The sequence below is a fragment of the Micromonospora zingiberis genome, assembly GCF_004331455.1.
GTDB lineage: Bacteria > Actinomycetota > Actinomycetes > Mycobacteriales > Micromonosporaceae > Micromonospora > Micromonospora zingiberis.
Window position 1 is genome coordinate 113,035 of record NZ_SJJR01000013.1, and the last position, 48,055, is coordinate 161,089.

The 48,055-nt window shown below is 69.8% G+C and carries 45 protein-coding genes, 2 tRNA genes and 1 pseudogene (1 of these 48 cut by a window edge); 28 read left to right on the top strand and 20 right to left on the bottom strand.

Features of this window, described 5'->3' with window-relative positions; translation table 11 throughout:
- From E0H26_RS19440 to E0H26_RS19455, 4 genes are all read left to right on the top strand, one after another.
- Positions 1-247, top strand: partial view of a glycoside hydrolase family 16 protein gene (locus E0H26_RS19440; RefSeq protein ID WP_131305559.1) — the 3' portion only. The gene continues 1,001 nt to the left of window position 1, outside the view; 247 of the gene's 1,248 nt are visible here — the last part of the coding sequence; its start codon lies beyond the left edge, outside the window; the stop codon is at positions 245-247.
- A gap of 132 nt (positions 248-379) precedes the next feature.
- Positions 380-1,186: a hypothetical protein gene (locus E0H26_RS19445; RefSeq protein ID WP_131305561.1), complete on the top strand. Its 807-nt coding sequence runs from the start codon at positions 380-382 to the stop codon at positions 1,184-1,186.
- Positions 1,187-1,322: 136 nt separating this feature from the next.
- A complete protein-coding gene (locus E0H26_RS19450) occupies positions 1,323-2,150 on the top strand; it encodes a DUF72 domain-containing protein (RefSeq protein WP_206025242.1) in 828 nt (275 codons plus the stop codon).
- A gap of 207 nt (positions 2,151-2,357) precedes the next feature.
- Positions 2,358-3,527 carry a pectate lyase gene (locus E0H26_RS19455; RefSeq protein ID WP_131305564.1) on the top strand — a complete coding sequence of 390 codons (1,170 nt, stop codon included), beginning with the start codon at positions 2,358-2,360 and terminating at the stop codon, positions 3,525-3,527.
- A gap of 37 nt (positions 3,528-3,564) precedes the next feature.
- Here E0H26_RS19455 and E0H26_RS30005 read toward each other — a convergent pair whose 3' ends face one another.
- Complete coding sequence (locus tag E0H26_RS30005) at positions 3,565-3,789, bottom strand: hypothetical protein (protein WP_240742266.1); 225 nt, start codon at positions 3,787-3,789, stop codon at positions 3,565-3,567.
- A gap of 28 nt (positions 3,790-3,817) precedes the next feature.
- Between E0H26_RS30005 and E0H26_RS30010 the strand changes: the two genes are divergently transcribed.
- The 5 genes from E0H26_RS30010 to E0H26_RS19480 all read left to right on the top strand — a co-directional run bounded on the left by E0H26_RS30010 (position 3,818) and on the right by E0H26_RS19480 (position 7,693).
- Positions 3,818-4,033: a hypothetical protein gene (locus E0H26_RS30010; protein WP_240742267.1), complete on the top strand. Its 216-nt coding sequence runs from the start codon at positions 3,818-3,820 to the stop codon at positions 4,031-4,033.
- A gap of 161 nt (positions 4,034-4,194) precedes the next feature.
- Entirely contained in the window at positions 4,195-4,881 is a 687-nt protein-coding gene (locus E0H26_RS19465) for a response regulator transcription factor (RefSeq protein WP_131305568.1), read from the top strand.
- A complete protein-coding gene (locus tag E0H26_RS19470; RefSeq protein ID WP_131305570.1) occupies positions 4,878-6,191 on the top strand; it encodes a sensor histidine kinase in 1,314 nt (437 codons plus the stop codon). The genes E0H26_RS19465 and E0H26_RS19470 overlap by 4 nt, the downstream gene beginning before the upstream one ends.
- Positions 6,192-6,278: 87 nt before the next feature.
- Entirely contained in the window at positions 6,279-7,106 is an 828-nt protein-coding gene (locus E0H26_RS19475; protein ID WP_131305572.1) for a lytic polysaccharide monooxygenase, read from the top strand.
- Complete coding sequence (locus E0H26_RS19480) at positions 7,091-7,693, top strand: DUF305 domain-containing protein (protein WP_240742268.1); 603 nt, start codon at positions 7,091-7,093, stop codon at positions 7,691-7,693. Before E0H26_RS19475 ends, E0H26_RS19480 begins: the two co-directional genes overlap by 16 nt.
- A 305-nt stretch (positions 7,694-7,998) precedes the next feature.
- On the opposite strand, the pseudogene E0H26_RS19485 reads toward E0H26_RS19480, so the two are convergent.
- The 3 genes and pseudogenes from E0H26_RS19485 to E0H26_RS19495 all read right to left on the bottom strand — a co-directional run.
- Positions 7,999-8,241, bottom strand: a pseudogene (locus E0H26_RS19485) (hypothetical protein); the annotation flags it as partial.
- A 267-nt stretch (positions 8,242-8,508) separates the two neighbouring features.
- On the bottom strand, positions 8,509-10,278 hold the full coding sequence (locus E0H26_RS19490; RefSeq protein ID WP_206025238.1) for a choice-of-anchor Q domain-containing protein: 1,770 nt from the start codon (positions 10,276-10,278) through the stop codon (positions 8,509-8,511).
- Positions 10,279-10,437: 159 nt separating this feature from the next.
- Positions 10,438-12,018, bottom strand: a complete 1,581-nt coding sequence (locus E0H26_RS19495; protein WP_131305574.1) for a sigma-70 family RNA polymerase sigma factor — start codon at positions 12,016-12,018, stop codon at positions 10,438-10,440.
- A gap of 178 nt (positions 12,019-12,196) precedes the next feature.
- Between E0H26_RS19495 and E0H26_RS19500 the strand changes: the two genes are divergently transcribed.
- From E0H26_RS19500 to E0H26_RS19530, 7 genes are all read left to right on the top strand, one after another.
- A complete protein-coding gene (locus E0H26_RS19500) occupies positions 12,197-13,240 on the top strand; it encodes an aromatic ring-hydroxylating dioxygenase subunit alpha (protein ID WP_131305576.1) in 1,044 nt (347 codons plus the stop codon).
- Complete coding sequence (locus E0H26_RS19505; protein WP_206025240.1) at positions 13,237-13,461, top strand: hypothetical protein; 225 nt, start codon at positions 13,237-13,239, stop codon at positions 13,459-13,461. The genes E0H26_RS19500 and E0H26_RS19505 overlap by 4 nt, the downstream gene beginning before the upstream one ends.
- On the top strand, positions 13,458-14,411 hold the full coding sequence (locus E0H26_RS19510) for a PDR/VanB family oxidoreductase (RefSeq protein ID WP_338106221.1): 954 nt from the start codon (positions 13,458-13,460) through the stop codon (positions 14,409-14,411). The genes E0H26_RS19505 and E0H26_RS19510 overlap by 4 nt, the downstream gene beginning before the upstream one ends.
- 30 nt (positions 14,412-14,441) lie before the next feature.
- Complete coding sequence (locus E0H26_RS19515; protein WP_131305578.1) at positions 14,442-15,239, top strand: IclR family transcriptional regulator; 798 nt, start codon at positions 14,442-14,444, stop codon at positions 15,237-15,239.
- Between the two features lie 104 nt (positions 15,240-15,343).
- Entirely contained in the window at positions 15,344-16,198 is an 855-nt protein-coding gene (locus E0H26_RS19520) for a PaaX family transcriptional regulator (RefSeq protein WP_165521910.1), read from the top strand.
- A 188-nt stretch (positions 16,199-16,386) separates the two neighbouring features.
- Positions 16,387-18,825, top strand: coding sequence for a DUF6351 family protein (locus tag E0H26_RS29600; protein ID WP_131305582.1), 2,439 nt, complete (start codon positions 16,387-16,389; stop codon positions 18,823-18,825).
- A 23-nt stretch (positions 18,826-18,848) separates the two neighbouring features.
- Positions 18,849-19,481, top strand: a complete 633-nt coding sequence (locus E0H26_RS19530) for a hypothetical protein (RefSeq protein WP_131305584.1) — start codon at positions 18,849-18,851, stop codon at positions 19,479-19,481.
- 220 nt (positions 19,482-19,701) lie between these two features.
- On the opposite strand, the gene E0H26_RS19535 is transcribed toward E0H26_RS19530, so the two are convergent.
- On the bottom strand, positions 19,702-20,169 hold the full coding sequence (locus E0H26_RS19535; RefSeq protein WP_131305586.1) for a MarR family winged helix-turn-helix transcriptional regulator: 468 nt from the start codon (positions 20,167-20,169) through the stop codon (positions 19,702-19,704).
- Positions 20,170-20,252: 83 nt separating this feature from the next.
- On the opposite strand from E0H26_RS19535, the gene E0H26_RS19540 reads away from it, so the two are divergent.
- From E0H26_RS19540 to E0H26_RS19555, 4 genes are all read left to right on the top strand, one after another.
- The gene (locus tag E0H26_RS19540; RefSeq protein ID WP_131305588.1) at positions 20,253-21,179 is read left to right on the top strand and encodes an SDR family oxidoreductase; all 927 of its coding nucleotides are present in this window, start codon (positions 20,253-20,255) and stop codon (positions 21,177-21,179) included.
- Between the two features lie 37 nt (positions 21,180-21,216).
- Positions 21,217-22,098 (top strand): amidohydrolase family protein, encoded by an 882-nt coding sequence (locus E0H26_RS19545; RefSeq protein ID WP_131305590.1) that lies wholly within the window; start codon positions 21,217-21,219, stop codon positions 22,096-22,098.
- A gap of 17 nt (positions 22,099-22,115) precedes the next feature.
- The gene (locus tag E0H26_RS19550; RefSeq protein ID WP_131305592.1) at positions 22,116-22,568 is read left to right on the top strand and encodes a MaoC family dehydratase; all 453 of its coding nucleotides are present in this window, start codon (positions 22,116-22,118) and stop codon (positions 22,566-22,568) included.
- A 74-nt stretch (positions 22,569-22,642) separates the two neighbouring features.
- Entirely contained in the window at positions 22,643-24,169 is a 1,527-nt protein-coding gene (locus E0H26_RS19555; protein ID WP_165521911.1) for an acyl-CoA synthetase, read from the top strand.
- Here E0H26_RS19555 and E0H26_RS19560 read toward each other — a convergent pair.
- The 9 genes from E0H26_RS19560 to amcA form a co-directional block, all read right to left on the bottom strand.
- On the bottom strand, positions 24,093-24,980 hold the full coding sequence (locus E0H26_RS19560; RefSeq protein WP_131305598.1) for a PaaX family transcriptional regulator: 888 nt from the start codon (positions 24,978-24,980) through the stop codon (positions 24,093-24,095). The genes E0H26_RS19555 and E0H26_RS19560 overlap by 77 nt on opposite strands.
- Positions 24,981-25,021: 41 nt before the next feature.
- Entirely contained in the window at positions 25,022-25,834 is an 813-nt protein-coding gene (locus E0H26_RS19565; protein WP_131305602.1) for an ABC transporter ATP-binding protein, read from the bottom strand.
- Positions 25,827-26,651 (bottom strand): ABC transporter permease, encoded by an 825-nt coding sequence (locus E0H26_RS19570; RefSeq protein WP_131305607.1) that lies wholly within the window; start codon positions 26,649-26,651, stop codon positions 25,827-25,829. Before E0H26_RS19570 ends, E0H26_RS19565 begins: the two co-directional genes overlap by 8 nt.
- Entirely contained in the window at positions 26,648-27,448 is an 801-nt protein-coding gene (locus tag E0H26_RS19575) for an ABC transporter permease (RefSeq protein ID WP_131305610.1), read from the bottom strand. The genes E0H26_RS19570 and E0H26_RS19575 overlap by 4 nt, the downstream gene beginning before the upstream one ends.
- 72 nt (positions 27,449-27,520) lie before the next feature.
- The gene (locus E0H26_RS19580) at positions 27,521-28,495 is read right to left on the bottom strand and encodes an ABC transporter substrate-binding protein (RefSeq protein ID WP_131305613.1); all 975 of its coding nucleotides are present in this window, start codon (positions 28,493-28,495) and stop codon (positions 27,521-27,523) included.
- A gap of 259 nt (positions 28,496-28,754) precedes the next feature.
- A complete protein-coding gene (rph, locus tag E0H26_RS19585) occupies positions 28,755-31,394 on the bottom strand; it encodes a rifamycin-inactivating phosphotransferase (RefSeq protein ID WP_131305616.1) in 2,640 nt (879 codons plus the stop codon).
- A gap of 345 nt (positions 31,395-31,739) precedes the next feature.
- A complete protein-coding gene (locus tag E0H26_RS19590; RefSeq protein ID WP_131305619.1) occupies positions 31,740-32,666 on the bottom strand; it encodes a hypothetical protein in 927 nt (308 codons plus the stop codon).
- 346 nt (positions 32,667-33,012) lie between these two features.
- Complete coding sequence (locus tag E0H26_RS19595; protein ID WP_131305622.1) at positions 33,013-33,372, bottom strand: hypothetical protein; 360 nt, start codon at positions 33,370-33,372, stop codon at positions 33,013-33,015.
- On the bottom strand, positions 33,369-33,533 hold the full coding sequence (gene amcA / locus E0H26_RS30450) for a multiple cyclophane-containing RiPP AmcA (RefSeq protein WP_338106222.1): 165 nt from the start codon (positions 33,531-33,533) through the stop codon (positions 33,369-33,371). The genes E0H26_RS19595 and amcA overlap by 4 nt, the downstream gene beginning before the upstream one ends.
- 350 nt (positions 33,534-33,883) lie before the next feature.
- Here amcA and E0H26_RS19600 point away from each other — a divergent pair, with 350 nt between their 5' ends.
- The 3 genes from E0H26_RS19600 to E0H26_RS19610 all read left to right on the top strand — a co-directional run bounded on the left by E0H26_RS19600 (position 33,884) and on the right by E0H26_RS19610 (position 36,656).
- A complete protein-coding gene (locus tag E0H26_RS19600; protein ID WP_240742269.1) occupies positions 33,884-35,110 on the top strand; it encodes a helix-turn-helix transcriptional regulator in 1,227 nt (408 codons plus the stop codon).
- A 10-nt stretch (positions 35,111-35,120) separates the two neighbouring features.
- Positions 35,121-35,828 carry a 5-formyltetrahydrofolate cyclo-ligase gene (locus E0H26_RS19605; RefSeq protein ID WP_131305625.1) on the top strand — a complete coding sequence of 236 codons (708 nt, stop codon included), beginning with the start codon at positions 35,121-35,123 and terminating at the stop codon, positions 35,826-35,828.
- 66 nt (positions 35,829-35,894) lie between these two features.
- Entirely contained in the window at positions 35,895-36,656 is a 762-nt protein-coding gene (locus tag E0H26_RS19610) for an HAD family hydrolase (protein WP_131305627.1), read from the top strand.
- Here the strand turns inward: E0H26_RS19610 and E0H26_RS19615 are convergent.
- The 3 genes from E0H26_RS19615 to E0H26_RS19625 all read right to left on the bottom strand — a co-directional run bounded on the left by E0H26_RS19615 (position 36,579) and on the right by E0H26_RS19625 (position 39,635).
- Positions 36,579-37,163 carry a 3'-5' exonuclease gene (locus E0H26_RS19615; protein WP_240742270.1) on the bottom strand — a complete coding sequence of 195 codons (585 nt, stop codon included), beginning with the start codon at positions 37,161-37,163 and terminating at the stop codon, positions 36,579-36,581. The two genes, E0H26_RS19610 and E0H26_RS19615, sit on opposite strands and share 78 nt — an antisense overlap.
- Before the next feature lie 154 nt (positions 37,164-37,317).
- A complete protein-coding gene (locus E0H26_RS19620) occupies positions 37,318-38,826 on the bottom strand; it encodes an SNIPE associated domain-containing protein (RefSeq protein ID WP_240742271.1) in 1,509 nt (502 codons plus the stop codon).
- Positions 38,827-39,107: 281 nt separating this feature from the next.
- Positions 39,108-39,635 carry a hypothetical protein gene (locus E0H26_RS19625; protein WP_131305630.1) on the bottom strand — a complete coding sequence of 176 codons (528 nt, stop codon included), beginning with the start codon at positions 39,633-39,635 and terminating at the stop codon, positions 39,108-39,110.
- Positions 39,636-40,377: 742 nt separating this feature from the next.
- On the opposite strand from E0H26_RS19625, the gene E0H26_RS19630 reads away from it, so the two are divergent.
- Together E0H26_RS19630 and E0H26_RS19635 are read left to right on the top strand one after the other, a co-directional pair.
- Positions 40,378-41,715: a hypothetical protein gene (locus E0H26_RS19630; RefSeq protein ID WP_131305633.1), complete on the top strand. Its 1,338-nt coding sequence runs from the start codon at positions 40,378-40,380 to the stop codon at positions 41,713-41,715.
- The gene (locus E0H26_RS19635; protein WP_131305636.1) at positions 41,712-42,278 is read left to right on the top strand and encodes a flavoprotein; all 567 of its coding nucleotides are present in this window, start codon (positions 41,712-41,714) and stop codon (positions 42,276-42,278) included. The genes E0H26_RS19630 and E0H26_RS19635 overlap by 4 nt, the downstream gene beginning before the upstream one ends.
- 153 nt (positions 42,279-42,431) lie before the next feature.
- On the opposite strand, the gene E0H26_RS19640 is transcribed toward E0H26_RS19635, so the two are convergent.
- Positions 42,432-42,507 (bottom strand) — tRNA-Lys (locus tag E0H26_RS19640).
- A gap of 185 nt (positions 42,508-42,692) precedes the next feature.
- Between E0H26_RS19640 and E0H26_RS19645 the strand changes: the two genes are divergently transcribed.
- Together E0H26_RS19645 and E0H26_RS19650 are read left to right on the top strand one after the other, a co-directional pair.
- The gene (locus tag E0H26_RS19645) at positions 42,693-43,946 is read left to right on the top strand and encodes a L,D-transpeptidase (RefSeq protein ID WP_131305674.1); all 1,254 of its coding nucleotides are present in this window, start codon (positions 42,693-42,695) and stop codon (positions 43,944-43,946) included.
- A gap of 125 nt (positions 43,947-44,071) precedes the next feature.
- Complete coding sequence (locus E0H26_RS19650; protein WP_131305639.1) at positions 44,072-45,415, top strand: L,D-transpeptidase; 1,344 nt, start codon at positions 44,072-44,074, stop codon at positions 45,413-45,415.
- A 134-nt stretch (positions 45,416-45,549) separates the two neighbouring features.
- Here E0H26_RS19650 and E0H26_RS19655 read toward each other — a convergent pair.
- Both E0H26_RS19655 and orn read right to left on the bottom strand, forming a co-directional pair.
- A tRNA-His gene (locus E0H26_RS19655) sits at positions 45,550-45,622 on the bottom strand.
- A 91-nt stretch (positions 45,623-45,713) separates the two neighbouring features.
- Positions 45,714-46,304: an oligoribonuclease gene (gene orn / locus E0H26_RS19660; protein ID WP_131305642.1), complete on the bottom strand. Its 591-nt coding sequence runs from the start codon at positions 46,302-46,304 to the stop codon at positions 45,714-45,716.
- Between the two features lie 72 nt (positions 46,305-46,376).
- Here orn and E0H26_RS19665 point away from each other — a divergent pair, with 72 nt between their 5' ends.
- Positions 46,377-47,672 carry a glycosyltransferase family 87 protein gene (locus tag E0H26_RS19665; RefSeq protein WP_131305645.1) on the top strand — a complete coding sequence of 432 codons (1,296 nt, stop codon included), beginning with the start codon at positions 46,377-46,379 and terminating at the stop codon, positions 47,670-47,672.
- The last annotated feature ends 383 nt before the right edge of the window (positions 47,673-48,055 follow it).

Sequence of the window (48,055 nt, forward strand, 5' to 3'; positions counted from 1 at the left end):
CACGATCCGCGCCATGGGCAAGTGCATGGACCCGGCCTGGGCCGGCACCGCCAACGGCACCGAGGTCAACCTGGTCACCTGCAACGGCAACCCGGCGCAACGCTTCACCCTCAACGCCGCCGGCGACCTGGTCAACCTCAACGCCAGCCGCTGTGTCGACGTACGGGAGAACAACCCCAACAACGGCGGCCGGCTGCAACTGTGGGACTGCGCCGGCACCCCCAACCAGAAGTGGTCGCGGGCCTGATTCCACCCTCGGCTGACGATCGGGGGCTCACCGTCGCGATGACGGTGAGCCCCCGAGGCTTTCCGCCCGTAAGAGTCGGTGACGGGCCCGGTGGGTATCAGCCCACTACGGTCACCACGTGCGGGAGGCGACATGGACAAGGCTCCGCCCACGATCGACCTGGACTTCGTACCGGTGCAGCAGTACGTGTACGACGTACCACCGCCACAGCCGACCGGCCGGCGCCGGTGGCGGTGGTGGCTCGGTGGGGCGGCGCTGCTCCTGGTGGTGGTGCTGGTCGCCAGCTGGACCTGGATGAGTGTCCGGGGCGACACCCGCGACGGCCATGTCGTCACCGCCGCCACCGACCTGCGTACGGCCACCTTCGTCCTGCTCGACGGCGCCGACGTGATCCGGGTGCGCACGGCCGACCTGGGCGAAGCGACCTATCGGGTGTCCACGCCCGCCGACTCCCACCTCCGTCCGGCGGTCTCGCTCTCCGACGGAACCCTGTTGACCAGCCTGCACGGCACCGACCAGGGCGGCCCGGCGCTGGTCGAGGTGGTGCTGCACGAATCGGTGCGCTGGCAGGTCCGGCTCAACGGTGGCGCCAAGGAACAACACCTGGACCTGCGTACGGCCCAGCTCGACGGGGTCGAGTTGACCGCTGGCGCGAACCGGATCGAGTTGACCCTTCCCCGGGCCACCGGCACCCTGCGGGCTGCCCTCAGTGGCGGTGCGAGCCAGGTCGTGGTCCGGCTGACCGGCGACGCGCCGGTACAGGTGCGCGCGGGTGGTGGCGCCGGCTCGGTGACCGTGGACGGCACCACCCACTCCGGCGTGGCCGGTGGCACCACCTTCACCCCGCCGGACTGGGCTGCGGCGAACGACCGCTACGACGTCGACGCGACCTCAGGGTTCTCCAGCCTCACCGTCGAGCGCACCGACGCCGGCCGCTGATCCGACCCGGATACGGTATGCGCGGCGGCTGACCCGTCGCATGCTGGCCGGCGCGGTCGCCACGGCGTCGTGCGTCGAGGGCCGTTCGGAGCGCAGCGGAAGGGGCGATGGCATGCGCCTGCACGTCGGATGTGCGATGTGGACGCACAAGGCGTGGCAGGGACGGTTGCTGGCGCACCCGCTGCCCGCCGAGGAACGGCTACGGCACTACGCCGGCTGGTGCGACGCCGTGGAGGGCAACACCACCTTCTACGCCACCCCGGCGCGGGACACGGTGGCCTCCTGGGCCCGGCAGACCGACACCGACTTCCGGTTCGTGGTGAAGCTGCCGAAGGTCGTGACGCACGAACGCCGGCTCACCGACGTGGCCGAGCCGATGCGCGCCTTCCTGGACGCGATCGAACCGCTCGGCCCACGCGCCCACGCCCTCTGGGTCCAGCTTCCCGGCTCGTTCGGCCCGGACGACGTACCCACGCTCGCCCGTTTCCTGCGCCGGCTGCCCGCCACCCACCGGTCCGCCGTGGAGGTCCGCCACCCCGACTTCTTCACCGATCCACGCGCGGTGCGGCTGCTGGAGGGCGTCCTCACCGAGGCGCACGCCGAGTGGATTCCCTTCGACACCACCGCCTTCTTCGCCACGGCGCCGACCAGCGACGCCGAACGGGACGCCTGGACCAAGAAGCCCCGGATGCCGCTGCGCGCGGTCGCGCTGACCGACCGGCCGATCGTCCGGTACCTGGGCCGGGACGACCCGGCCCGGACGGTCGAGGGCTGGCAGCGTTGGCTGGACATCACCGCCGGGTGGCTGCGCGAGGGCCGCTCCCCCACCGTCTTCGTGCACACCCCGGACAATACCGACGCGCCGACTCTCGCCCGCCGCTTCCACGACGAGGTACGCGCCCGGGTGCCTGACCTGGCACCGCTGCCCGAGCCGATCCCGGTCGAGCCCACCACCCTCTTCTGAGCGGGGCGCGGGGCGTCAACCTCCATCGATAGGTTTACATTTTTCGTTCTTTGTGTTTGCCTTCAGGAAAGCGCTTACAGGCAGCCCTGAGGCGCTGTCGCTGCCGAAGCCGGGGCAGCATCCGGGCATATCCGATGCCCCACCACGGCCCGACCGGGCACCGGTGCCGTTCGGTGTGGCGCTTCCCGCCATGTCAGGGAGAAGATCATGCTTGACCGAAGACGTCGCACGGCCGTCATCACCGCCACGATCGCGACGAGCACACTGTTCACCGCCGGGGCCCTGGTATTCGCCGGTACGGCGCAGGCCGCCGTCGGCTGCCGGGTCGCCTACTCGGTGACCTCGCAGTGGTCGGGTGGCTTCACCGGTGACGTCGTCCTCACCAACGTCGGCGACCCGCTGACCGCCTGGACGGTCCGCTGGTCGTTCGGCGCCGGTCAGACCGTGTCGCAGGGTTGGAACGCGACGTTCACCCAGAGCGGCTCGACGGTCTCCGCGAGCAACGTCAGTTGGAACGGCAACCTGGCCACCAACGCGACCGCGCAGTTCGGTTTCAACGGCACCTGGAACAACAGCGCCAACCCGGTGCCGACCAGCTTCTCGGTCAACGGGGTGACCTGCACCGGCGGCACCGCCCCGACCACGCCGACCAGCCCGACCCCCAGCCCGACCACGCCACCACCGACCAACCCACCGAGCACGAGCTGGCCCACGCCGACGGGCCAGTCCCCGGTCAACGGAACCATCGCGGTCAGCGGGGTCTTCGACGGCGGCATGCGCCGCTACTGCTGCATCGGCGACGGCAGCCAGGAAGAGAGCCAGGACCCGATGTTCCGGCTGGCCAACGGCGCCACGCTGCAGAACGTCATCATCGGGGCGCCAGCCGGGGACGGCGTGCACTGCGCCGGCTCCTGCACGCTGCGCAACGTCTGGTGGGAGGACGTGGGCGAGGACGCCGCCACGTTCCGGGGCACCGGCTCGCCGACCTTCCTGGTCGACGGCGGCGGCGCCCGGTTCGCCAGCGACAAGGTGTTCCAACACAACGGCGCCGGGACGCTGACCGTCCAGAACTTCCAGGCGACCAACTTCGGGACGTTCTACCGCTCCTGCGGCAACTGCTCCACCCAGCACCGGCGCAGCGTGGTCATCCGTAACGTCACGTTGACCCGGCCGGGCGGCACGGTCGTCGGCATCAACACCAACTACGGCGACACCGCCACGCTCAGCGGAATCACCATCGTCAACGACCCCAGCCGGGCGATGGTGATCTGTCGCAAGTACACCGGCAACAGCACCGGCGCCGAGCCGACCCAGATCGGCACCGGACCGGACAGTACGAACTGCCTCTACTCCTCGTCCAGCCTCATCTACCGCTAGTGCGGTGTGCCCGGCACCGTCACGGTGTCGGGCACACCTACCCGCCGACCTCGCTGACCTGGACGAAGGGGCGATCGTCCCACCAGATCGCGTGCACGATGAAGTTGCGGTTCCCGTTGAAGTAGACGGCCATGTTGTCCGGCGAGTTCTGCACCGTCTGCACCGCGTACCCGTCCGCCGGGGTGGCGGTGACCAGCTCGACCACGCCCGCCGAGGTCATCCGGATGACCGCCTGGCCGCCCGCCACCCGGAACGAACGCACGTAGCTGCGGACCCCGTCGGTGCCGGTCGTGACCGTCCAGCCGTCCTCGATGGTGGCCGTCGGCGTGGTGCTCCTGCTCGGCCTCGTCGCCGGCCGGCTGCTCGCCGTCGCGGCCGGTGCGGTCGTCTCCGAAGTGGTGGGACGGGGAGCCGGCCGGCTCGTGGTCGGCGCCGGGTCGACCGGCGCGATCGTCGACGAGGGCAACGGCGTCGGTAGGCTGGGCAGTTCCGCCGACGGCAGCTGACTCAGCGCGCGGTCCTCCACCACGGGCGCACGCAACACGGGCAGGATCGCCATCGACGCGAGCACGATGCTCGACGCGGTGGCGACGCACCACCCGACGAGCGGAGCCCACCAGGAAGATCGCACGAAGACATCGTCTCATCTACCCATATGGTGTACGCCATGGCGATGATCCTGCTGGTCGAGGACGACCGCAACATCGCGGCGGCCCTCACCCGCGCACTGACCGACGCCGGTCACGTCGTGCGGCCCGCAGGGCACGCCGCCGAGGCACTGAAGATCGTCACCATGGAGCGACCGAATCTGGTCATCCTCGATCTCGGACTGCCCGACATCGACGGCACCGACGCGCTGCGGATGATCCGCTCGGTGTCCGACGTGCCGGTGATCGTGGCGACCGCGCGCCGCTCCGAGAGCGACATCATCAGCCTGCTCAGTGCCGGTGCCGACGACTACGTGACGAAACCGTTCTCCGGTGGGCACATCCTGGCCCGGATCGACGCGGTGCTGCGCCGGGCCCGGCCCACCGCGAACGAGACCCCGAAGTCGATCACCGTGGGTGAGTTGACCATCCATCCACGACAACGCCTCGCCGAGTTGGGCGGGCAGCCGCTGCAACTGACCCGACGCGAGTTCGACGTGCTCGCGTACCTCGCCGAACGGGTCGGGCAGGTGGTCAGCCGCCGCGAGCTGATGAACGAGGTCTGGCACCAGGCGCAGATCGGCGAGGAGCAGACCATCGACGTACACATCTCCTGGCTGCGGCGCAAACTCGGGGAGACGGCCGCGCGGCCCCGGTTCCTGCGCACCATCCGCGGTGTCGGCGTGATGATGGTCGAACCACGATGAGGTCGGCCCTCAACCGGCTGGCCCTCGCCATCACCTCGATGGTGGCGCTCGCCTTCCTCGTGCCGCTCGCCGTGGCGACCGAACAGATCGCCCGGGACCGGGCGATCAGCGACGCCCGCCAGCAGGCCACCTCGCTGGTCACCGTGCTCGGCATGGACGCCGACCCGACGCTGCTCACCAACGCGGTGGCCAGCACCACCGCCGGCAGCGCCGGCCGGCTCGCCGTACATTTGCCGGACGTCGTGCCGATCGGGAGCACGCACATCACCGACAGCCAGGTGCACAGCGCGGCCCGGGACCGCCGGTCGGTGCTGGCCCCGGCCGGCGACGGCGTGGCGTACCTCCAGCCCACCGTGCTCGCCGACGGCCGCACCGTGATCGTCGAGGTGTACGTGCCCGGGGCGGAGCTGCGTCGCGGCGTCCGGACCGCCTGGATCGTGCTCGGTGGCCTGGCGATCGTCCTGGTCGCCGGCTCGACACTGCTCGCCGACCGGCTCGGCAGCAGGGTCGTGCGGGCCGCCCGGGAACTGTCCACGTCGGCCCGACGGCTCGGCGGCGGCGACCTGACCGCCCGGGTCGAGCCCAACGGCCCGCGCGAACTCCAGGACGCCGCCCGCTCGTTCAACGCCATGGCCGACGACCTGCGCCTGCTGATGAACCGGGAACGCGAGCTGGCCGCCGACCTTTCGCACCGATTGCGTACGCCGCTGACCGCGCTCCGCCTCGACGCCGAGGCGATGCCACCGGGCCCGATCGGCGAACGGATGCGGCAGGCCTGCGACCTGCTCGACGAGGAACTGGATTCGATCATCCGTGGGGTCCGGCGCGGCACCGACGGGCGGGACGGGCAGAGCGCCGACCTGGTCGAGGTGCTGGCCGACCGGCTGGCGTTCTGGTCGGTGCTGGCCGAGGACCAGGAGCGTCCGTGGGAGGTGACCGGCGGCGACGTACCGGTGGTCCTGCCGATGCCGCGCAGCGAGTTGATCCTGGTGGTGGACGCGATGCTCGGCAACGTCTTCTCGCACACCCCGGACGGCGCCGCCTTCCGGGTCAGCATCTCACCCGACGGCCTGTTCGTGGACGATTCCGGGCCGGGCATCGCCGACCCGGCCAACGCGGTACGGCGGGGCGTGAGCGCCGCCGGCTCGACCGGCCTCGGCCTGGACATCGTGCGCCGGGCCGCGGAGACCTCGGGCGGCCGGCTGGTGGTCACCCGGGGCCCGCTCGGCGGCGCCCGGGTCGGTATCCTGCTGCAACCGGTCGACCACCCGCCGCAGCCGGCCCGGAGCAGCCGAAACCGGCTTTCATGATCCTTTTCGGATCCGTTAAGGCTCCCTTATGGAACTTCGCAATAGCGTCCTCGCCGTCACAGCCGAAGCGAGTCGCACGGAGTTCAGATGCGCAGGAAGATCAGCTATCCACTGGTAGCCCTCGGTATGGTCGCGTCGAGCCTGACGGTCGCGTCGCCCGCACAGGCCCACGGTTACGTGTCGAACCCGCCCAGCCGGCAGGCACTGTGCGCCGCCGGAACCGTTCGGGACTGCGGCCCGATCCAGTTCGAGCCGCAGAGCGTCGAGGCCCCCAAGGGCTCGCAGCGATGCGACGGCGGGGTGGCGCAGTGGTCGGTGCTCTCCGACGAGTCCCGTAACTGGCCGGCCCGGAACGTGGGCAGTTCGGTGACCTTCACCTGGGTGCTCACCGCCCGGCACCGGACCGCCGACTGGGAGTACTTCATCGACGGCACCCGGATCGCCACGTTCGACGGTGGGAACGCCCAGCCGGACGCGACGGTGTCGCACACGATCGACCTGGGCAAGTTCCCGGGCCGGCAGCGGCTGCTCGCCGTCTGGAACATCGGGGACACGCCGATGGCCTTCTACAACTGCGTCGACCTGAACGTGGGCGGTGGCGGCGGAGGTGTCGTGCCCACCAGGCCCCCGGCCTCCTCCGAGCCGCCCGCCAACCCGCCGGCCGCTCCGCCCGCCGCGCCTCCCGCCGCCGACCCGCCGGCTGCGCCCCCTGCCGCCGACCCGCCGGCCGCCGACCCGCCCGCCGCGCCCCCTGCTGCGCCGGTGACCGGCGATCCGTGGGCCGCTGGTGTCAGCTACAAGACCGGCGACGTGGTGACCTACGAGGGCACGCGCTACCAGTGCCGGCAGGGCCACACCTCGCTCAACAGCTGGGAGCCCTCGATCTACACCCTCGCGCTGTGGCTGCCGCTGTGAGGCGCCGGCTGGTAGCCGTGGCGCTGCTCGCACCGTTCCTGCTCGGCGCGTGCAGCACGCCCACCGCCGAGCCGCCCCGGGCCACCGCCGACACGGCGGTCGCGGAGATCAAGGCCGGTGAGGCGTACAACGACACCGACGTGATGTTCCTGCAGATGTTCGTCCACCATCAGCGGCAGGCCCTGCAGATGACCGCCACCGCGGTGGAACGGGCGCAGGACCCGGAGTTGCGGACGCTGGTCCAGGCGGTGCAGGCCACCGAGTCCGACGAACTGTCGATGATCGAGGGCTGGCTGAAGGGCTGGGGCGAGTCGACGGAGGTGGACACCGCACCCAACCTGCACGCCCACCACGGCGGACTGCCCGGCACCGGCCCGGCCGAGATCAAGGCGTTGACGACGGTGCCGGACGCGGAGTTCGACACCGCGTTCCTGAGCCTCTTCCTGGCCCACCAGCACAACGCGATGGAGCTGGCCGACATCGTCACCGACGGCGGCAAGAACGCCGAGACCAAGTCCTTCGGCGAGCGGGTGAAAGCCTCCCGGCAGGGCGAGATCCAGCAGATGCTCAAGCTGATGGCCAAGTAGCCGCCGATTGTCCGGCGGTGCCGGCGCCGACCTGCTCGGCGACGTACACCGACGACGCCCCGCCACGCCGAGGTTCTGTCTCGCCGATCTTGGTGCGGAACGGCCCCCATGAGGGCTGTCTCGTACCAAGATCGGCGGCTAGAACGTCGCAAGATCCGCGAGAACGGGAGCTAGCCGAGCCGGTCCCGGTCCAGTCGACCGCCCTTTTCCGCGCGCTCCGTCCGCTCGGGCACCGCTGGTCGCTCCCTGGCGGACGGCCGGTCGCCGCGCATCTCCGGCAGCCGCTCGTTGCGCCCACGCACCCGGGTCACCTGGTACAGCCGGTTGAGTCGGGTTGGCCAGCCCAGGAAACGGTCGAACATGTCGGCGGCGCTGCCGGTGAGGCTGGGGCTGAGCCGGTGCAGATCGTCGATGGCGTCGCACAGGCAACCGGCCAGATAGAGGTGCAGGCCGACCGGGCTGCCGTCGTAGTCGGCCAGCAGGGCGAGCTTGGCCCGCGTACACGGCCAGGGTTGACCGCACCGGCGGCACAACCACAGCGGACGCATCGGCGGATGCTCGGCCGGTTCCGCGGCCAGCAGATGCGGTGGCGGCTGCTCCGGCGGTGGGCAGTCCTCAGTCATGGCCCCACCCCCCGGAGGTGGTCGCCAGCGGACGGTGGGTTCGGGGACCAACGGACGAACCCACCGCCGCCGGGCGGCGGCGGTCAGCCGGCCGCCGATCACCCGTCCACGCAGCCCGGGCAGCAGTACGCGAACGGGGACTCTGAACCGGCACCGCCGCTGCGGTGCCGGGCTGAACCAGGAACGGGCCGCTCACCCTTCGTCCGTTCGCGCACCCGAACGGTGCACTCCGGCGCGCGACCGGTTGACCGCGCGGAGCGTGAACAGGGCCGCCGCCACCGCGATGATCCCCGTGCCGACCAGGGCGATCGGCAGGATCGGGCGCGCTGGCTCGGAGCCGGACGCCGACCCGGCCGCCGCCTCCACCGGTGGCAGCTGCGTTACCGGCGCCGCCGCGACGCTGGGCGCCCCGGAGGCGGACGGCGTCGGCGACGGCGTACTCGGCGAGGCGCTCGGGCTGGCGGCGGCGACCGCGGTCCGCTGTACCGAGCCGATGTCGCAGCGGGCCGTGCTCCGCTTCTCGCCCCGCTGGTCCCGGCTCTCGCACTTGGCGCCGGCGCCCAGCAGCGGGCTGTTCTTCGCCGGCATCATGTTCCAGGTGGACCCGCCGTTCGCCACGGGCGCGGCGAGCCGGGGGTTGGCCGCGGTGACCCCGGGAACGCACTTGTTGGAGTTGTCCCGCGAGGTGACGAGCCACTGCACCACCCGTCCCCCGGTGCCGGTCGAACTGCACGTCATCGACTGGCCCCACGGGTTGCCGGCGGAGTTGGCGACGAAGACGGTGTTGTTGAGCACGAACTTGCTGCCGAACAGCGCCCCACCGTGGCCGCCGGCCCGGTTCTTCGCGTACGTCACGTTGTTGCTGCGGTGACCGTCGCCGAAGATCGCGCCACCGTAGTCCTTGGCGGTGTTGCCGTGGATCGTGCTGTTGCTGATCGCGCAGGTCGGAAAGCAGTCGAGGTAGAGGGCGCCGCCGTTGCCGTCGCTGGTGTTGGACAACAGGCTCGACTGTCTGACGATGATCGAGCCGTTGCGCCCGGTGTCCGGGCCCATGCTCAGCCGGGCGGCGCCACCGGCGCCGTTGCCGCCTCGGCCGTTGGGCTTGACCCGGTTGCCGGAGAAGGTGGTCCGCTCAACGATGATCTTGTCAGGCGCGTACGCCCAGAGGTAGGCGCCGCCGCCGTTGCCGTGGCCCGTGTTGTTCCTGATGGTCGAGCCGCAGATCTGGATCACACCACCCGACTGGCCGATCGGCTTGGCGCCGTCGGTGCCGATCGCGCCGCCGTCACCGAGGCCGCCGCTGGTGGTGGTGCTGTTGTCGGTGAAGGTCGAGTTGACCACGGACAACGGCGACAACAGGCTGTAGACGGCTCCGCCGTACCAGGACGAGTTGCCGGTGAAGGTGCTCCGGGTGATCGACAGCGAGCTGTCGGTGTGTACGGCGACCGCGCCGCCACCGATGCCTGCGGTGTTGTTCCGGAAGGTGCTGCCGATCACCTCCACCCGCGACTGGTACCGGCCCGCGACCGCCCCGCCGGTGCCGGTCTTGCGCGAGTCCGACTGCTCGGCGGCGCCGTTGACGAAGGTCAGGTTCCGCACCGACAGGGTGGTGCGGTCCTCCGCCACCAGGATCCGGTTCTTGCCGCGACCGTCGAGGGTGACCTTTCCCCCGCCGTCGATCACGGTCGTCTTCGTCACCGAGAGCTCCCGGCTGACCTGGATCTTCGCGGCGTCGCCACACTTGAAGGTGACGTGCCCACCCCGCGTCACCGCGGTGCGCAGGGCGCTTTCCGTGCAGCTCGCGGCGGTGCCGGTACCGACGACGGTGCCCGAGGACGGCACCTTCAGCGTCGGCGGCGGTTCGCAGCTGGCGGCGGCCCAGGCAGTTGACCCGGTACCGAAGACAACTGCGCACACTGCCAGCACGGGCACCACCAGCTGCGCGAACGGTCTCAACTGCATGCAGACTCCAGCCGACACGACGACGTACGGTGAGCTGGCGACGGCCGATGCTCGGCCGGCCGGCGCCTCACGCAGTAGGAGACCGCGCGGCCGGCCGGCGGATAACGGAAACTGTGGGCCGAATTCCGCAGCGGTTTCGTGGGACGGCAGCGCCGGGCGTCAGGCCCAGGGATCACGCACCACGAAGGAGCTCTCGGCCGCGAACTCCCGGCTGCCGTCGGGGAGATCCAGCCAGAAGCCGCCGTCGCGGTGGTGCACCACGAGCGAGGGATAGTTGTGCGACTGGAGGGTCACCGATCCGGCGGCCGATCCCCGGCGCGGGCAGAAGGTGGCGTCCTCGCGGAAGAGCGGAGTGCCCTCGTCCGGGCTGAGCTGCACCTGTAGTCCCCAGTGCCGCAGGTAGCGCCCGTCGGCGGCGCGCAGCGTGACGCAGGTCGGGTCGGCCAGCCCTCGGCTGACGGTGAAGGTGGCCCGCTCCCGGGCCCGTTCGGCGCTGGCCGCGCCGACCTGGCCGAGTTCCGCGTACCTGCCGTCGTGGCTGAGGTACCGGCCCGCCGCCTCGACCGACTCCAGTGACCAGCTGCCCAGCGGGATGGTGCCCGGCGCGGTGGCCGGGCGGCTCGGGGACGGCCGGGCCGGGGACGGTTCGGGTGACGGCGTCCGGGCCGACGGGGTGGGTGCGGCACTCGACGGCGCCGGAGCGGCCGTGGTGGGTGCCGCGACGATGGCGGGTGGGGCCGGTGCCGGTCCGGGCGGCAGCGCCACGCCGGCCACGGTGCCGGCGGCCAACGCCGCACCGGCGGCGACGCTGGCCACCGGGTGGGCACTCACCAACTGGGCGAGCTTGCCGAGCAGCGTGCCGGGCGTGCCACCGGCCGCCGTCGTCGCCCCGGTGGCGGTGTACGCCGCCGCCAGCACCGGCGTGGTCACGGTCGTCGTGGTCAGCAGCCCCTTGGCGGCGAGTGCGGCGGCCAGGCCGGCCGGCACCGCCAACGGCGCGATGCCCAGCAGCAGCCGCTCGGCGGGCACCTGGCCCTCGGCCCGGGTCGAGCAGGTGGGGCAGTCCCGGGTGTGGCGGGCGATCCGCTTGCGCCACACGGGTGCGGGACGACCGTCCCAGCCGTCGATGGCCGCCGTCAGTCCGGGGCAGCGCGGATCGGCGGCCAGCGCCGCGACGATGCCGCGGCTCAGTTCGAGCTGCTCGCGCATTCGTTGCAGGCGTACGCCGACGTGCGCGACGGTGGTGTCACAGGCGGCGGCGACCTCGCTGCGGCTCAGCTGGCCGGCGCACTCCTGCCACCACAGCGACAGCATCGGGCGCTGCGCCACGTCGAGCCAGCGGCTCGCCTCGACCACCTGACGGCGCTGGTCCGCCAGGTACAGCCGCAGGATCGCCTCGTCCTCGACGTCACCGTCGCCGGGCAGCAGGTCGGCCGTGTCGACCACGGTGGCCCGGTCGACGGCGATCCGCACCCGCTGCCGGTGGGTGGCGATCTGCCGCAACGCGATGGCCACCAGCCAGGACCGGAAACTCTCCGGGGCGCGCAACGCCGGCAGGTCACGGATGACCCGGACCAGGGTCTCCTGCACCACGTCGTCGATGTCGACGTGACCGTGCAGGGCCCGCCCGACGATGTTGTACAGCAACGGCAGATGCGCGGCGATCAGTTCTTCGCGGGCCGACCGGTCGCCCGACTGCGCCGCGGCGACGAGCTCCGCGTGGTTTGCAGTGATCGTCATCCCGCACCGCCCCATGGGAGTGTCCCGCCGAGCACGACGACACACCCTAACGAGTAGGTACGCGGTGGGACATGAGGCGAGCCCGGCTTTCATTGAGTGAAAGCTGCGGTCCCGGCCGTGACCGTGCCACGGGATGATCCGGCTGCCCCACGGTTCGTCGAGGAGGAGGTTCGGTCCCATGACGTTCGCACGTGACCAGTGGTACGTGGCGGCCTACGGCAGCGAGGTCGGGCGGGAGCTGCTCGCCCGTACGGTGCTGGGTGAGCCGCTCGTGCTGTACCGCACCGGCGCCGGGGAGGCGGTGGCGCTGGCCGACCGCTGCGTACACCGGCGCTACCCGCTCTCGGAGAGCCGGCTCGACGGCGACACGATCGTCTGCGGCTACCACGGCTTCACCTACGACCAGACCGGATCCTGTGTCTTCGTACCAGGTCAGCAGCGCATTCCGCGTACCGCGCGGGTCGCGGCGTACCCGGTGGTGGAGCAGGACTCCTTCGTCTGGGTGTGGATCGGCGACCGGGACCGGGCCGACCCCGCCGCGATCCCCCGCGCCCCCTGGCTGACCGATCCCCGGTACGCGGTGGTGCGCGGCATGGCGCCGCTGAACGCGCGGTACGGCCTGCTGGTGGACAACCTGATGGACCTGTCCCACGAGACCTACCTGCACGGTGGTTACATCGGCACGCCCGAGGTGGCGAACACCCCGATCACCACCGAAGTGGACGACGAGCGGGGCATCGTCTACGTCAGCCGGCACATGGACGACGCGGAGTGCCCGCCGTTCTACGCCCGCTCGACCGGCATCCAGGGCCGGATCACCCGCTGGCAGGACATCGAATACCACCCGCCCTGTCTCTACCTGCTGCACAGCCGGATCGCCCCGCAGGGCGTCTACCCGCCGGCCCAGGGCGAGGACGACCAGGCGTTCCACGCCGAGATCGTGTACGCGATCACCCCGTCGACCGAGCACACCACGTACGACTTCTGGGCGGTGGCGCGGGACTTCGCGATCGACGACGAGTCGGTCAGCGAGTACCTGTACCAGAGCAACCACACGGTGGTCATGCAGGACGTGACGGCGCTCGACATCCTGGAGCAGGTGATCGCGTCCGAACCGGAGAAGTACCAGGAGCTGAGCATCAACATCGACACCGGCGGGCTGGCCGCCCGGCGGCTGCTGGCCCGCATGGTCGGCGCGGGGACGGTGGAGGCGACCCGGTGAGCAGCCCAGCCGGCATGCTCACCGGGGACCGGGTCTACCGGATCCACTGGCTGCCGGGCACCGACATCCTGCGCGGCGTCTGCCACTGCGGCGCCCAGCGGGTCGCCGAGGAGCCGGTCGAGCTGTGGGAGTGGCTGCTCGCCCACCCGCAGGGTCACCAGGCCCCGGCGGCGCCTCCGCCCTCCGCCGACGCGCCGACCCGGCTGGCGGTACCGGCGTGACCGAAGACGACCTGACCGGTGTGGAGCTGATGGTGACCGGTCGGGACCAGGTGGCGAGCGAGGTCGTCGCGATCAACCTGGGCCGTCCCGACGGCGGTGACCTGCCCGAGTGGACCCCGGGTGCGCACGTCGACCTGGTGCTGGGCCCGGAGCTGGTACGCCAGTACTCGCTCTGCGGTGACCCGGCGGACCGGTCGATGCTGCGGATCGCGGTCCAACGCGAACCGGACGGGCGCGGCGGCTCGCGGCTCGTGCACGACCGGCTGCGCCCCGGCGCCACCGTCCGGGTGCGCGGGCCACGGAACAACTTCGTGCTGGTTCCGGCACCGCGTTACCTCTTCATCGCGGGTGGCATCGGGATCACCCCGATCAGCCCGATGGTCGCCGCCGCCGACGCGGCCGGCGCCGACTGGCGACTGGTGTACGGCGGGCGCAGCCGCGCCACCATGGCCTTCGCCGCCGCCCTGCGGGAGAAGTACGGCGACCGGGTCAGCCTGTGTCCGCAGGACGAGACCGGCCTGCTCGACCTGCCCGGGTTGCTCGGCCGTCCGGATGCCGGGCTCGTCTACTGCTGTGGCCCGGAAGCCCTGGTCAAGGCGGTGGAGCAGCACTGTAGCGGCTGGCCGCCCGGCGGCCTGCACGTCGAGCGGTTCACCCCGGTCGACCGGGCCGGCGACGGCGACACGACGATCGAGGTCGAGCTCGCCAGCTCCGGGCGGACGCTCACGGTGCCGCCCGGTACGCCGATCCTTCAGGCGGTGGAGGAGGCCGGGGTGCAGGTGCTCTCCTCCTGCCGGGAGGGCACCTGCGGCACCTGCGAGACCACCGTGCTCGGCGGGGTGCCGGAGCACCGGGACAGTCTGCTCACCGAGGAGGAACGGGCGGCCGGCGACACGATGATGATCTGTGTCTCGCGGGCCCGTACGCCCCGGCTCGTGCTGGACCTGTGACGGGCGTCGGGCAGCCGGGATGATGGCGGGGTGGACAGCCAACCCGGCCGGTCGGTCACCAGCAAGGTGCTGGCGCTGCTGGCCGCGTTCAGCCCGGCCAGCCCGGCACTGACCCTGACCGAGTTGGCCCGGCGGGCCGGGTTGCCGCTGCCCACCGCGCACCGCCGGGCCGCGGAGCTGGTCGCCTGGGGTGCGCTGGAGCGCGGCGAGGACGGGCGGTACCGGATCGGCCTGCGGTTGTGGGAGGTGGGCTCGCTCGCGCCCCGGGGTCTGGGGCTGCGTGAGCTGGCCCTGCCGGTGCTGGAAGACCTGTACGAGGTGACCCACGAGAACGTCCAGCTCGCCGTCCGGCAGGACCTGGAACTCGTCTTCATCGAGCGGATCGCCGGACGGCACGCGGTGCCCGTACTCACCCGGGTCGGCGGGCGCTTCGCGCTGCACGCCACCGGGGTGGGGCTGGTCCTGCTCGCCTACGCGCCGACCGAGGTCCAGGAGCGGGTGCTGGCCGCACCGCTGGAGCGGTACACCGACCTGACCATCACCGACCCGAGACAGTTGCGCCGGTGCCTGGCCGAGGTGCGTCGGGTCGGGTACGCGGTCAGCGACCGCCAGGTGACCATGGACGCCCTCTCGGTCGCCGCACCGATCCGCGCGGCCGACGGCGTGGTGGCCGCGATCTCGCTGGTGGTCGCCCACGACCGGGCGGATCCGCTGGCGCTGGCGCCGCTGGTGCAGGCCGCGGGTCGGGTGCTGTCCCGGGCGTTGGGCGCCCCGAACCGGCCAGCACCGGGCCGGGTGCCGTTACCGCCCCGCCACGGGACGCAGTAATTTATCCAGGTGTCCGATGTCCATCATGCGCGTTTGCTGACTGATCGCCCTCGCCGCCTCGGTACTGGCAGCGGGTCATGCTGGTGGTGAGCGAGGACGGCCCGATGGATACGCCGTCGGACCGCTCGGCGGCGGTCGGGCGGGCGCGTGCCCAGCGGCTGCTGGTGACGCTGCTCGGGGACTACTGGCACGCCGGGCACGCACCGCTGCCCTCCGGCGGCCTGGTCGCGGTGCTGGCCGAGTTCGACATCGCGCCCGCCAACGCCCGCGCCACGCTCAGCCGGCTGACCCAGCGCGGGATGCTCGAACGGACCAAGGAGGGCCGGCGGACCAGCTACCGGCTGACCGAGTCGGCGGCGCAGATCCTCCGGCGCGGCGCCCGGCGCATCTTCGCCACCACCGACGAGAACGCCTGGGACGGCAGCTGGACCCTGATCGCGTTCACGCTGCCCCTGGACGACACGAACCAGCGCCGGCTGCTGCGCGCCCGACTGCGCTGGTTGACGTTCTGGCCGTTGTACGACGCCACCTGGGTCACCCCGCACGACCGGTTCGACGAGGTTCGTGAGCAGTTGACCGAGCTGGGCATCAACGACGCGGTGGTGCTGCGTTCCACCGACCTGGACCTGCTGCCCAGTGGCCGGGCCCGGCTTGAGGCGGCCTGGCGGATCGACGACCTGGCCGCGGGTTACCAGGAGTTCCTGGAGCGGTACCGCGACCTGGCCCGGCGGGCCGGCGCCGGCACGGTGTCACCGGCGCGGGCGCTCGTGCAGCGCACCGAGATGGTCAACGACTGGCGTGCCCTGGTGGGCGAGGATCCCGATCTGCCGGCCACCTTCCTGCCCGCCTCCTTTCCCCGCGCCGAGGCCCGGGCGATGTTCCTGAACACCTCCGAGGCGCTGGCCGAGTCGGCGCAGCACCGCTTCGAGGAACTCGTCCAGACTCCCGACCGGGCCTGAGTCCGGCATCAACGACGGATCGATCTCGCGTCTGAAGTAGATACGATGCAAAATCGTTGACGCCCGATCAGATTTCGCATTATGTTCCCCGTGCGCATGTGACCAGGAGGTCCAGCCGCCCGTTCCCGGCTGAAAGGGGCACTGCTATGCACTCATATCGATCCCGGGAGAGAACACCGCAACGATCCTTGAAAATCGCCCTGACCGCGTTCGTCGCCACCGCACTGATCGGCAGCTCAGCGGCGCCGGCCATGGCCGCACCGCCGGCCGGCGCGGGCCACGACCACGCGTTCGACGTAGAGGTCGTCTCGACCCGCGCCGACATGATCAGCGGCGGCAACGCGTTGGTACGCATCGGCGTGCCCGACAACGTTCCGCCGCACCAGGTGAAGGTCCACCTCGCCGGCCGCGACCTCACCGAGCAGTTCCGCCCGGTCGGCGACGGCGGCACGCTGCTCGGCCTCGTCGACGACCTGGCGCTCGGCGACAACACGCTGGAAGTCCGCGCCAACGGGCTCGGGCACGGCCGCCCCCAGGCCGACGTGACCCTGGTCAACCACCCCGCCGAGGGCCCGGTCCTCTCCGGCCCGCACATCCCGATGTTCTGCACGGCCTCGGGCAACCCCTGGAACCTCGGGCCGGTCGACGAGAACTGTCACGTGGCGGCGCCGCGGGTCACGTACCAGTACCGCACCACCACCGGCAGCTTCGCCGCGCTGCCCGACGGTCCCCTGCCCGGCAACCTCGCCACCACCACCACTATCGACGGCCGGACCGTGCCGTACATCGTGCGCGTCGAGCGGGGCACCATCAACCGCGCGGTGTACGAGATCGCGCTGCTGCACGAGCCCGGTACGTCGGTGCCCGACCCGTGGACGGCCACCGACGGCTGGAACGAGCGGCTGGTCTACACCTTCGGCGGCGCCTGCGGCATCGGCTACACCCAGGCCACCAGCACCGGTGGGGTCATGAACCACACCCTGCTCAGCCGCGGCTACGCGGTGGCCAGCTCGACGTTCAACGTCTACGCCAACAACTGCAACGACGTCACCTCCGCCGAGACCGCGATGATGGTCAAGGAGCACTTCATCGAGACGTACGGCGTACCCGCCTTCACGATGGGCTCGGGCGGTTCGGCCGGCACGATGCAGCAGTTGCTCATCTCCAACGCCTACCCGGGCATCCTCAACGGCGTGATCGGCCAGATCGGCTACCCCGACGAGCGCTCGGTGACGCTGACCGGGCACGAGTGCCGGTTCATCTCCCAGGCGTCCGCCGCCGCCGGGCTGTCCACCGCCGAGCGCACCGCGGTAACTGGCTTCGCCAGCCCGAACACCTGTGGCGGCTACCAGAACTTCGACAGCGTCGACTGGCCGGCCACCTGCCCGAACCACGTCCCTGCGGCCCAGCGGTACCACCCGGTCAACAACCCGACCGGCATCCGCTGCGCGATGGCGGACTTCATCTCCAACGTGTACGGCGTCGACCCGGAGACCGGCTTCGGCCGGCCGATCATCCCGGACACCGTCGGCGTGCAGTACGGCCTGCAGACCCTCGCCTCGGGCGTGCTCACGCCTGAGCAGTTCGTCCGGCTCAACGAGGGCATCGGCGGCCTCGACGTCGAGGGCAACCGTACGCCGCAGCGCACCTCGGCGGACGTCGACGCCATCAAGGTGGCGTACGAGACCGGCCGGGTCAACCAGTTCGACGGCGGTCTACGGTGGATCCCGATCATCGAGACCCGGGGCTACACCGACCCCTCCGGCGACTTCCACGACCGCTTCCGGTCCTGGAACATGCGGGAGCGGATCGTCGCGTCCAACGGCAACGCCGACAACCACATCAGCATCACCGCGGCGTCAGCCACCGCCGGGACCGCCTCGACCCTGGCCCTGGATGGCATGGAGACCTGGCTGACCAGCCGGGCCGCGCTGGCGGCGAGCCGTCCGGAGCTGGACGACGTGACGCTGACCCGACTGTCCAAGCCCGAAGGACTGGCCGACGGCTGCATCGCGGCCAACGGTGACCGGATCGTGGAGCAGCTGACCCTGGACCCGGCCGCCCAGTGCAACCAGCTCTTCCCGTTCCACCGCAACCCGCGCGTGGTAGCCGGCGGACCGACCAGCTCCGCGGTGCTCAAGTGCCAGCTTGCGCCGCTGCACCGCTCCGGGTACGGGGTGAGCTTCACCGACGAGCAGTGGCAGCGCCTTCAGGCGGTCTTCCCCGACGGTGTCTGCGACTGGTCGAAGCCCGGTGTCGGTCAGGTGCCGCTGACCAACACCTGGATCCGCTTCGGCGCCAATGGTCCGATCGTGCCGGAGCTGCCCGTGACGGCCACCGCGCAGACGCGGTGCCTCGCCGGTCGGGCGTACGTGGCGGTGCAGGTTCGCAACGACCACGACGCGCCGGTGGACGTGGCGGTGGAGACCGCGTACGGCGAGCGGTCGTTCGCCAACGTGGCGCCGGGCGGTAACGCCTTCCAGCAGTTCACCACGCGGGTGGCGTCGGTGGCGGCCGGCACGGCGACCGTCCGCGCCACCGGGTCGCTCAACGGCCAGGCGGTGACGACCGTCGTGACGCCGGAACACCCGGCCGTCAACTGCGCCGACCCCCGTCCAGCGCAGTAACCGCACGGACAACGGAGAATCCTATGCACACGTGGAGTCGTAAGCGGTTGTTCGCGGCCGGTGCCGCAGGTGCCCTGCTGGCCGGGTCGGTGGCGGTGGCGTCGCCGGCCTCGGCGGAGCCGGGCGACAGCGCCGGCGTGTCGGTGACCGTCGACATCGAGGAGATCAGGGAACCGGGAGTGCTGGCCATGTCGGTGGCCGGTGACTCGGTGGCGCTGTCCGAGGACGGGTCGACGCTGCTGGTGCGCCAGTTCGTCGGCACGCTGCCGACGGTCACGGTCACCGACACCCGTACGGCCGACGAGGTACCCGCCGGCGCCGCCTGGGCGGTGCTGGGCTCGGCGACCGACTTCGTCGGCAGCGCCGGTCAGGACCCGATCGGGGCCGGTCACCTGGGTTGGCGGCCGAAGTTGCTCGACGGTGGCGACACCGGTCTGGTGGCCGAGGGCGAGGAGGTCGTGACCGTCCTCGACGAGCCGACGCAACCGGGCAACAACGTGGGTCTGGTGGACCAGGAACTGCTGGTCTCGACGTTCGACTCGGGTGCGGTCGCGGGCGGCGCGTACACGGTCGACGCCGACCTGTTCCTGCGTACGCCGGTGGATGTCGCGGCCGGTGAGTACGCCTCGACGCTGACCCTGTCCCTGTTCGAGTGAGGCCCCGGCGGAAGGCGGCGTCCGCCGCCCTCCGCCACCTCTGCCAACCACCACCGGCGCTCGTGACCGGGTGGCGCCACGGCGCCGCCCGGTCACGGCGTCACTCGGGGAAAGCCAGGGTCACTCGGGGAAAGCCAGCGTCACTCGGGGAAAGCCAGCGTCACTCGGGGAAAGCCAGCGTCACTCGGGGAAAGCCAGCGTCACTCGGGGAAAGCCAGCGTCACTCGGGGAAGGCCAGCAGCCGCAGCAGTTGGGCCAGCCGCTCGTGGTCCTCCGGCGTCACGGCCGCCAACAGGCCCAACTCCACCGCGCGGGCGGACTCCTGGGCGCGGGCGAAGAGGGCGCGGCCGGCGTCGGTGGCGACGAGGACGTTCGCGCGGCGGTCGGCGGGGTCGGTGCGCCGCTCGACGAGTTGGCGCTTCTCCAGCCCGTCGACGAGGGCGACGACCTGACTCGGGTCGAGGCGGAGGAACTCGGCGAGTTCCCGCTGGGTGGGTCGGACGTCGTCGGCGGCCAGGGCGAGCACGGAATAGGAGCGGGCCTTCAGCCCGTGTTCGGCGAGGGCGGCGTTGGCCGCCGCGAGGGTGAGGGCGTTGGCACGGGCCAGCAGGAAGCTCAGGTCCCCGGCGAGCACGCTGTCCCGCAGCCGGTCGCGTCCGGTCGGCCGGGTCTTTCCGATAGGGGACATGGCGACGATGGTAGCAAGCTTCACAAATAATTGACATTTTCAACGGTCCGTGCTCAGATCGGGATGGACACAAAGGAGTACCTATGTCACTGGACGGCAAAGTCGCCATCGTCACCGGATCCGGTCGGGGTCTCGGCCTCGCCTACGCACAGGAGTTGGCCCGTCGAGGGGCGTCCGTCGTGGTCAACGACGTCGACGCCGCGACCACGGCCGACGCGGTCGCGGCGATCCAGGCGTCCGGTGGACGGGCCGTCGCGGTGACCGCGCCGGTCGGCCCGACGGAGACCGCGAAGGAACTGGTCAACACGGCGATCGAACAGTTCGGGCGACTGGACATCCTGGTCACCAACGCGGGCGTGCTGCGCGACACCGTGCTGTGGAAGATGAGCGACGACGACTTCGACACGGTGATCAACGTGCACCTGCGCGGCACGTTCACCACCGTGCGCGAGGCGGTGCTGCACATGCGGCAGGCCGGCGAGGGCGGCCGGATCATCTGCATCGGCTCCCCCACCGGACAGCGGGGCAACTTCGGCCAGACCAACTATGCCGCCGCCAAGGCGGGCATCGTGGGCATGGTCCGCACCTGGGCGTTGGAGCTCAAGCGGGCCGGCATCACCGCCAACACCGTCGTCCCCGTGGCCGCCACCGCCATGACCGCCACCGTTCCGTACTTCGCCGCAGCGGTGCAGGCCGACGCGAACGGCGAACCGATGCCCGCGTTCTTCCGGCACGACCTCGGGTTCGGCACGTCGGACGACGTGGCCGGGCTGATCGCGTTCCTCGGCTCCGACGCGGCGGCCTCGGTGACCGGGCAGGTGATCGGGGTGGGCGGCGACCGCCTACAGATCTGGACCCACCCGGAGGCGGCACTGACCGCCTACCGCGAGGGCGGTTGGACCTACGACGCGCTGGTGCAGGCCTGGCCGACGGAGTTCGCCGGTGCCACGCAGAGCGTCGGGGAACGCTTCCCGGAGCTTCCGGAGGAGTTCAGGCCCGCAGCCTCCTGACCGGCCCGACGAGATCCGCTGACGAAGGTTACCGCCCATGTACCAGCCCGCGATCGACCTCGACGCCGTCACGGCGATCGACATGCACGTACACATCGAGGTCGACGACCACGGCCACGCCTCGCTGCCCGAGCCACTCGTGGCGGCGGTGTCGAAGTACTTCAAGACCGACGGGCCGCGACCCGCGGTCGACGCGGTGGCGCAGTACTACCGCGAGCGCAACATGGCCGCCGTCGTCTTCACCGTCGACGCCCGTACGCAGCTCAAGCACCCGCCGCTGTCCAGCACCGACATCGCCCGCGCCGCGGCGGCCCACGCCGACGTGCTCGTCCCCTTCGGGTCGGTCGACCCGCGCACCGGCGAAGCGGCCCTCGAACTCGCCGCCCGACTGGTCGAGGAGGAGGGCGTACGCGGCTTCAAGTTCCACCCCACCGTGCAGGGCTTCGACCCGAGCCACGACGAGTACGCGCCGCTGTGGGCGCTGATCGAGCGGGCCGGCGTTCCGGCGATCTTCCACACCGGGCAGACCGGCATCGGTGCGGGCACCCCCGGTGGCTACGGTCTGCGGCTCGGGCTGTCGAACCCGATGCTGCTCGACCCGATCGCCGCCGACTTCCCGAACCTCCAGATCATCATGGCCCACCCGTCGGTGCCCTGGCAGGACGAGGCGTTGTCGGTGGCCACCCACAAGCACAACACCTGGATCGACCTGTCCGGCTGGAGCCCCAAGTACTTCCCGGCCGAACTGGTGCGCTACGCCAACTCGCTGCTCAAGCGGCGGGTGCTCTTCGGCACCGACTTCCCACTGATCACCCCCGATCGTTGGCTGCGCGACGTGGCGGCCACCGACCTCAAGCCCGACGTGCTCCCGGGCATCCTCAAGGACAACGCGGCCCGACTGCTGCGTCTTGCCCGGTGACGACGAGAGGAACCGTCATGACGACGACCATCGCCTACGACCAGCTCACCGACCTGGCCGGTACGGACCTCGGCTACACCGAGTACCGGACGGTCACCCAGGAACAGGTGAACCTGTTCGCCGACGCCACCGACGACCACCAGTGGATCCACGTCGACCCGGAGCGGGCGAAGTCCGGGCCGTTCGGCGCCCCGATCGCGCACGGCTTCCTCACCCTCTCCCTGGCCGTACCGTTCTGGACCGAGCTGCTGGAGGTCAAGGGCGTGACCACGAAGGTGAACTACGGCCTGGACAAGGTGCGCTTCCCCGCACCCGTCACGGTCGGTTCGCGGGTGCGGATGCAGGCCACCGTCGCCGAGGTCACGGAGGTGCGCGGCGGCTACCAGCTCGCCGTCGACCAGACGATCGAGATCGAGGGTGGCACCAAGCCCGCAGTCGTCGCCCGGGGGCTCTACCGCTTCTACGCCTGAGGCGGTACGCCTGAGGACGGCGGGCGTCAGCCGAGCCAGGTGAGCACACCACCTCCACCACCAGGAGACTGATGATGCACCAGCACGGAATCGGCGGCTGGATGGCCAAGCGCCGGCTCAAGTCCCCCGACAAGGTCGCCCTCGTCCACGGTGACGGGGCGAGGATGACGTACGGCCAGTTCGCCGACGCCACCGACCGGATCTCGGCGGTGCTGCGGCAGCGGGGCGTCGGCAAGGGCGACGCCGTCGCCTACCTGGGCGAGAACAGTCCCGAGTTCCTCCAGGTGATGTTCGGCGCGGCGCAGCTCGGTGCCGTCTTCGTACCGGTCAACACCCGGCTCGCGCCGCCCGAGATCGCCCACGTCCTCACCGACTGCGGCGCCCGGCTGCTCGTCCACGACCCCGAGTTCGCGACGCGGGTGGCCGCCGCCGTGCCGGCCGCGCAACCGCCGCACGTCGTGGTCACCGGCGAGGGCAGCGCAGACCGGCCGGGCCTCGCCCAACTGGCCCGCAGCACGGCCGCCGACCCCGCCGGCCACGCCGACACCGGCCACCAGGACCCGGCGGCGATCATCTACACCTCGGGCACCACCGGCCGCGCCAAGGGCGCCGTGCTGACCCACGGGAACCTCACCTGGGTCGCCCTGAACTGCGTGGTCGACTACGACGTCGTCTCGACCGACGTCGCGCTCATGATCTCGCCGCTGTTCCACGTCGCCTCGCTCGGCATGGGCGCCCTCCCGGTCATCCTCAAGGGCGCCACCATGGTCCTGGAGAAGGGCTTCGAGCCGGGCCGCGCGCTCGCCCAGATCGAGCGGCACGGCGTCACGATGCTCAGTGGCGTGCCCACCACCTACCAGCTGATGGCCGACCACCCCGACTGGGCCTCGACGGACCTGTCGACGCTGGCGAAGCTCACCTGCGGGGGCTCGGCCGTGCCGCCGCGCATCCTCAACGCGTACGAGGCACGGGGGTTGTCGTTCTCCCAGGGGTACGGCATGACCGAGGCGTCACCGGGCGCCACCTCGCTGCCGCCCACCATGACCCGCACGAAGCAGGGCAGCGTCGGTCTACCGCACTTCTTCACCGACGTACGGATCACCGACGTGAACGGCGAGCCGGCACCGACCGGCAGCATCGGTGAGATCGAAATCGCCGGCCCCAACGTCTTCCCCGGCTACCACGGGCTGGCGGAGGCGACCGCCGACGCGTTCACCCCGGACGGCTGGTTCCGCTCGGGTGACCTCGGCTACCTGGACGAAGATGGCTACCTGCACATCTCCGGGCGCCTCAAAGACATGATCATCTCGGGGGGCGAGAACATCTACCCGCCCGAGATCGAGCAACTGCTCGGCGAACTCGACGGGGTGACCGGGGCCGCGGTCATCGGCGTGCCCGACGAGCGCTGGGGCGAGGTGCCGTGGGCGATCGTGACGGTACGCCCGGGAGCGTCGGTGGACGTCGACACCGTACGGGCGTACCTCGACGGCAAGCTGGCGCGCTACAAGCTGCCGAAGAACGTGGTCATCGTGGACGACCTGCCGCGGACCGCGTCGGGGAAGGTGCGGAAGGCGGACCTGCGAGCCCGGTTCGGCGCCTAGCCGTGGTGCGGGCCGCGACGAGTTCGGCGAACTCCGCGGCGGACGCCTCGGCCAGCTTCTCGTGCATCCGGCGGTAGATCTCCGCCGACCGGGTCGCCGGCCACTGCGCGTCCATGAACTCGGCCGGCAGCCGGGGGTCGGCGCGCAGCAACGCCAGCCAGTCCGCCACCAGCATCGTCCGTACGGTCAGCGCGCTCGGCGCCAACGCCACCGCGGCCGGGTCGTCCCACACCTCGATGAAGGCGAGGTGTTCGCGGCGGATCGCCTCGATGTCCCAGGCCGCCCGGACGCTCTCGGCGATCGGGAATCCCTCCAGCTCACGAGCGTGGAAGGCGATCACGGTGTGCGGCGGTAGGTCCTGCCGCAGCGGCTCCAGCGACCCGGCGAGGTCGACCTCGCCGGGTGCCAGCCACAACCCGTCGCGGATCGGCGCGAACCCCTCCCAGGTGAGGGTCGACCGCAGCCGGTGTCGCAGCATCCGCTGCCCCTCGGGGATCGAGAAGGTGACGAGCGTCCACCCCTTGCCCTGTGGATCGAAGGGCCGGGGGCCACGGACCCGGTCCGTCGCCTCGCGCAACACGGCCGCCCCGTGCTCGGTCAGCGAGAACAGCGTCTCCCGGCCGCTCCTGGTCCGGGCGAGAATGCCGCTCTGCACCAGGCGGTCGAGGGTCGCGCGGGTGGCGGGCGCCGCCACCCCAGCCCCCTCCAGCACGCTGATCAGGGCGCTCGCCCGGATCGGCCCGGTGGCGCCATCGACAACGTGCTCGCCGAAGAAGGCAAGCAGCAGTTGCTTCGGCTGACGACTACGCACAGCCCTCCCTTTCGGCGAATCCGTCGTCGTGGCAGCAGCGATCACCGCGCCGCTTGCGGGGCGACAGCCTGCCCACGCTTGGCCCGCTGGATCTGGTCGTAGACGTGGGTCCGCAGTTGCGTGAACCGGGGCAGGGCGCGGGTCGTGATCTGATCGCGCTCCGGCGGCAGATCGATCGCGAGGTCCTCTTGTACCCAGGTCGGCGACTTGGACAATACTAGAACCCGTTCTCCCAGATAAACCGACTCGTCAATGTCGTGCGTGACGAAGAGGATCGAGATGTTGCGGCTGCTGTGCAGCTCGCGGACGAGGTCCTCCAGGTCCGCCCGGGTCTGCGCGTCGACCGCCGCGAACGGCTCGTCCATGATCAGCACCTCGGGCTGGTACGCGACGGCCCGCGCGATCGCCACCCGCTGCTGCATGCCACCGGAGAGCTGCCACGGATGGCTACGGGCGGCGTGATCGAGACCCACCGCGGTGAGGGCGTCGGTGACCAGTTTGTCCCGCTCGGCGCGGGAGAGCTTCTTGTGCCGCAACGGCAGCTCGACGTTGCCCCGCACCGTCAGCCACGGGTAGAGGCTGCGGCCGTACTCCTGGAACACCACGGCCATCGCCGGGCTCGGCCCGGTCACCGGTGCGCCGTCCATCTCCACCAGACCGCTGGTCGGGCGCAGCAGGCCGGCCAGGCACTTCAGCAGGGTGGTCTTGCCACAGCCGGACGGCCCGACGATGCAGACCAGTTCGCCGGCGTTCATCGTGAAGCTGATGTCCCCGATCGCCTCGACGTCGCCGGTCTGCGATTCGTAGACCTTCCGCAGGTGTTCCACCCGCAGCAGGGTGCTCCGGTCAGACACGGTTGACCTCCCTGATTCCGTGGTACCAGCGCAGCACGCGCCGTTCGACGAGTCCGAAAACGACGGCGAGGAAGACGCCGACGAGACCGAGCAGGAGGATTCCGCTCCACATCTCGGCGATGAGGTAGTTGCGCTGGAAGTAGGCGATCCGGTAGCCGAGCCCGGCGGACGAGGCGAACATCTCCGAGATCACCATCAGGATGAGCGCGACCGACAGGCCCTGCCGGACCCCGGCCATGATGCGCGGGCTCGCCGCCGGCAGCACCAGGAACCAGAGCCGCTCCCACCAGGTGATCTGGAACGAGTCGGCGGTTTCCTTCATCACGCTGTCGGTCGCCCGTACGCCCTCGATGGTGTTGAGCAGGATCGGCCAGATCGCGCCGGAGACGATGACGACCACCTTCATGGTGTCGGTGATGCCGAGCAGCAGCATCACCACCGGGATCAGCACCGGCGGTGGGATGGCCCGGAAGAACTCCAGCAGCGGTTCGAGGAGTTCGCGCAGCCACTGGAGCAGGCCGATCACCGTACCGGCGGCGATGCCGATCACGATCGACGCGGTGATGCCGAGGCCGAGGCGGTACAGGCTCGGCAGCACGTCCTCGACGAACGCGGGACCGACCCAGGTGTCCACGAAGGCTTCGAAGATGGTCAGCGGATCGGGGAAGAACCGACTCGTCGACCTCGTCGCCACCAGGCCCCAGATCACCAGGAGCAGCATCGGCAGCCCCAGCGCGTAGCCGAAGCTCGCCGCGATGCGGGACCCGACGCCGGGCTTGCGCCGGGTGACGGCGATCCGTTCGGGGTGCGTGGTCACCGGGCCTCCTCCCCTCGTACCGACTGGTGCCAGGACAGCGTGCGCCGCTCGACGAACCGGAAGACGAGGTTGACCGCGAGCCCGAGCAGGCCGGTGACCACCACGAAGGCGTACAGGCCGACGGAGTCGCCGGCGGACCGGGACAGCTCGATCATGCGGCCGAGGCCCGGGTTGCCGATCACCATCTCCGCGGTGATGGCGAGGATGAGCGCGACCGCCGCGGCGAGCCGCAGACCCGTCATCAGGTACGGCAGGGCCGTCGGCAGCACCAGGTGGGTCAGCTGCTCGCGGCGGGTCAGCCCGAAGCTGCGGGCGGTGTCGCGAGCGACCGCGTCCACGTCGGCGACGCCGTAGATCACCTGCACGAACACCTGCCAGAACGACGCGTAGATGATGATGACCAGGGCGGCCTGCATCTGGATGCCGAACATCAGCACGGCGAGCGGAATCAGGGCGACCGACGGGATCGGCCGCAGGAACTCGACCATCGTGTGGGTCGCCCGCCGCAGGAACGGCACCAGGCCGACGATCGTGCCCAGCACGACGGCGGCGAACGTGGCCACCGCCAACCCGATCGCCCAGGACGTCATGGTGGATCCCAGCCGCCGCCAGAACGCCAGGTCGAGGGACTCCTCGAACAGCCGGGCGGCCACGTCCGTCACGTACGGCAGGTACTGCGAGTTGATCAGGCCCAGGGTCGGGATCAACTGCCAGACGACGAGGAATCCGGCCAGACCGACGACGCCCAGCAGCGCCTTGCGTAACGCGCGCAGGCGTCGGGTGGATAGGACACGCATGTCACTCCCGTGATCGAGCGGCGGCGACGCCCTCCCCGGTTTCGGGCACCGGGGAGGGCGTGAGGGCGCCAGCTACTGCTGCTGGATGAGGCGGTCGAAGTTCGGCTGCTGGTCGAGCACGCGGTACTTCTGCGCGAGTTCCGCGAGCGTCTGCAGGCTCGCCCGATCGATGTCCCAGCCGAACGCCGGGAGCTTCACCGAGTCCGCCACCGGCTCCGGCAGTTGCAGGTTGTCCTTGATGGCCTGCCGGACAGCCGCCTCGTTGGCGGGGTCCTGGGCCCACTGGAGCGCCTCCTTCATCGCCGCCGAGAAGTCCGCGACGAGCTTGGCGTCGGAGTCCGTACGCTCCTTGGTGGTGATCGTGGTCAGCGTGGCCAGACCGGGCACGACCGCCTGGTAGGGCGCCACGATGAAGGTGTCGCCCCGGCCCCGCAGCTGCGTCACGAACGGCTCCGGCACCCAGGCGGCATCGATGTTGCCGGCCTCCAACTGGGCCGGGGCATCCGGGAAGGCCACCTCGACGAACTTGATGGTGGACGGGTCGCCACCGTCCTTCTCGACCGCCGCCATGATCGTCACGTCGCCGGCCGCGCCCAGGCTGTTCACCGCGACCCGGCGACCCGCCAGCTCGGAGGGCCGGGTGATGCCGGACTTCGCCGAGGCCACCACGGCGTTGATGTCGTCGCCCGTCGCGTACGAGGAGGCGTAGTTGCCGATCATGACGACGCCGAGGTCCTGAAGGTCGGCCCTGAACGGCCCGAACGGCTGGCCGATCGCGAAGTCGATGTCGCCGTTGAGCAGCGCCGGAATGGCCTGCGCGCCACCCTGGGCGGGCAGCACCTCGACACTGAGCCCGCGCTCGGCGAAGATGCCCGCCTTGATCCCGCCCCACAGCGCGGCGGTCTCGGTGATGGGCAGCGCCGCGACGCGGACCTGGCGCAGGTCGCCGTCAGCCTGGTCGGACGGGGAGGACGCATCGGAATCAGTACATCCGGTGAGGGCGATCGCGGTAGCAGCGATCAGCCCGAGAGCGATGACCTTCTTCATTGACGAGGCCCTTCCTGGGCGGGGGTGGTGGGTGCGTCAAAAACCGGCGGTTGCCTCGGACCTGCAGGTGAACTACCGCTGCGTGGGGGGGCACGCCGCTGTGTTGGCCATGGTCAGCCACCCAGCACCGGAAGTCAAGAAATTCTGACGCCCGTCATGAATAAGTTGAACAATGGTGGCGGGAAGGTCCCCACCCCTGGCCTCCACGGGTGACGATCCGCCCGGCGGCGAGCATCCGGTCGCGCACACCGGCCGCCCGTCAGGGCAGCAGCTCGACGTACCCGTCGGTTGCGTGCACCCGGATCCGCTGCCCGTCGGCAATCAGCCGGGTGGCATCCAGTACGCCGACGACAGCCGGCAGGCCGTACTCCCGGGCGATCACGGCCCCGTGTGTCATCAACCCGCCGACCTCCGTCACCAGACCGGCGACGGCGACGAAGAGCGGCGTCCAACTGGGATCCGTGTGGGCCGTGACGAGGATGTCGCCCGGTTCGAGATCGGCCTGGGCCAGGTCCAGGATGACGCGGGCCCGCCCTTCGACGGTTCCGGCGGAGACCGGCAGGCCGACCAGGGCACCCGCCGGTACGCCGTCGCGCCGGTACGCCCCGGTGATCGCCTCACCGTCGGAGGTGAGCACCCGGGGCGGGGTGAGCGCCTGATACGACCGGAACGCCTCCCGGCGCTGACGGATCAGCCGGTCGTCGACCTGGTTCGTGCGCACCACCTCGTGGAACTCCTCGAACGTGAGGAAGAAGGCGTCCTCCCTCTCGGCGAGCACCTGGGCCCGCACGAGACGCCCGGCCTCTTCCAGCAAAGCCTGCTTGTAGACGAAGTAGCGGCTGACAATGTCGTACTTCGGGTACTCCCGGTAGCCGATGAAGGTCCGGACCCGCTCGATCATCCGCTCGGCCTCGCTGGCCTTGCCCTCCCCGTCCGGCCTGGCCCGCAGGCGGTCGAGCACCTCCTGCGTCTTCTCCTGCGCCACCTGCCGACCGTGCTCGAAGCGGCGCTTGGCAGCGCCCGGCTCGAAGTTCCGGACATGGTCGAGGATCACGGGCAGGAGGGTGGTCGGGCGCTCGCGCCAACGCGGCCTGGTGATGTCGATTTCGCCGACACAGCGCATGCCGTACCGGTCGAGATAAGCCTCGATGGCCTCGCGCGCCTCGGTCCCGCCCGCGACCTTCGGCAACTCGTCCAGGAAGTCGTCGTCCTGCACGTCTCCGAGGAACGCCACCACCTGCGGATGCGGGCGAATCACGTCCGCGACGTCAAGCAGTGCCAGCCCCATCTCCGACGTGACGTTGCCGGGGGCGGACAGGGTGAGCGCGTCGGCGGCGTTCGGCTCGCCCAGCCACTCGGACAGCTTATCGTTGAGCCACCAGGTGGCCTCCATCCCCGCCATGATCGCCTGCCCGCTGAGCGGATCACTGAGGACCCGCTTGTGCTCCTGAAATGCCTCCAGCAGGAAGTCGAACAGCGCCGGGCCGGTCCTGGTGCGGATGTCGCGCCGCAACGCGGCGATGGAGGTCTGGCTACGCTCGATCAGCTCCGTGACGATGGCCGGATCGGTCTCGATCCGGGCAGGCACGAGGCCGGCTGGCGGCCGGCCGGGATCCGCGTTCGGCAACGACGGGACGAAATCGCCTCGGTCGAGGACGCTTTGCAGCGCGTCCCTGGTCAGCGGGTCGGATCTCCCCATCACCGCCAGCAGGCCGGCGCGGGTCGCCGGCAAGGCCAGGTGCCGGGTCGCGTCGACGAACAGCCGCCCGCCGGCATCGTGCATCGGCGCCAGGGCCGTCAGCCGCCAGATCGACAGCCCCAACGGCTTCATGGGGTCGGTCATCATCTGCTGGTGACCGACCGAGACGTAGACGTGATTCTCCTGGTCGCCGACCGCCGGGACGGGGAACAGCGTGGTGATCGGCCGGCTCTGCACGATCTGGAAGGCACCGTCCACCAGGCACCATTCGATGTCCTGCGGACAGCCGAACTGCGCGTCGATCCGCCGGCCCAACTGCGCGAGCCGCACCACCTGCACGTCGGTCAACGCCGGCTGCTCCTGCCGCGCCGGCTCGATCGCCCGTACCCGCGTCCCGCCGGTCGGCAGGGCGTGGACGGCCTGCCGCTTGGTGGCGACCGCCCTGGCGATCACCGCGCCGTCGCGCACCTTGAACACGTCCGCGTTCACCAGACCGGAGACCAGGGCCTCCCCGAGACCGAAGCTGGCCTCCACGGAGGCGACCTTCCGGTTGCCGGTGACCGGGTCGGCCGTGAACAGGATGCCGGCCGCCTCCGAAAAGACCATCTCCTGCACCACCACGGCCATCTGGACGCCACGGTGGTCGATGCCGTTGCGCAGGCGGTAGGTGACGGCCCGCTCGCTGAACAACGACGCCCAGCACCGGCTGACATCCCGCAGGACCGCCGACGCACCGACGACGTTCAGGTACGTGTCGTGCTGGCCCGCGAAAGAGGCCGTCGGCGAGTCCTCCGCCGTGGCGCTGGATCGCACGGCGTACGCCGTCTGCCCGCCGAACCAGCCGACCGCACAGCTATCGGCCTGCTCGGCGCGGCTATCGGGGTACGCGACAGCGCGGGTGATCGCCGCCGCGAGGTCGCCAGGAATGGCGATTCCTTCGATGGCTTGACGGATCTCCGCGCTGAGCGTCCGGATCGCCGCCCGGTCGTCTGGATTCAGCCGCGACAGCTGATCGAGCCGGTCGCCGATCGACGCTTCCGCCATGATCCGTCGGAAAGCGTCCGTCGTCACGCAGAAACCGGCCGGCACCCGGATGCCGTCGATCCGCGACAGCGCCCCCAGGTGCGCACCCTTGCCGCCCACGACCCCGACCCGCAACTCGTCGATGTCGTGCAGCCCCACCACGTACCGCTCGCTCACCTCGCCACCCCCGATGCAGCCGTGGTCAATTCCACCACCGGGCCGAGGCCACCGTGTGCTCCGTACGTCGACAACACCCGCACGTCATGCCCCCCACTTCGTCGTCGGTGCCGAGTCCGGCCGACGATTCTGCGGCACGACCCGGGGCTTGCCACAAGCCCCCGGGTGCGATATACGTTAAGAGTGGCAGGGAGTTGGCGCTCCTTGCCTATTCACGTTGCAGGCACCGTTACGGCGAAATGGCTGCCTCGCGCCATCCCAGATCCCGCCATTCCGCCGCAACGGTGGCGATCAACGGCTATCGGCACGCCCGCTCGACTGTCTCGGCCGAGCCGCGCGGATGGCTCATCTTCTCGGGCTCGGGGAGCGGTTGCTCCGATTACGTCGGGTTGACCCGTGAGAACTTTCGCCCGACTGATGGTGGCGGCTGCGTTCGCGGGGATTCTGCGTTGATATTGAGGCCGCGCCAGGATTCCAGGTGGGAGTCCGCGCCACCATGTGTTCGGGAAGGCTGTCGAGCGTTATCGGGGGCTGCGGTGGCCCGATGACGTGATAGTAGTTCTCGTAATCTTGGGTATGACCGGATTCCCGCTGGCCCTGGTAGTACTCGTTGAATGCAGCCCGATAAGCCGGCGTGCCCGGCCCCTGGTCGGCGTCAAGCAGCGGGACCGTGTTCCGGAACAGATCAATGTGCGTGCCGGTACGGTCGCCCGGTAGATCGGCGATGAGCCGGCGGTGCGCGATGGCGTTGTCGAACTCGATCCGCTCCACTTCGCGACCATAGTGCTCCGCCGGAGCCAAACCCCGTCTCGCGGCAGATTCCGCAAAACGGCTCCGTCGGGTACTACTGTCGAGTTCCGCACGGCGCTCAGCCTGCACGGCGTTCATGATTTCGAAGATGGCGGTCCCCAGCAGGCGGCTGGCGCCTTCATCCCGCACATCGGCATGACCTGGGTCGAGGATGATCGTGCTGCGCCCCCGTGATCCCTCGCTCCAGGAGCCGACACCGCCGCCGTGCGCCTGACCGAAAACGACATTGACCCTACCGGCCCGCTCGCGGAGGCGCTGGAAGTCGTCGGGCAGCCTGGCGAGATCACGGGCGAGACGCTCCATCGTGCGGCCCCGGTATTCGGCCCGGAAGTTCATCCGCCCGGTCCGCCCGTGCCAAGCGCTGTCATCGAGCGAACTGTCCGACGACGACCCACCAAAAGCCAGGTCCGAGTTGTACGGGCTGCTCCCCGACGACGTGCCGTTCTCTCCGTTGCCGCTCACGTAAGGCCACCTTCGCAGTGCCCACCGTAACCGCCCGAATACCGGCCGGAGTGCGTACCCAGCATCGTGTTCCTCGCTTCCACAGCGTCTTGAGTGCAGACGAGATCGACTACTACATCGGCTGGGCGCCGGCCCGGGTTCATGCCGGGAGAGGCTTTTCTGAAGAACCATCTACCGGGGGTGGGCCTGCCCGGCATGAACATCGCATCGACGACGCGAGTCCCACCCACCCCGTCCACCGCAGCCCAGGCACGAGCGGAGGGCGCAGCCCGACATACTCCCTCCTCGTCGGATAATTCGGTGACGTGGTCGCGGTCCTCCGTATCGAGGTCCGTAACAGGAATCGTCACGTCGCCCACGGCGGGTCATTCGCATGTCTCCTCACCTGCTCTGCGTTAGAGGCTCGATAGCTAGGGGTATGGCGGGCGGGCCAGCCGAGGAACCGGTCGAACATGTCCGCCGCGTTGCCTGTCACGCTCGGGTTGAGCCGGTGCAGGTCATCGATGGCATCGTGCAGACAGCTAGCCAGATAGAGGAACAGACTCACCGACATGTCCCGGTACTCGGCCACGAGAGCGAGTTTTGCCGCCCTGCACGGCCACGGCTGCCCACACCGGCGGCAAAGCCACAGCGGACGCATCGGCACATGCCCGACCCCAACTGAAATGTTCCGGTGCGTCGACAGGCGCCGAGATCGGTCGGTCACCGCCGATCGTTCTCTCTGGCCTGTTGCTCGAACAGCCGACGCCACACGTGGGTCAGCAACGGCGGATCCGCAGGCCGCGTCTGCCACTGCAAAGACGTGCACCCGGGCTCGGGCCGCCGGGAGTGGCCGACAATCGCGTTGAGCGAGACGTACAGCGTCATGCCGGCACGCCCCTTCGAGGCGGTCGGCGGTGGGCTCGCCGGGGGAAGGGCGAGCCCACCGCCGCCGCACGGCGGCTTGGGGTATACCGCCGATCACCCACCCGCGCAGCCCTGATGGCGGTACGCAGGCGAGGAGTCGTCCGCTTGTGCGCGGAAGGGAGTGGTGGTAGCAGCCGATCCTGAAGATCTGCCCTCGCGGCTAGGTCCCCAGGTTTACTTCGCTTCGGACAGCTCACCTCGCACCCCCGGGATCAGTAGGTCGGGCTTGATCGCCCGCCCTTCCACCCAACCGCCGTTCACCGGCCGGTTCCAGTGCGGCAATGGCGCAGAACCGATGCATCCCTATTGCTATGAATGCCGTGAGCTGGATGAATGGATCCGTGGTGCACAGTGGCGGAAACGGGCGGCGCGCGTTGGGCTCACGTCGGTATCGACTGGCGCAGCGACGCAAGGCGGTCGGTCTCAGCCAGGAACGCCTCGCCGAAGTCCTCGGCGTGGACCGTTCCACCATTGTTCGGTGGGAACGGGCAGAGACCGACCCTCAGCCCTTGCACCGCCCGCACCTGGCCACGGCGCTCAAAGTGTCCGTCGAGGAACTGGCCGATCTATTTGCCGACACCCGTCAGCCGCCCGCCACGCCCGGCGGGCGTCTCGACCACGCGCTGCGGCAGCCCGGTCGCGTCGATCTGATCACGGTGGCGTACCTGCGGGAGCGCGTGCGGCATCTTGACGAGCGCTACGACCAGACACCTTCGACCCATCTCCTTGCCGAAGCGGCGCAGTTGCACGGTCAGGCGGTCTTCCTCCGCCAATACGCCGACGCCGGCTCAGTTCAGCGCGAACTGGCTGCAGCGATCGCCGAATCGGCGACGCTGATGGGCCAACTGGTATGGGACGCCACGCAGCGACACGACCACGCCGCCAGCGCCGCATACTTCGACCAGGCGATCAACGCCGCGAAGGAAGCCCGCGATCCTGTCGCCCAGGCCAACGCGATACTCCGCAAGAGCTACCTTGCGCTCTACGGCACCAGCCGACCAACCGCTGCCATCGCCTTGACCTCGCGTGCCGCTGAGGTGAGCTACCGCGACAGCCCTGTGCTTGCCGGCCTCGCTCAACTACACCGCGCCGAGGCACACGCGATGCTTGGCCAGCTTCAAGAATGCTCTGGGGCCCTTGGCGCCGCTGAAGATCACTTCGCCTTGGTGGGCCCGCAGGATCCTGCCTTCGCTCTCTACTGTCCCAGCCATCACGCCCGACTCGCGGGCTCTTGCTGGCTGTCGTTGAACAGGTCAGCCGATGCGATCGAGGCGTTGGAGAAGGCCCACCAACTTGTCGCCGCACGGCGTAAGTCGACGGCTGTCGTCCTCGGCAATCTCACCCTCGCCAACATCCGTCACCGCGACCTTGATACCGCCGTCTCCTACCTGCATCAAGCCATCAGTGTCATCGAGCGGACCCGCGCCGGAGGTGGCCTCAACCTCGCCTTCGCCGCAGCCCGCGAGCTGCGTTCGTGGAGCGACCTACCCGCAGTTCGGGATGTCAACGACCGACTCCTCACCCTCATGACTCCATAGGAGCAACAGCGTGACAAGCACCGACGACGCCAAGCAGTCCGTTCGGCGACGCGTCTGGGACCTCCTCGAACGCGAGGGCGCGGCACCGCCGGGGGTTCACGGCCACATACCCGACTTCGCTGGTAAGGAGGGCGCAGCGGTCCGGCTCGCAGAACTGGAGGTCTGGAAGCGGGCACGGGTCATCAAGTGCAATCCCGACCGAGCCCAGCTACCCGTCCGGGTACGCGCCCTCCAAGAAGGCAAGCTGCTCTACATGGCGGTCCCGCGACTCGCCACACCGAAGCCCTTCTACCTACTAGACCCGGCTGTCTTGGAAGTTCCGTTCGAAACTGCCGCCACGAGCACAGGCGCGCCCGAGGTCGCCCCCACAGTCAGCCCCGACGACATGCGGCCGGTGGACGTGATCGTGTGCGGCAGCGTCGCGATCAGCCGGCGCAATGGCGTACGGCTCGGCAAGGGAGCCGGCTACTCCGACCTGGAGATCGCGCTCCTGGCCGAGGCCGGGCTCGTGACCGTGGACACCGCCATCGCCACCACCGTCCACCAGAGCCAACTCCTTGACGAGGAGCTACCCCACGCCGATCACGACTTCAGCGTCGATTACGCGATCACTCCCGAAGAGGTCGTCGCGTGCGTACCTGACCGGGAGCGACCGACCGGCCTCATCAGGGAGAACCTTCGACCCGATCAGCTCGACAACATCCCGGCCCTGCGCTGATCAAATTGCGCGATCACGCAGCTCTGCCCTCCTGCTACCAGTCTTGATGTGCGCAAGGATGGGGGCATGCTGCGATCGCCTCGTGCGCTTCTGTTGGACTTCGGTGGCGTTCTGGCCGACGCTCCGCGACAGCCACCGGCTCCACCGGAGCTGGTCCGGCGGTTGTCCGACCTGGTCGGCGACGCGGTACCGGTCGGACAGATCACCGCGGACCTGACCGAGGGCAGCAAGGCATACAGCCGGTGGCGCGACGACATCGGCCGATCCGGCGACCCGATCGAGCTGCCACACGCCCAGGTGTGGGCAGACTTCGTGACCCATGCCTGGCCCGAGCAGGCCCGCACGGCGGTCGAGGAAGCGGCGACACCGCTGGCGTACGCCTGGGCCTGGCGGCCGGAATGGCAAATCCGCCCCGGGATTCCGGAGGCGTTGCGGGCCGCAGCGGATGCGGGCTTGCCCATGGCGGTGGTCAGCAACGCGCTCTGCGGGGCCGCGCATCGGGACTTCCTCGCCGCCGCCGGACTGTCCGACCTGTTCGCGGCCGAGTTCTACAGCGACGAAGCCGGACTCCGCAAACCCAACCCCCGGCTGGCCTGGCTGGCCTCCGACGCCATCGGCGTACCGATTGGAGAATGCTGGTTCGTCGGTGACACCGTGCATCGGGACATCGCCTGCGCCCGTCAGGCGGGCGTCGGGGGCGCGATCCTCATGCGCTCACCTCGCACCGACCGCGAACCCACCCACCCCCAGCTACGACCAGACGCCCGAATCGAAGACGGCCACGGCCTTGTCACCCTGCTGCAACAGAGCCAGGTGGGTACGGAATGAACCGCCCCGGGTTCTGTGGGCGCTGATGTCGATGCCGTACACGTTGCAGCAGGAGACGAGCTGGAAGTTTGGCGCGGCCAGGATCTGTCGGGCCAGCCGCAGAGTGCACACCGCTGGCAGGGGCGCGGTGCTGATGCCGAGCCGTGCGAATTCCTGCGCGATGAACCCCTCCTCGAAGCGTGCGTTATGCGCCACGGCTACGGCGCCGTCGAGCCTGCTGAGGATTTTCCCAGCCACGTCAGCGAACGTCGGCGCTCCGGACAACATGTCCGTAGTGATGTGGTGTACGAAGGTTGGACCTGGATCGCGGCCGGGGTCGACGAGGGTGGCCCACTCATCGATCACCCGACCGCTTTCGACGCGGACCAAGGCAATCTCCACGATCCGGTCGGACGTCGGTGACCGCCCGGTCGTCTCCACGTCCACCACCACGAACGGGACCTCACCCAGGTCGACACCTTCCCTTCCGCCCGCTGACCCGTAGGCGAACAGTCCGACCGACGACATGTGTACCTTCCTATTTCGGCAATGCAGCTTGATCATGGGAGCGGCTGGCCTTCCAGCGAAAAATGCTCATGGCAGCCGTCGGATCGGGAAACTGGACGAGTGATCCGTTGGACGCCCCGGATCACGAGCCCATGCCGACCAATTCCTCGCTACGTCATGTGGTCGCGACTGATTGCTCCTGCGCCTGGGTGAGGCTCTGCCGGTACTCCAGCGCCTCCGGGACCTCCTCGTACTGCAGCAGGCTGCCGGTCAACGCCAGCAGGTGTTCCTTGGCCTCCTCCGGAGTGGCGTAGAAGAACTCGCGACGGTGATTGACCAGGTTGACACGCCGGTCGGCCAGCCGTGCGTGCATCTGCGCCTCGATGCCGACAGCGTCTTCGGAGAAGAACAGGGCGTGGACGTCGAAGTTGAAGGGCACCGAGGCGTCACTGAGTTCGCGTACCCGGTCCAGCGGGTCCAAGCGGCGGGTCATGCCGATCTTGACCATCTTCTCGCCGAACGCACCAAGGTTGGAGATCACGTACACGTAGCCGGCCCGGACGTTGGCGGCCCGTCGGTCGACGTCCTGGATCGCGGTGTCGATCTGGGCCAACCGGTCCTGCATCTGGGCCGCGCCATCGGCATCGCCCTTGGCATGCAAGGCGGCCATGGCGTTGGCATAGTGCTGGCGTTCCTTGTCGAGCCGGGCGCGTTCGCGTTCGATCTCCTGCTGAGCACGTCGCTCTTCGCGCAGCCGAGCCTTCTCTTCCCGTTCCCGCTCCTTCTCCTCAGCCACCTTCTCCTGGTAGTCGGCGGTGAGTTCCAACTCCTTGACCCGCAACCGGTGGTATCCGTCGGCGATCCGAATGTCCATCGTCTTGCCGAGCTTGGCGATAGTCGCCGCCACCTTCCCCAGCCGGTCGACGGCCGAGTCAAGCTTGTACGGCTTCAACCCCCGTACCAGGTTGTCCGCCTCCGCGTTGTAGGCGCGAAGCATGAGCTTGGAGAAGTCCCGAACCATAGCCCGGCCCTCGGCAACCGAGCCATTGACCGTCCAGCCGGTGGCAGCCTTGACCGCTCCCCCATCCTTCCTGGTCATGGCCTTGATCTGGTCCTGAAGTCGGCTTAGCTGGCTCTGGTAGGCAACCGCATCCGACAGGGGATGCCGATACCGATAAACACCGGCTTCCTGCAGCAGCGCGGTCTCCTCGGTGACCACGACCTGCTGCCGAAGTCCGCGCAGGCGTTGATCGAGTTCGGCCTTCTGGGCTTCGCTCTTCGCTGTCAGGTCAGCGATCTCACGACCGAGTCGGGCCCGGTGCTGCTCTAATTCCATTGCGGACAGCACGCCGAGCCGTGACATCTCCGCCCGCAGACCGGTCAGCTCACCGCGTACCTGATCCAGTTCGCTGCGAAGCTGCGCATTCTCCGCAGCCAGTTCACGTGCCTTGCCCCGGGCACCGAACAGAGGAATGTCCGGACTTGCGTTGCGCTGCTGCGAGACGACGACGGGAGCAGCGGCAGTCTGCGGGGCGGGCCCCGCCGGAGCCGGCGAATCCGGAATCCATAACTGCCACCCAACCGGGGGAGGGCCCCAGGCGGGATCTGCTGTCCAGCCGGCAGGCGGCACCCATCCAGCCGGCGGCGTCGGCCAGTTCGGTGGTGCGTTAAAGCGGTATCCCATTGTTTTCCCCCAGGCGTCACCACGGCCCGACGAAACTAGCGCTGTGTCTCCCGACCAGGCATCGAGAACTCAGGTCGGCAGGTCGACCATCCAGACGACCATGGATAACCAAGCGGGGACTTCAGTCTGGTTACCGACAGAAATGAGCGTTGCTTCTGGGACACAGTCGGCTGGCCGTGCGGGCATGCTTACCGCCTTCAGTTTTGGCTACGAAGCTGCGGGGATTGCAGGCGGCCTTGGCAAGTTATACGCCGTCATCGATGCCGTCGCCCGTCATGCGGTCAGCGCACCTGGGGCTCGGCGACCGTCGTGCTCGAACGGAACAGCGCGGCCGCGAGGATGGTCGCGGCGTCGGACGGCTCGATAAGCACCTCGACCGGCCCCACCAGGACAGCGACATATCCGGCCGGGCCCTCGTCACGCACCACGCTGATCTGCGCCGGATCGACTGTCAGGCTCACCCACACCGTCGCCGCACCGCCAGGAACAACCAGCCCACCACCCTCATCCCCGACCGTCTTCGCTGCGCCTACCGCACCAACCTCGTCCTCGAATACAAGGGCAGGCGTTTCCGGTGGGGCAACGTCCGCCTCGGGGTCTTTGGCGTGTCCGTGAATGATGAAGAAGCCAAGTTCGGCGTTGGTGGTCTTACCGAGAACTTCCCGCAACGCGGTGCGGCAAGGCTCGAAAGGCCACCGATGCTCGCCGCGTTCAAGTTTGCCGACGTAGCGTGCGTCAACGACGACGCGGCGCCCCGCGTGCTTGTAGAGGTACTCGTTGACCGCATCCGCCAGCTCCTGGCGCGACATCGGCCGTCCTGAGCCTGATGGGGACCGCCGCGCCAGCCGCGCTGCGCGGAGCAGATTGTTCGGCCCCGGTCGATAGGCCACGATGAATTCTGTCTCCTGGTCTGGCTGCTGCCAGCCGGCTGGCAGCGAGGCAAGGAAAATGGCTCCCAGGCAGAGGAACCGAGCCCCTGCCGATACTCAGGGGCAAGGCATGACGCCTCTGCTGTGTCCTACGAGAAGTCACTGCCCTCGGATGGTGAGGTTGAGTTCCTCGACGGTCAGACGGGGAAATCGGGCAGTTGGTCTTCGCTGAGGGTGACGCCGTGCAGGTTACCGAGGCTGGGACGGACCCCGCTCGGAGCGTCACCTGTGCACGGTGGGCTTGCCGGCGCACCGGCAAGCCCAGCGCGTAGGCCTGCGGCTGGGCGTGGACCGCCGGCCACCCGCCCACGCAGCCCTACTGGCGGTACGCGAACGGGGAGTCACCCGAGCGGTCGGCGGAGTGCCCGGCGACAGCACTTGCCGATGCGTTGGGTCGCGTTCCGACCTGTTGCCGATTGGCACGTCCATCTGGAACTCCTTGACGTGAATTGCCGCTGTCCAGCCGGTGGGTCTTCGGGAAGCGGCGCACCGGCACATCCAGGCTGGCTTGTGCCGTCGAAGGACGGAATGTCTCACTGGTGCACCTGTGGTGCACCTGCCGTCACCCCACGTGCCGGTACGATCGCCAGGCCGGTGACTGTCCGTTACGGAAGGACGTGCGATGGCTGCGGTGACGACCTGGACGGGCCGAGAGGCGAACGCGCTGCGCAAGGCGTTGCGGATGAGCGTCACCGCCTTCGCCGAGCACCTGGGCGCGGCCCGGCGGACGGTGGCCAAGTGGAGCAGCCGGGGCGACAAGGTCCTCCCGCGCGCCGACATGCAGGCCGCACTGGACACCGTGCTGGCCCGAGCCACACCGGACGTACGGGAACGCTTCGAGGCCCTACGGGCGACGGGAACCAGCGGTGCAACCGTGGGCGCCACGCTGCCGGATGCCGACGCGCATGCGGATACTGGCGATGACGGAGACGGCGGCTCGGGCTCGGACGGTGACGTGCGACGACGAAATCTTCTGCGCGGGGCGGCCATCGGCGTGACCGCTCTGCCCAACGTCGCGCCACTACTCGACGCGCTAATCTCGCCACGCCCTTCGAACGCGACGGCGCCATCCGCTCAGCAGTTCTCTCGGGCCGTGTCCGCTGCAAAGATCGACTACCAAGCCTGCCGGTACGAACGCGTTCTCGACCAACTCGTAACACTGCTGCCGGCCCTCAGGTCGGCTAGGACCGGCGCCACGAGCGAGCAGCGAGCGCAGATCGAGGTCCTCGCTGCAGACCTGTACCACGTCGTCGGCAGCGTCTTACTCAAGGTCGGCGACCGGGGGATGGCCCTGGTCGCGGCCGAGCGCAGCACCCGAGCCGCCGCAGCGAGTGAGGACCCGGTGGCAGTCGCCGCGAGCGCTCGGATCATGACCCACGCCCTGATGAGTAACGGCCACGACCATCAAGCGGTGACCCTCGCCGGCAACGCGGCCGGCATACTCGACCGGGCCACGCGCCTCGAGTCAACCGAAGCAGCGGCCGTCTACGGAGCACTCGTCCTCCGAGGTGCCGTCGCCGCCGCTCGCAGCGAGAACCGGGATACTGCACAAGCGATGCTCGATGAGGCAAGCCGCGTCGCCGCCCGACTCGGCTACGACGGCAACGACCGGTGGACCGGCTTCGGTGCCACCAACGTCCTGCTGCACCGGGTCAACATCGCCCTGACCCTCGGCGATGCCGGAACGGCCATCGGCATCGCCCGCACGGTACCGCTGGACAAGGTCACGCTCGCCGAGCGAAAGGCCTCGCTGTATGTGGATGTCGCCCGCGCCTACACCCAGTGGGGGCGCTACGAGCAGGGGCTGACCGCGCTGCGCACGGCGCACGAGGTAGCACCCGAGGAGATCCGCTGCCGACCAGCCGTCCAGCGAATCGCTGGCGATCTCGCTCTTCTTGGGAAGGGCTCCATCCGCACTGCCGTCGTGGACTTCGCCCAGGGAGCCGGGATCCGGCTGTGACCAGCGATCATCTCCAGATTGTTGTCTGCGGCGCCGGGCCCGCCGCCGACGTAGCTCAGCTCGTCAGCGCCGCACAGAAACAGTCCTGGACGGCGGCAGTCACCGCCACGCCCAGCGCTATTGACTTCATCGACGTGCCGGCTATCGAGGAGCTGACCGGCGCTCCGGTGAGATCCAACTACCGGGCATCCCCCGGCATCCGCCGCTCGCTTGCCGCCGCCGATGCCCTGGTCATCGCACCCGCGACCTACAATTCGATCAACAAAATCGCCCTCGGCCTCGCCGACAACTACGCCATGACCTCGGTCGCCGAACTGATCGGGCGGCAGGTGCCGACCGTCATCGTCCCGTTCGTCAACGCCGCTCTCGCCGCCCGTTCGCCCTTCCGCCGCGCCGTGGCAAGCCTCCGCGATGAAGGGGTACGGATCCTGCTCGGTCCCGAGGACGGCTGGGAGCCGCATTCGCCAGGCAGCGGCAATGAGCGGCAGCGAGCCTTTCCCTGGAGGATGGCGTTCGACACAGCAACCCGGGGCGCGTACGGCGGTGGGACATCCGGACAGTGACCTCACCTGGGCATCGATCAGCGTCGCACCGTCTCCGACCGCTGCCAAACCGGTCCAACCGCTCCCGAGCACCCACCGAGCGACCAGCCACCGTCGGCGTACGCGAAAAAGGCCCCGACCGGCAGAGTTCTACCAGGTCAGGGCCCTGCTCGTTGGTGCGCCGCCAGGGACTCGAACCCCGAACCCGCGGATTAAGAGTCCGCTGCTCTGCCAGTTGAGCTAGCGGCGCTCGTTGGCAACGGGGAGAACCCTAGCACGGCCCGTGAGCCGGGTTCCAATCCGATCCCCGGGTCGTCCCTTCGGCTGAGGTTCACGGACATTTGGCGAGAAGGGTGCACAAGGCGTGGGACGGGCTGATGCGGGATACCGGGGGTACGGCACGATGTGCGCCAGGTGCGTGAGACAGGGGTGGGGATGGGCAGGTTCGCGCGGGCTGGGGCGTTGCTGGGCGCTCTGGGCCTGGTGGCGTCGCTGGCATTGTCGGGTTGCAGTGGCGAGTCGGGTGGCGCCCAGTTCGTGGAGGGCGAGCAGCCGGCGCCGAGCGGGTCGGCGACATCGGGTACGCCCGATACGCCGAGCGGGCCGCCGTTGACGGTGAGCCCGGCCGACGGGGCGAAGGATCGCCCGGTCAGCGTGGAGATCGGGGCCAAGTTGCCGGACGGTGGCACGGTGTCGCAGGTGACGCTGGCCACCGAGGATGGCAAGAAGGTCAAGGGGAAGTTGCGTACGGATGGTTCCTCCTGGGTGCCGTCGGCGCCGCTGAAGTGGTCGACCCGCTATACCGCGACGGTCACCGCGAAGCAGCCGGATGGCGCGGTCAGCGAGGGCACCAGCTCGTTCACCACGATGGCCAAGCCGGGCTCGATGATCACCTCGGGGCTCTACCTGTTCGACGACAAGACGTACGGGGTGGCGATGCCGGTGGTGGCGGAGTTCCACCCGGGCATTCCGGAGAAGGACCGGGCGAAGGTGCAGAAGCGGATGTTCGTGCAGACGGATCCGCCGCAGCCGGGCGCCTGGCACTGGGTGGGCAACGGCACCCAGGCGTTCTACCGGGCGCCGGAGTACTGGCAGCCGGGCACCAAGCTTTCGGTACGCATCGCGCTGGCCGGCATTCCGCTGAGCAACGGCCGGTACGGCAACGTCGACCGCAGCGCCACTGCCAAGATCGGCTCCGCGTTCGAGATGAAGGTGACGAACTCCGACAAGCAGATGCGGGTGTACGAGAACGGCCAGCTGGTCAAGACGCTGCCGGTGAGCCTCGGCAAGAAGAAGACGCCCTCCTCCAGCGGGACCCTGGTGGTGATGGAGAAGAAGGAGGCAACCGTCTTCGACACGATGGACGACCCCGACCCGGAGAACCGCTACGTCACCGACATCCAGTTCGCCCAGCGGCTCACCTGGGGTGGCGAGTACATCCACGCCGCGCCCTGGTCGGAGCACGTGCAGGGACGGCAGAATGTGTCCCACGGTTGCGTGAATGTCTCCATGGCGAACGCCAAGTGGCTCTTCCAGCGTACGAAGATCGGCGATCCGATCACCATCACCGGCACCGAGCGCAAGTTGGCGGCCGGTAACGGGTGGACCGCGTGGGACCTGAGCTGGGCGGAGTTCGTCAAGGGCAGTGCGCTGCCGGTGCCGGATGGTGGTGCCGGTCCGGCCCTGTGATCGGATCACTTATGTCACTATCCGGACATCCCGCTCCACGTGTTTCGGTTCACCTTCCGCAACGGGTACGTGAACTGGTGCGTCAGTGATGTGGACGGGCAGCGGACCACGACTGTGAGGACACCATGCGAGTTCGGGACCAGCGCAACCGGCGGCGGGGGGTGCTCGCCGCGGGGATGCTCGCCGTGGCGTTGGCGCTGACCTCCGCCTGCACGGGCGGTAAGGGCGCCGAGGCGCCGGGCTGGCAGGGCGGGGCCGATCAGCCAGCCGCCAAGGCGTCGGTGACCATCAACGAACCGGCCGCCGACGCGAAGAACGTGCCGGCCGCCACGGCGATCACCTTCGCCACCGAACAGGCCGAGGAGACCACGGTCGAGTTGACCGACTCCGACGGGGAGAAGGTCAAGGGCACCCTGGCGGAGGACGGCAAGAGCTGGCTGCCGTCGAAGGCGTTGGCGTACGGCGAGTCGTACACCGCCACCGTCACCGCGACCGGCGACGACGGCCTCCCGGTGACCGCCACCAGCGCGTTCACGGTGATGAAGCAGCCGAGCAAGCAGGTGCGGATCACCAGTTTCCTCGGCGACGACCAGACCGTCGGGGTGGCCATGCCGCTGATCGTGAAGTTCGGTCGGGCCATTCCGGAGCAGTACCGGGCCGACTTGCAGCGGCGGATGACGGTGACCTCGTCGCCGGCCCAGGAGGGCATCTGGCACTGGGTCAGCCCCACCGAGGTCCGTTACCGGCCGAAGGAGTTCTGGCAGGCCGGGAGCAAGGTGTCGTACCGGGTGCAGGCGGGCGGGCTGCCGCTCGGGGACGGCTGGTACGGCCGGGCGGACCTGACCGTCGACATCAAGATCGGCGCCAAGCTGGTCATGACGGTGGACAACAGCACCAAGCGGATGGTGGTCACCCGCGACGGCGAGACGATCAAGACGATCCCGGTGAGCCTGGGCAAGAAGAGCACCCCGTCGTCCAGCGGCACCATGGTGGTGATGGAGAAGCTGCGCAAGACGGTCTTCGACACGTACGACGAGCTGGGCCCGGAGGACGGCTACCGCACGAAGATCGACTACGCCCAGCGGCTGACCTGGGGCGGCGAGTTCATCCACGCCGCACCCTGGTCGGAGGGGCAGCAGGGCACCACGAACGTCTCGCACGGCTGCGTGAACGTCTCGATGGCCAACGGTGCCTGGCTGTTCAACAACACCAAGGTCGGCGACCCGATCGTCGTCAAGGGCACCGAGCGCAAGCTCCAGTTGGGCAACGGCTGGACGGACTGGAACGTCAGCTGGGCGGAGTACGTCAAGGGCAGCGCCGTGCCGTACGACCCGACGGCCGGCGACGAGGACGACCCGGCGGCCGGCGACGAGGACGACCCGGCGGCCGGCGACGAGGACGACCCGGCGGCGGGCGACGAGAGCGACCCGGACGTCTCGGCGAGCGGGTCCGCGGCACCCACCGCCTGAGCCCGACCCCCACGGCGGCTTCTCCACCACGGAGGGGCCGCCGTGGTCGTGGTTGCCCCTACCGGTCCCCCACAACGACTCAGGCCCCGCCGTGGGGCGGGGCCTGAGCTGCGGATGCGAGGATCCGTTAACCGGGTGACTGATGGGAATTGAACCCACGACAACCGGGACCACAACCCGGTGCTCTGCCAACTGAGCTACAGCCACCATGCCGCCGCGCCGGTCGAACGTCCGGCGGGGTGCGGGGAAATAATACCCCCACCTTGGCCGGTTCCGTCCACCGGGTTGGGGTCGACGTTCAGAGCCCGGCCGCGATGGCCTTGGCGGTTTCCACGTCGGGCCCGGGCAGCGGGACGAAGATGGTGCGCCGGTAGTACTCCAGTTCGCGGATGCTCTCCCGGATGTCGGCCAGGGCCCGGTGCGCCAGGCCCTTCTGTGGCTGGCCGAAGTACACCCGGGGATACCAGCGCCGGCACAGTTCCTTGATCGAGGACACGTCGATCATGCGGTAGTGCAGGTGGGCGTCGAGGCGGGGCATGTCCCGGGCGATGAACCCCCGGTCGGTGGCGATCGAGTTGCCGCAGAGCGGGGCGGTACGGGGATCCTTGACGTGCCGGCTGACGTAGTCGAGCACCAGGTCCTCGGCCTCGGCCAGGGTGACCGTGGACCGGCGTACCTCGTCGGTGAGCCCGGACTTGCCGTGCATCGTCCGGACGATCTCCGGCATGGCGTCCAGCGCCGCGTCGTCCGCGTGGATCACCACGTCCACGCCGTCACCGAGCACATTGAGATCAGGATCGGTGACCAGCGCGGCGACCTCGATCAGCTTGTCGCCGCCGAGGTCGAGCCCGGTCATCTCACAGTCGATCCAGACGAGAAGATCAGCCACCGGGACAGCCTACGCGCAGCCCAAGCCTCGTGGCTGCGCGCCGCCGGGGCGACCGACCGCTAGGGTTTTCCCGTGCCCGCCGATCCCGCCACACCCTGCGCCATCGATGTCGAGGACCCTGGTAGCCGCCGGGCCCGCCGGGTGCTCGGCCTACTGGCGCTGGCGGCGGTGCTACCGGCGCTCTACCTGCCCGGCACGGTGCACAACTTCTTCGACCTGAAGATCTACATGTCGGCGATGGACTGGTGGGCCGCCGGCAACCCGCTCTACGACTACGTCCAGCCCGATCGGGTGCAGGGCGAGTTGTACTTCACCTATCCCCCGTTCGCGGCGCTGTTGCTGCTGCCGTTCGCGGAGCTACGGCTCGGCGCCACGGTGGCGATCTTCACGGGGCTGACCCTGCTGGGTGTGGTGGTCAGCACGAAGTGGCTGCTCGACCCGGTGATCCGCCGACACCGCCTGCCGTACGTGTTCACCCTCGTGGTGGGGGCGGTGCTCGTGCTCGGGGTGGAGAGCACCCGGGAAACCATCACGTTCGGTCAGATCAACATGCTGCTGGTGGTGCTGATCCTGGCCGACCTGCTGTTCGCCGTACCCCGAAACAGCCGGTGGGCCGGGGTGGGCATCGGGCTGGCGGCGGCGCTCAAGCTGTTCCCGGGCATCTTCGTGGTCTACCTGCTGGCGGCCCGGCGGTGGCGGGCGGCGGCGGTGGCGGCCGGGACCGCCGCCGGCGCGACCCTGCTCGCCGCCGCGGTGGCCCCCGGGGACTCGTGGCGGTTCTGGACGCACGAGCTGTGGGCCACCGACCGGGTCGGTCGCACCGACTACACCGGCAACCAGTCGCTGTTCGGGCTGTTGAGCCGGCTCACCGCGCCGGAGGAGCCGAGCCGGCTGATCTGGCTGCCGCTGGTCGCGGCGATCGTCGGGTACGGGTTGTGGCGGGCGGTACGCGCCGCGCAGGCCGGTGACGCACTCACCGGGCTGACCCTGACCGGCCTGGTGGCGGCGCTGATCAGCCCGATCACCTGGACCCACCACATCTACTGGTTCATCCCGGCGGTGGTGATCCTGATCGACGCGACGCTGCGCACCGATCCGCGCACCGCCGAGGGGGCGCGCCGTCGCCGTCGGCTGGGGGCGCTCGCCGTCGCCACGTCCGCGATCATCGTGTACGGGGTGGTGTCCTTCTACGACTGGGGAATCGCCCCGTCGCGTACCGACACTCCCTGGGAGTTCGTGCTCCGCAACGCGTACGTGCTGCTCTGCCTACTGTTGCTGGCCGTCCTGCCGATCCGAACCCGAGCCGGGGCAAAGCCCGCCGAATCCCAAGAACCAAACCCCCTCCCCGAAGCCCGCATCCCCCGCTAAACCACCCCACCCCACCCCGCGCCACCCCACGCCGCCTCGCGCCGCCCCGCCCCGCGCCACCCCACGCCGCCTCGCCCCACGCCACCTCGCGCCGCCCCACCCCGCGCCACCGCCCCGCGCCGCGCCGGGGCCGGCGATCATGCACTTACGGTCGCCGATTCGCCACCTTCGCTACTTTTGCGGAGACAAAAAGTCCATGATCGACGCGGCGATGGGCGCGGCGCGGGTGCGGGGGTGCGGGGGTGCGGGGGTGCGGGGGTGCGCGGGTGCGCGGGTGCGCGGGTGCGCGGGTGCGCGGGTGCGCGGGTGCGCGGGTGCGCGGGTGCGCGGGTGCGCGGGTGCGCGGGTGCGCGGGTGCGCGGGTGCGCGGGTGCGCGGGTGCG

Bases quoted from the DNA above. Each gene is read 5' to 3' on its own strand.
- E0H26_RS19445 (WP_131305561.1), top strand. From the start codon at position 380: ATGGACAAGGCTCCGCCCACGATCGACCTGGACTTCGTACCGGTGCAG.
- E0H26_RS19450 (WP_206025242.1), top strand. From the start codon at position 1,323: ATGTGGACGCACAAGGCGTGGCAGGGACGGTTGCTGGCGCACCCGCTG.
- E0H26_RS19455 (WP_131305564.1), top strand. From the start codon at position 2,358: ATGCTTGACCGAAGACGTCGCACGGCCGTCATCACCGCCACGATCGCG.
- E0H26_RS19465 (WP_131305568.1), top strand. From the start codon at position 4,195: ATGGCGATGATCCTGCTGGTCGAGGACGACCGCAACATCGCGGCGGCC.
- E0H26_RS19470 (WP_131305570.1), top strand. From the start codon at position 4,878: ATGAGGTCGGCCCTCAACCGGCTGGCCCTCGCCATCACCTCGATGGTG.
- E0H26_RS19475 (WP_131305572.1), top strand. From the start codon at position 6,279: ATGCGCAGGAAGATCAGCTATCCACTGGTAGCCCTCGGTATGGTCGCG.
- E0H26_RS19490 (WP_206025238.1), bottom strand. From the start codon at position 10,278: ATGCAGTTGAGACCGTTCGCGCAGCTGGTGGTGCCCGTGCTGGCAGTG.
- E0H26_RS19495 (WP_131305574.1), bottom strand. From the start codon at position 12,018: ATGACGATCACTGCAAACCACGCGGAGCTCGTCGCCGCGGCGCAGTCG.
- E0H26_RS19500 (WP_131305576.1), top strand. From the start codon at position 12,197: ATGACGTTCGCACGTGACCAGTGGTACGTGGCGGCCTACGGCAGCGAG.
- E0H26_RS19520 (WP_165521910.1), top strand. From the start codon at position 15,344: ATGGATACGCCGTCGGACCGCTCGGCGGCGGTCGGGCGGGCGCGTGCC.
- E0H26_RS19530 (WP_131305584.1), top strand. From the start codon at position 18,849: ATGCACACGTGGAGTCGTAAGCGGTTGTTCGCGGCCGGTGCCGCAGGT.
- E0H26_RS19535 (WP_131305586.1), bottom strand. From the start codon at position 20,169: ATGTCCCCTATCGGAAAGACCCGGCCGACCGGACGCGACCGGCTGCGG.
- E0H26_RS19540 (WP_131305588.1), top strand. From the start codon at position 20,253: ATGTCACTGGACGGCAAAGTCGCCATCGTCACCGGATCCGGTCGGGGT.
- E0H26_RS19545 (WP_131305590.1), top strand. From the start codon at position 21,217: ATGTACCAGCCCGCGATCGACCTCGACGCCGTCACGGCGATCGACATG.
- E0H26_RS19550 (WP_131305592.1), top strand. From the start codon at position 22,116: ATGACGACGACCATCGCCTACGACCAGCTCACCGACCTGGCCGGTACG.
- E0H26_RS19555 (WP_165521911.1), top strand. From the start codon at position 22,643: ATGCACCAGCACGGAATCGGCGGCTGGATGGCCAAGCGCCGGCTCAAG.
- E0H26_RS19575 (WP_131305610.1), bottom strand. From the start codon at position 27,448: ATGCGTGTCCTATCCACCCGACGCCTGCGCGCGTTACGCAAGGCGCTG.
- E0H26_RS19580 (WP_131305613.1), bottom strand. From the start codon at position 28,495: ATGAAGAAGGTCATCGCTCTCGGGCTGATCGCTGCTACCGCGATCGCC.
- amcA (WP_338106222.1), bottom strand. From the start codon at position 33,533: ATGACGCTGTACGTCTCGCTCAACGCGATTGTCGGCCACTCCCGGCGG.
- E0H26_RS19600 (WP_240742269.1), top strand. From the start codon at position 33,884: ATGAATGCCGTGAGCTGGATGAATGGATCCGTGGTGCACAGTGGCGGA.
- E0H26_RS19610 (WP_131305627.1), top strand. From the start codon at position 35,895: ATGCTGCGATCGCCTCGTGCGCTTCTGTTGGACTTCGGTGGCGTTCTG.
- E0H26_RS19615 (WP_240742270.1), bottom strand. From the start codon at position 37,163: ATGTCGTCGGTCGGACTGTTCGCCTACGGGTCAGCGGGCGGAAGGGAA.
- E0H26_RS19620 (WP_240742271.1), bottom strand. From the start codon at position 38,826: ATGGGATACCGCTTTAACGCACCACCGAACTGGCCGACGCCGCCGGCT.
- E0H26_RS19625 (WP_131305630.1), bottom strand. From the start codon at position 39,635: ATGTCGCGCCAGGAGCTGGCGGATGCGGTCAACGAGTACCTCTACAAG.
- E0H26_RS19630 (WP_131305633.1), top strand. From the start codon at position 40,378: ATGGCTGCGGTGACGACCTGGACGGGCCGAGAGGCGAACGCGCTGCGC.
- E0H26_RS19645 (WP_131305674.1), top strand. From the start codon at position 42,693: ATGGGCAGGTTCGCGCGGGCTGGGGCGTTGCTGGGCGCTCTGGGCCTG.
- E0H26_RS19650 (WP_131305639.1), top strand. From the start codon at position 44,072: ATGCGAGTTCGGGACCAGCGCAACCGGCGGCGGGGGGTGCTCGCCGCG.